This window comes from Bradyrhizobium sp. AUGA SZCCT0222 (assembly GCF_018130205.1).
GTDB lineage: Bacteria > Pseudomonadota > Alphaproteobacteria > Rhizobiales > Xanthobacteraceae > Bradyrhizobium.
Genome location: NZ_JAFCLX010000035.1, coordinates 1 through 56228 on the forward strand (window position 1 = coordinate 1; position 56228 = coordinate 56228).

The 56228-nt window shown below is 60.9% G+C and carries 57 protein-coding genes (1 of these 57 running past the window's edge); 17 read left to right on the plus strand and 40 right to left on the minus strand.

Annotated features, from left to right (window positions below; translation table 11 throughout):
* Positions 1-400 precede the first annotated feature (400 nt).
* Entirely contained in the window at positions 401-1594 is a 1194-nt protein-coding gene (locus JQ629_RS25890; protein ID WP_212415032.1) for a CaiB/BaiF CoA transferase family protein, read from the plus strand.
* A gap of 80 nt (positions 1595-1674) precedes the next feature.
* On the opposite strand, the gene JQ629_RS25895 is transcribed toward JQ629_RS25890, so the two are convergent.
* The 5 genes from JQ629_RS25895 to JQ629_RS25915 all read right to left on the minus strand — a co-directional run bounded on the left by JQ629_RS25895 (position 1675) and on the right by JQ629_RS25915 (position 6823).
* Entirely contained in the window at positions 1675-2496 is an 822-nt protein-coding gene (locus JQ629_RS25895; protein WP_212415033.1) for an outer membrane protein, read from the minus strand.
* Positions 2497-2654: 158 nt separating this feature from the next.
* The gene (locus tag JQ629_RS25900; RefSeq protein WP_212415034.1) at positions 2655-4172 is read right to left on the minus strand and encodes a tripartite tricarboxylate transporter permease; all 1518 of its coding nucleotides are present in this window, start codon (positions 4170-4172) and stop codon (positions 2655-2657) included.
* A gap of 18 nt (positions 4173-4190) precedes the next feature.
* On the minus strand, positions 4191-4733 hold the full coding sequence (locus tag JQ629_RS25905; protein ID WP_212415035.1) for a tripartite tricarboxylate transporter TctB family protein: 543 nt from the start codon (positions 4731-4733) through the stop codon (positions 4191-4193).
* Between the two features lie 123 nt (positions 4734-4856).
* A complete protein-coding gene (gene mtnA / locus JQ629_RS25910) occupies positions 4857-5951 on the minus strand; it encodes an S-methyl-5-thioribose-1-phosphate isomerase (protein WP_212415036.1) in 1095 nt (364 codons plus the stop codon).
* Positions 5948-6823 (minus strand): S-methyl-5'-thioadenosine phosphorylase, encoded by an 876-nt coding sequence (locus JQ629_RS25915; protein ID WP_212415037.1) that lies wholly within the window; start codon positions 6821-6823, stop codon positions 5948-5950. The genes mtnA and JQ629_RS25915 overlap by 4 nt, the downstream gene beginning before the upstream one ends.
* 162 nt (positions 6824-6985) lie before the next feature.
* Between JQ629_RS25915 and JQ629_RS25920 the strand changes: the two genes are divergently transcribed.
* Positions 6986-7636, plus strand: a complete 651-nt coding sequence (locus JQ629_RS25920; RefSeq protein ID WP_212415038.1) for a class II aldolase/adducin family protein — start codon at positions 6986-6988, stop codon at positions 7634-7636.
* A gap of 15 nt (positions 7637-7651) precedes the next feature.
* On the opposite strand, the gene JQ629_RS25925 is transcribed toward JQ629_RS25920, so the two are convergent.
* The 3 genes from JQ629_RS25925 to JQ629_RS25935 form a co-directional block, all read right to left on the minus strand.
* On the minus strand, positions 7652-8599 hold the full coding sequence (locus JQ629_RS25925; RefSeq protein WP_212264009.1) for a Bug family tripartite tricarboxylate transporter substrate binding protein: 948 nt from the start codon (positions 8597-8599) through the stop codon (positions 7652-7654).
* Positions 8600-8824: 225 nt separating this feature from the next.
* Positions 8825-9622, minus strand: coding sequence for an enoyl-CoA hydratase/isomerase family protein (locus JQ629_RS25930; RefSeq protein ID WP_212415039.1), 798 nt, complete (start codon positions 9620-9622; stop codon positions 8825-8827).
* 37 nt (positions 9623-9659) lie between these two features.
* Entirely contained in the window at positions 9660-10859 is a 1200-nt protein-coding gene (locus tag JQ629_RS25935; RefSeq protein WP_212415040.1) for a pyridoxal-phosphate-dependent aminotransferase family protein, read from the minus strand.
* 186 nt (positions 10860-11045) lie between these two features.
* On the opposite strand from JQ629_RS25935, the gene JQ629_RS25940 reads away from it, so the two are divergent.
* The 3 genes from JQ629_RS25940 (at position 11046) to JQ629_RS25950 (ending at position 16580) form a co-directional block, all read left to right on the plus strand.
* Positions 11046-14057, plus strand: a complete 3012-nt coding sequence (locus JQ629_RS25940; RefSeq protein ID WP_212415041.1) for an FAD-binding and (Fe-S)-binding domain-containing protein — start codon at positions 11046-11048, stop codon at positions 14055-14057.
* Positions 14050-14478, plus strand: coding sequence for a GlcG/HbpS family heme-binding protein (locus JQ629_RS25945; protein ID WP_212415042.1), 429 nt, complete (start codon positions 14050-14052; stop codon positions 14476-14478). The genes JQ629_RS25940 and JQ629_RS25945 overlap by 8 nt, the downstream gene beginning before the upstream one ends.
* Positions 14479-14915: 437 nt before the next feature.
* A complete protein-coding gene (locus JQ629_RS25950; RefSeq protein WP_249135275.1) occupies positions 14916-16580 on the plus strand; it encodes an Ig-like domain repeat protein in 1665 nt (554 codons plus the stop codon).
* A 52-nt stretch (positions 16581-16632) separates the two neighbouring features.
* Here JQ629_RS25950 and JQ629_RS25955 read toward each other — a convergent pair whose 3' ends face one another.
* From JQ629_RS25955 to JQ629_RS25980, 6 genes are all read right to left on the minus strand, one after another.
* Positions 16633-17415 carry an enoyl-CoA hydratase/isomerase family protein gene (locus tag JQ629_RS25955; RefSeq protein WP_212415044.1) on the minus strand — a complete coding sequence of 261 codons (783 nt, stop codon included), beginning with the start codon at positions 17413-17415 and terminating at the stop codon, positions 16633-16635.
* 72 nt (positions 17416-17487) lie between these two features.
* Positions 17488-19584, minus strand: coding sequence for a molybdopterin oxidoreductase family protein (locus tag JQ629_RS25960; RefSeq protein ID WP_212415045.1), 2097 nt, complete (start codon positions 19582-19584; stop codon positions 17488-17490).
* A 172-nt stretch (positions 19585-19756) separates the two neighbouring features.
* Positions 19757-20374: an Isoquinoline 1-oxidoreductase subunit gene (locus tag JQ629_RS25965; RefSeq protein WP_212415046.1), complete on the minus strand. Its 618-nt coding sequence runs from the start codon at positions 20372-20374 to the stop codon at positions 19757-19759.
* A 22-nt stretch (positions 20375-20396) separates the two neighbouring features.
* Positions 20397-20921: a (2Fe-2S)-binding protein gene (locus JQ629_RS25970; RefSeq protein WP_212415047.1), complete on the minus strand. Its 525-nt coding sequence runs from the start codon at positions 20919-20921 to the stop codon at positions 20397-20399.
* Complete coding sequence (locus JQ629_RS25975) at positions 20918-23692, minus strand: xanthine dehydrogenase family protein molybdopterin-binding subunit (RefSeq protein ID WP_212415048.1); 2775 nt, start codon at positions 23690-23692, stop codon at positions 20918-20920. The genes JQ629_RS25970 and JQ629_RS25975 overlap by 4 nt, the downstream gene beginning before the upstream one ends.
* Positions 23693-23833: 141 nt before the next feature.
* On the minus strand, positions 23834-24925 hold the full coding sequence (locus tag JQ629_RS25980; RefSeq protein WP_212415049.1) for a hypothetical protein: 1092 nt from the start codon (positions 24923-24925) through the stop codon (positions 23834-23836).
* Between the two features lie 309 nt (positions 24926-25234).
* Between JQ629_RS25980 and JQ629_RS25985 the strand changes: the two genes are divergently transcribed.
* The 5 genes from JQ629_RS25985 to JQ629_RS26005 are packed head-to-tail and all read left to right on the plus strand — an operon-like array spanning position 25235 to position 30263.
* Positions 25235-26212 carry a tripartite tricarboxylate transporter substrate binding protein gene (locus JQ629_RS25985; RefSeq protein ID WP_212415050.1) on the plus strand — a complete coding sequence of 326 codons (978 nt, stop codon included), beginning with the start codon at positions 25235-25237 and terminating at the stop codon, positions 26210-26212.
* A 27-nt stretch (positions 26213-26239) separates the two neighbouring features.
* Positions 26240-26710 carry a (2Fe-2S)-binding protein gene (locus JQ629_RS25990; protein WP_212415051.1) on the plus strand — a complete coding sequence of 157 codons (471 nt, stop codon included), beginning with the start codon at positions 26240-26242 and terminating at the stop codon, positions 26708-26710.
* Positions 26707-28848, plus strand: coding sequence for a xanthine dehydrogenase family protein molybdopterin-binding subunit (locus JQ629_RS25995; protein ID WP_212415052.1), 2142 nt, complete (start codon positions 26707-26709; stop codon positions 28846-28848). Before JQ629_RS25990 ends, JQ629_RS25995 begins: the two co-directional genes overlap by 4 nt.
* Positions 28845-29552, plus strand: a complete 708-nt coding sequence (locus JQ629_RS26000) for a molybdate ABC transporter substrate-binding protein (RefSeq protein ID WP_212415053.1) — start codon at positions 28845-28847, stop codon at positions 29550-29552. The genes JQ629_RS25995 and JQ629_RS26000 overlap by 4 nt, the downstream gene beginning before the upstream one ends.
* A 24-nt stretch (positions 29553-29576) precedes the next feature.
* Positions 29577-30263: a cyclase family protein gene (locus JQ629_RS26005; protein WP_212415054.1), complete on the plus strand. Its 687-nt coding sequence runs from the start codon at positions 29577-29579 to the stop codon at positions 30261-30263.
* A gap of 46 nt (positions 30264-30309) precedes the next feature.
* On the opposite strand, the gene JQ629_RS26010 is transcribed toward JQ629_RS26005, so the two are convergent.
* From JQ629_RS26010 to JQ629_RS26040, 7 genes are all read right to left on the minus strand, one after another.
* The gene (locus JQ629_RS26010) at positions 30310-31044 is read right to left on the minus strand and encodes a Crp/Fnr family transcriptional regulator (RefSeq protein WP_212210139.1); all 735 of its coding nucleotides are present in this window, start codon (positions 31042-31044) and stop codon (positions 30310-30312) included.
* A 278-nt stretch (positions 31045-31322) separates the two neighbouring features.
* Positions 31323-32291: a Bug family tripartite tricarboxylate transporter substrate binding protein gene (locus JQ629_RS26015; protein WP_212415055.1), complete on the minus strand. Its 969-nt coding sequence runs from the start codon at positions 32289-32291 to the stop codon at positions 31323-31325.
* 227 nt (positions 32292-32518) lie between these two features.
* Positions 32519-33358, minus strand: coding sequence for a phosphodiesterase (locus JQ629_RS26020; protein ID WP_212415056.1), 840 nt, complete (start codon positions 33356-33358; stop codon positions 32519-32521).
* Between the two features lie 8 nt (positions 33359-33366).
* Positions 33367-34428, minus strand: a complete 1062-nt coding sequence (locus tag JQ629_RS26025; RefSeq protein WP_212415057.1) for an ABC transporter ATP-binding protein — start codon at positions 34426-34428, stop codon at positions 33367-33369.
* Positions 34425-35210 (minus strand): ABC transporter permease, encoded by a 786-nt coding sequence (locus JQ629_RS26030; RefSeq protein WP_212263937.1) that lies wholly within the window; start codon positions 35208-35210, stop codon positions 34425-34427. Before JQ629_RS26030 ends, JQ629_RS26025 begins: the two co-directional genes overlap by 4 nt.
* Positions 35211-35213: 3 nt before the next feature.
* Entirely contained in the window at positions 35214-36029 is an 816-nt protein-coding gene (locus JQ629_RS26035) for an ABC transporter permease (RefSeq protein ID WP_212415058.1), read from the minus strand.
* 128 nt (positions 36030-36157) lie between these two features.
* A complete protein-coding gene (locus JQ629_RS26040) occupies positions 36158-37165 on the minus strand; it encodes an ABC transporter substrate-binding protein (RefSeq protein WP_212415059.1) in 1008 nt (335 codons plus the stop codon).
* Between the two features lie 187 nt (positions 37166-37352).
* Between JQ629_RS26040 and JQ629_RS26045 the strand changes: the two genes are divergently transcribed.
* The gene (locus JQ629_RS26045) at positions 37353-38504 is read left to right on the plus strand and encodes a zinc-dependent alcohol dehydrogenase (protein WP_212415060.1); all 1152 of its coding nucleotides are present in this window, start codon (positions 37353-37355) and stop codon (positions 38502-38504) included.
* A gap of 26 nt (positions 38505-38530) precedes the next feature.
* Here the strand turns inward: JQ629_RS26045 and JQ629_RS26050 are convergent, their stop codons facing one another.
* Genes JQ629_RS26050 through JQ629_RS26060 form a run of 3 tightly spaced genes read right to left on the minus strand, consistent with a single transcriptional unit; the run spans position 38531 to position 42284 of the window.
* A complete protein-coding gene (locus JQ629_RS26050) occupies positions 38531-40924 on the minus strand; it encodes a xanthine dehydrogenase family protein molybdopterin-binding subunit (protein WP_212415061.1) in 2394 nt (797 codons plus the stop codon).
* Positions 40921-41403: a (2Fe-2S)-binding protein gene (locus tag JQ629_RS26055; RefSeq protein ID WP_212415062.1), complete on the minus strand. Its 483-nt coding sequence runs from the start codon at positions 41401-41403 to the stop codon at positions 40921-40923. Before JQ629_RS26055 ends, JQ629_RS26050 begins: the two co-directional genes overlap by 4 nt.
* Positions 41400-42284: an FAD binding domain-containing protein gene (locus JQ629_RS26060; RefSeq protein WP_212415063.1), complete on the minus strand. Its 885-nt coding sequence runs from the start codon at positions 42282-42284 to the stop codon at positions 41400-41402. The genes JQ629_RS26055 and JQ629_RS26060 overlap by 4 nt, the downstream gene beginning before the upstream one ends.
* A gap of 184 nt (positions 42285-42468) precedes the next feature.
* Here JQ629_RS26060 and JQ629_RS26065 point away from each other — a divergent pair, with 184 nt between their 5' ends.
* On the plus strand, positions 42469-43569 hold the full coding sequence (locus JQ629_RS26065) for an LLM class flavin-dependent oxidoreductase (protein ID WP_212415064.1): 1101 nt from the start codon (positions 42469-42471) through the stop codon (positions 43567-43569).
* A 24-nt stretch (positions 43570-43593) separates the two neighbouring features.
* Positions 43594-44469 carry a polysaccharide deacetylase family protein gene (locus tag JQ629_RS26070; RefSeq protein ID WP_212415065.1) on the plus strand — a complete coding sequence of 292 codons (876 nt, stop codon included), beginning with the start codon at positions 43594-43596 and terminating at the stop codon, positions 44467-44469.
* A 7-nt stretch (positions 44470-44476) separates the two neighbouring features.
* Here JQ629_RS26070 and JQ629_RS26075 read toward each other — a convergent pair whose 3' ends face one another.
* The 4 genes from JQ629_RS26075 to JQ629_RS26090 form a co-directional block, all read right to left on the minus strand.
* Positions 44477-45163 (minus strand): TetR/AcrR family transcriptional regulator, encoded by a 687-nt coding sequence (locus tag JQ629_RS26075; RefSeq protein WP_212415066.1) that lies wholly within the window; start codon positions 45161-45163, stop codon positions 44477-44479.
* Positions 45163-45714, minus strand: coding sequence for a flavin reductase family protein (locus tag JQ629_RS26080; protein ID WP_212263927.1), 552 nt, complete (start codon positions 45712-45714; stop codon positions 45163-45165). The genes JQ629_RS26075 and JQ629_RS26080 overlap by 1 nt, the downstream gene beginning before the upstream one ends.
* A gap of 7 nt (positions 45715-45721) precedes the next feature.
* Positions 45722-46948, minus strand: a complete 1227-nt coding sequence (locus tag JQ629_RS26085) for an acyl-CoA dehydrogenase family protein (protein ID WP_212415067.1) — start codon at positions 46946-46948, stop codon at positions 45722-45724.
* 248 nt (positions 46949-47196) lie between these two features.
* A complete protein-coding gene (locus JQ629_RS26090; protein ID WP_212415068.1) occupies positions 47197-47625 on the minus strand; it encodes a GNAT family N-acetyltransferase in 429 nt (142 codons plus the stop codon).
* Here JQ629_RS26090 and JQ629_RS26095 point away from each other — a divergent pair.
* Complete coding sequence (locus tag JQ629_RS26095) at positions 47509-47781, plus strand: hypothetical protein (protein WP_212415097.1); 273 nt, start codon at positions 47509-47511, stop codon at positions 47779-47781. The genes JQ629_RS26090 and JQ629_RS26095 overlap by 117 nt on opposite strands.
* Here JQ629_RS26095 and JQ629_RS26100 read toward each other — a convergent pair.
* From JQ629_RS26100 to JQ629_RS26120, 5 genes are all read right to left on the minus strand, one after another.
* Entirely contained in the window at positions 47765-48124 is a 360-nt protein-coding gene (locus tag JQ629_RS26100; RefSeq protein ID WP_249135276.1) for a phage terminase large subunit, read from the minus strand. The two genes, JQ629_RS26095 and JQ629_RS26100, sit on opposite strands and share 17 nt — an antisense overlap.
* Before the next feature lie 4 nt (positions 48125-48128).
* A complete protein-coding gene (locus tag JQ629_RS26105) occupies positions 48129-48374 on the minus strand; it encodes a hypothetical protein (protein ID WP_249133249.1) in 246 nt (81 codons plus the stop codon).
* 8 nt (positions 48375-48382) lie between these two features.
* Entirely contained in the window at positions 48383-48547 is a 165-nt protein-coding gene (locus JQ629_RS26110) for a hypothetical protein (protein ID WP_212415070.1), read from the minus strand.
* Positions 48548-49061: 514 nt separating this feature from the next.
* Positions 49062-50393, minus strand: a complete 1332-nt coding sequence (locus tag JQ629_RS26115; RefSeq protein WP_212415071.1) for a hypothetical protein — start codon at positions 50391-50393, stop codon at positions 49062-49064.
* A gap of 40 nt (positions 50394-50433) precedes the next feature.
* On the minus strand, positions 50434-51303 hold the full coding sequence (locus JQ629_RS26120) for a hypothetical protein (RefSeq protein WP_212415072.1): 870 nt from the start codon (positions 51301-51303) through the stop codon (positions 50434-50436).
* 893 nt (positions 51304-52196) lie between these two features.
* Here JQ629_RS26120 and JQ629_RS26125 point away from each other — a divergent pair.
* On the plus strand, positions 52197-52382 hold the full coding sequence (locus tag JQ629_RS26125; protein WP_192738654.1) for a hypothetical protein: 186 nt from the start codon (positions 52197-52199) through the stop codon (positions 52380-52382).
* Positions 52383-52486: 104 nt separating this feature from the next.
* Here JQ629_RS26125 and JQ629_RS26130 read toward each other — a convergent pair whose 3' ends face one another.
* Entirely contained in the window at positions 52487-52711 is a 225-nt protein-coding gene (locus JQ629_RS26130; RefSeq protein ID WP_212415073.1) for a hypothetical protein, read from the minus strand.
* Between JQ629_RS26130 and JQ629_RS26135 the strand changes: the two genes are divergently transcribed.
* Positions 52710-52919, plus strand: a complete 210-nt coding sequence (locus JQ629_RS26135) for a hypothetical protein (RefSeq protein ID WP_249135277.1) — start codon at positions 52710-52712, stop codon at positions 52917-52919. The two genes, JQ629_RS26130 and JQ629_RS26135, sit on opposite strands and share 2 nt — an antisense overlap.
* On the opposite strand, the gene JQ629_RS26140 is transcribed toward JQ629_RS26135, so the two are convergent.
* Positions 52916-53212 (minus strand): hypothetical protein, encoded by a 297-nt coding sequence (locus tag JQ629_RS26140; protein ID WP_212415074.1) that lies wholly within the window; start codon positions 53210-53212, stop codon positions 52916-52918. The genes JQ629_RS26135 and JQ629_RS26140 overlap by 4 nt on opposite strands.
* 161 nt (positions 53213-53373) lie before the next feature.
* Between JQ629_RS26140 and JQ629_RS26145 the strand changes: the two genes are divergently transcribed.
* On the plus strand, positions 53374-53631 hold the full coding sequence (locus JQ629_RS26145) for a hypothetical protein (protein ID WP_502753329.1): 258 nt from the start codon (positions 53374-53376) through the stop codon (positions 53629-53631).
* 10 nt (positions 53632-53641) lie between these two features.
* Here JQ629_RS26145 and JQ629_RS26150 read toward each other — a convergent pair whose 3' ends face one another.
* The 5 genes from JQ629_RS26150 to JQ629_RS26165 form a co-directional block, all read right to left on the minus strand.
* Complete coding sequence (locus JQ629_RS26150) at positions 53642-53995, minus strand: phasin (protein ID WP_192738658.1); 354 nt, start codon at positions 53993-53995, stop codon at positions 53642-53644.
* A gap of 445 nt (positions 53996-54440) precedes the next feature.
* Complete coding sequence (locus JQ629_RS26155) at positions 54441-54638, minus strand: hypothetical protein (RefSeq protein WP_192738659.1); 198 nt, start codon at positions 54636-54638, stop codon at positions 54441-54443.
* 163 nt (positions 54639-54801) lie between these two features.
* Positions 54802-55935 carry an alpha-hydroxy acid oxidase gene (locus JQ629_RS26160; protein ID WP_212415076.1) on the minus strand — a complete coding sequence of 378 codons (1134 nt, stop codon included), beginning with the start codon at positions 55933-55935 and terminating at the stop codon, positions 54802-54804.
* A 96-nt stretch (positions 55936-56031) separates the two neighbouring features.
* Positions 56032-56160 (minus strand): hypothetical protein, encoded by a 129-nt coding sequence (locus tag JQ629_RS37590; RefSeq protein WP_283813406.1) that lies wholly within the window; start codon positions 56158-56160, stop codon positions 56032-56034.
* A gap of 33 nt (positions 56161-56193) precedes the next feature.
* On the minus strand, positions 56194-56228 hold the end of the coding sequence (locus JQ629_RS26165) for a hypothetical protein (RefSeq protein WP_212415098.1). Its footprint extends 142 nt past the window's final position; only the last 35 of its 177 coding nucleotides appear in the window; its start codon lies off the right edge, out of view; its stop codon occupies positions 56194-56196.

Consider the following 56228-nt stretch of genomic DNA (forward strand, 5'->3'; position numbering starts at 1 on the left):
AACGGCCCGGAATTACCGGGCCGTCGTCACTCTCGCAGCCATCGTTCTGTGGATGCGCTAGTGTCCACACCACCTAGAGTGGGATGATTGGGTTGGGCCGTGACCACGGACCATTCTGTTATCGTGCCCCGGACGCAACGCAGCACGAGTGCGGCAAGCCGGGGCCCATGCTACTTCGCATGGGGTTGTTTTCGCGATTTTGTGTCCGGGCCCTGCGATGCGCCGCCCATAGCGCGTCGGAGACGCGCGTGAACGCACTGCGTCCGGGCTCGAGGTCGCGTGTGCTGGCAACGACATGCTATGCATCCCGGCGCGGACACCATCCGCGATGATGGCATGACAAGCCCATGCATTTCGCCGATAATTTGACCTCGACCAATTGTAGGCTGGAGACTCCTTGATGCCCTCCCCGCGCGCCTCGCAGGCCCTTTCCCGTTTCACCGTCCTCGACCTGACCCGCGTCCGTTCGGGGCCGACCTGCGTGCGGCAGCTCGCCGACTGGGGCGCCAATGTCATCAAGATCGACGCGCTGCTGGAGGATGCGGCCGGCGAACAGCCGGGTGGCCCGCGCCAGGGCTCGGACTTCCAGAATTTGCACCGCAACAAGCGGGCGATGACGCTCAACCTGAAGGATCCGAAGGGCCTTGAGGTGTTCAAGCGCCTTGCCGAGAAGGCGGACGTCGTGGTCGAGAACTTCCGGCCCGACGTCAAGGCCAAGCTCGGCATCGATTACGAGAGCCTGCGCCAGATCAACCCCCGGATCGTCTATGGCAGCATCTCAGGGTTCGGGCAGGATGGCCCCTATCACAAGCGGCCGGGCTTCGATCAGATCGCCCAGGGCATGGGCGGGCTCATGTCGGTTACCGGTGCCCCCGGCGAGGGCCCGATGCGGGTCGGCATTCCCGTGGCCGACCTCACGGCCGGGCTATTCTGTGCGCTTGGCATCCTCACGGCGCTGCTCGAACGCGATGCTTCCGGCGAAGGCCAGTGGGTGCAGACCTCGCTGCTGCAGGCCCAGATATTCATGCTGGATTTCCAGGCCGCACGCTGGCTGATGGAAAAGGACGTGGCCAAACAGGCCGGCAACAACCATCCGACGAGCATTCCGACCGGCGTCTTCAAGACGTCCGACGGCTATATCAATATTGCCACCACCGGCGGGCGGATCTGGGAGCGTTGCGCGCAGGCGATCGGCGCGCCTGAACTCCTCACCAATCCCGACTACGCCACCTCGCCGGCCCGCTCGAAGAACCGCGACGCGCTCAATGCCACCATCGGGAAGCTCACCGAGAAGAAATCCACCGAGACCTGGGTCAGCGAGCTCAACGCCGCCGGCGTGCCCTGTGGCCCGATCTACTCGATTGATCAGATGTTCGATGATGACCAGGTCAAGCATCTCGGCATCGCGCAGCACGTGCCCAACGACGAAAACAGGCACATCCAGCTGGTCGGCCAGCCGATAACTTTGTCGCGGACGCCAAGCAGCATGGCGGCACGTCCGCCGGAGTTCGGTGAACAGACCGAAGAAGTGCTTGCCGAATTCGGCTTCGGCAAGGACGAGATCGCCGATCTCAGGCAACGCAAGGTGGTCTGAGCGGTATCAGAGCGCCTGGAACTCACCACACGAAAAAGCCCCGGAAAACCGGGGCTTTTTTATTCCTATCGTTCTGTCGCTCAGTACTTGGCGACGACCGGACCCGCGGTGAACTGGTAGTTGATGCCGGCGCGGGCAACATGGTCATGGAACCTGACGGTGGTCTGATCAGCCGTTCCGCCGAAGTAGGTTTTCGAGCCGAAATCCATATAGAGATATTCCAGCTTCGCCGACCAGTTCCTGGCGAATTTCTTCTCAAGGCCGGCTCCGACTGTCCAACCCACGCGCGTCTCACTGCCGGACACCCTGGTCCCAGTGACGGTGAACGGTGCGCCGATGGTGACGTTGCTGTTGCCGTCGAACAGCTGGAAGACCCCGGAAGGCGTCGTCGCCACTTTGACTTCACCAACCGCCAGACCGCCAGTCGCGTACAGCAACAAACTCGGGTCAACAAGGACACCGCCACGGGCCCTGAAGGTTGCAAACCAAGGCAAGCTCGTGGTGGTGTCGGTGAACAAGGTTGCACCTATGTTGCCGACTCTGATCGATCCGAGTTGATTACGCGATCCTCCGCGTTCCCCCGTGCCCTGGATGTCAGCTTCAAGTCCGACAACCCAGGTGCGATCCAGCTGCCAATTATAACCGATCTGCGCGCCACCGAGACCGCCATCGACATTGTGCCCAAACGTGCTGATCGCAAACGGTGCACCCGGATCGAATGTGGTGCGAGCCCTGCCCCAGCTGTAGCCGCCGTTGAGACCGACATAGAACCCAGTCCAGTTGTAGCCGGGATCGACGATCACGGGAGCCTTGGTGTACGGCCGCGGGGCCAGGTCGGCAGCGAATGCGCTCGTCGTGAGCAGCGAAACAATCGCGGCGCCTGCAATCAGAATGCGATTCATCGGGATTCCCTAATACGTGAAATTGAACTTGGAACCAGTATACAGAAACGGGTGCCGTATCCTGTTACCCGGGAGCAACAAGTGGACACAATTGAGTTCCATCGGCGGATTAGCCGGCGTCAGGGTGAAAAAACACCAAATCCGCCCTAAATATCTGGCTAGGCGTTACTTTTTGACGTCCGCAACAGCCGGGCGAAACTGCCAAATAGCTTGTCGATCACGGGCCAAAACAGGAGAACGATCGCCAGTGTTGTAATCGAGCCAACAAGGCCGTTCGACCAGAACACCTTCATGTCGCCGCCGGATCCGATCATCGAGAGGCGGAACGCGTCCTCGGCGCGGTTGCCGAGTACCAGCGCCAACGTGAACGGCGCGAGCGGTATTCCGATCTTCTTGAAGACGTAGCCGACGACGCCAAAGCCAAGCATCAGCCAGATGTCGAACATCGCATTCTGAATGGCATAGGCACCGATCGCGCAGGACACCACAATCATCGGCGCGACCGCTGCGAACGGCACCCGCAGGATCGAGGCAAAGATCGGCACCGTCGTCAGCACCAGCACAAGGCCGACCACGTTGCCGAGATACATCGAGGCAATCAGGCCCCAGACGAAGTCCTTGTGTTCGACGAACAACAACGGCCCGGGGTTGAGGCCCCACACCATCAAGCCGCCGAGCAGGATTGCCGCAGTGCCGGAGCCGGGAATACCGAGCGCCAGCATCGGCAGCAGCGCTGCGGTGCCCGAGGCATGCGCCGCCGTTTCCGGCGCGAACACACCTTCGATACGGCCCTTGCCGAAACCGTCCGGGTCCTTGGAAAAACGCTTGGCGAGATTGTAGCCCATGAACGAGGCCGCAATCGCGCCACCCGGCGTAATGCCGAGCCAGCAGCCGATGAACGACGAACGAAGCAGCGTCACCCAATATTTCGGCAGGTCTCTCCAGACCGACAACACGACGCGCAGACTGATCCCGGCGGCGTGTCCGCGCAACGCGAGGCGCTCTTCCATCGTCAGCAGGATCTCGCTGATGCCGAACAGGCCGATCACCGCGACCAGAAAATTAATGCCGCGCAAGAGGTCGGTCGAACCAAAGGTCATGCGCAACTGGCCGGACACCGTGTCCATTCCAACGCCGGCGAGCAGCAGACCGAGCGACATCGAAATGACAGTCTTGTGCTTGGCCTCGCGGCCGAGCCCCACAAAGGAGCAGAATGTGAGCAGATAGACCGCAAAGAATTCAGGCGGGCCGAACTTCAGCGCAAAGGACGAGATCATCGGCGCCAGAAACGTGATCAACAGCACCGCCACCAGCGAACCGATGAACGAGGAAGTAAACGCCGCAGTCAGCGCTTCCGCAGCCCTGCCCTGCTGCGCCATCGGATAACCATCGAAGGTGGTCGCGACCGACCAGGCCTCGCCGGGAATGTTGAACAGGATGGACGTGATGGCGCCGCCGAACAGCGCGCCCCAATAAATGCAGGACAGCATCACGATGGCCGAGGTCGGATCCATCGTGAAGGTCAACGGCAGCAGGATCGCCACACCGTTCGGCCCGCCAAGTCCCGGCAGCACGCCGACGAAAATGCCGAGCACCAGCCCGACCATCATCAGGACGAGCGTCTTCCATGTCAGCAGGACGGCAAAGCCGTGCATGAGTAGGCCGAAGGCTTCCATCAGACTACCTGCGATCTACTAACGGCCGAGGGCCGCTTCGAGCGGGCCCTTCGGCATGATGACGTCAAACGCGATGTCGAAAGTCACGAACATCACAGCGGTGAACACAAAGGCCGTCAGCAGCGATTTCCACAACGCGATCTTGCCGACCACGCGCATGAAGGTCGAAACCAGGAGGAAGCTCGCGACATAGAGTCCGAGAAATTGCATGGCCAGACAGAACAGCAGCGTCGGCACGAACACGGCCATGACGCGGCGAAGCTGGGCCCGCGTGACGAAAGTCTCGGCGGCTTCCTTGCGTGACAGGAAAGCGGTGACGAGACCATAGAGGCTGGCACCACCGAGGATCACCGACAGATAGAACGGAAAATAACCGGCCTGCGGGCCGGTGGAGTCCCAGGCGGCGCCGGTGCGCCAATTGTCCCATCCGAGCGTCAGCGCCAGCGCCAGCAGGAGCAATGACACCACGACGTCGACGATGCGGACGCTCGTCACGACAGGTGAGTTGACCTCCGGCGCGGTCGGATCGTCGACGACGATTTCGATGTCGGTATTGGACATTGGATGAGATCTATCCCGGCTAGCTGACGTGGCATACGGGATACAGTGCTGGCGTTGCCCGCGTCAATGTAACTTCAGCGAATGCACTGGCTTGACGCGTTTCCTCAACGCGAACCGGCAACGCTATCGGAACCGATCAGGAAACGTGCTCGCAAGTGCAGCACGTTCAGCTCTCAGCACACCACGCTCGGTGATCAATCCGGTTACCAGCCGCGCCGGCGTGACATCGAACGCATAATTGGCGACCGGCGATCCCGCAGGCACCACCCGCACCGTTTCGATACGCCCATCGGTGGTGCGGCCGGTCATGGTCGCGACTTCATCGGAAGTGCGCTGTTCGATCGGAATCTGCTTTATTCCGTCGTCGATACTAAAGTCGATGGTCGGCGACGGCAGCGCAACATAAAACGGCACGCCGTTGTCGTGCGCTGCGAGCGCCTTCAAGTAGGTTCCGATCTTGTTGCAGACGTCGCCGTTGGCAGCCACCCGGTCGGTTCCGACGATGGCCAGATCGACCATCCGGTGCTGCATCAGGTGGCCACCGGTGTTGTCGGCGATCACCGTATGCGGGACACCATGGTGGCCAAGTTCCCACGCCGTGAGGGAGGCGCCTTGATTGCGGGGCCGGGTTTCGTCGACCCAAACATGGACCTTCAGGCCACGATCATGCGCGAGGTAGATCGGAGCCGTCGCGGTACCGAAATCGACCGTCGCCAGCCATCCAGCGTTGCAGTGAGTCAGGATGTTGACCGTCTCTCCCGGCTTGGTCGCGGCAATCGCTTCGACCAGCGCCAAACCGTGCTGTCCTATGGCCTGATTGATCGCGACGTCCTCCTCCGCGATTTCAGTGGCGCGCTTGTAGGCCGCCGCGACACGTCCTGACGGCGGCAAGGGCCGCAGCATCCCGTGCATTTCATCGAGCGCCCATTTCAGGTTGATGGCCGTCGGCCGGGTCGCAATCAGCATCTTGTAGGCAAGGTCAAGCGCGGCATCGCAGGCATCGGCGCGCATGGCCAGCGCCATGCCATAAGCAGCGGTTGCGCCGATCAGCGGCGCGCCGCGCACCAGCATGGAACGGATGGCTTCGCCGGCGTCCGCCGCACTCGTCATCCGCGCGATGACGAATTCATGCGGCAGCCGCCGCTGGTCGATCGCCCCGACCGACCATCCATCGGGCTCGAGCCAGATGCTGCGAAAATGCCTGCCATCGACCTTCATGAACGCAACACCCTGCCGGCCACCGCGTCGAGCTTGCTGAGCAATGTGGGATCTCGCGCCTCCGGCGCCGTGATCAGCGCGGTATCAAGGGCCCGATCCGAGCCGATCGGGCACGGTTCGTGCTCGCGCGGGAAATCGATGGCAAGGCGCGCAACCAGGCCCTTGGCCTTTTCGGCATTCGAGTTCAGCACGCGAATGATGTCCTGAACCGTCACGGCGTCGTGCTGGGGATGCCAGCAATCGAAATCGGTAACCATCGCCACGCTGGCGTAACAGATCTCGGCCTCACGGGCGAGCTTGGCTTCCGGCATGTTGGTCATCCCGATCACCGAATAGCCCTGCGTCTTGTAGGTCAGGCTCTCGGCAAGGCTGGAGAACTGAGGACCCTCCATACAGACATAGGTGCCGCCTTGCACAGCCGCGATGTCCTCGGCCTTGGCGGCCTCCGCCAAATGCACCAATAGGCGCGGTGACACCGGATGAGCCATCGAGACATGGGCAACGCAGCCTTTGCCGAAGAATGAACTTTCGCGCTTGTGGGTGCGGTCCACGAACTGATCGACGAGCACGAATGTGCCGGGTGGCAGATCCTCCCGAAACGAACCGCAGGCCGAGAGCGAAATCAGGTCGGTAACCCCTGCCCGTTTCAGGACGTCGATATTGGCGCGGTAGTTGATGTCCGAAGGCGACAGAACGTGCCCTTTGCCATGCCGAGGCAGAAATACGATCGGCAGCCCGGCGATGACACCATGCCTGACGGGCGCAGAAGCCTCGCCCCAGGGGCTTTCGATTGCCTCGTCGCGGACATTTTCCAACCCCGGCAGATCGTAAATGCCGGATCCGCCGATAATGCCAAGCACGGCATTCGTCATGATTGCTCCCAGAATGTTTCCCGGAGCGACCGCTCCGGCTTGTTCCCAGCACGCTTGGATGTTCGACTATACTGCGACGCAATAATCAACCATTGTTCGCCTACTGCAAAGGCCCTCTGGCAGGGCTTGTGATTTGACGCCGCAGCGATCAGGAGAAAGTGGATGTCGGCCACCAGCGAGCGGAAAAAGCGCCAGTCCATCATCGACGCCTGCCGCAGCATGAATGTGCTTGGCATTAATCAAGGCACGTCCGGGAATATCAGCCTGCGGCATGACACCGGCCTGCTGATCACGCCGACGAGCGTGCCCTATGAAACGATGCAGCCGGAGCAGATCGTGTTCATGGGTCTGGACGGTTCGTTCGACGCGGCGCAGCGACCGTCGAGCGAGTGGCGGTTTCACCTCGACATTCTGAAGGCACGGCCCGAGGTCAACGCGGTGGTGCACGCGCATCCACCCTATTCGACGATCCTCGCGATCATGGGTCTGGAAATCCCGCCGATCCATTACATGATCGCGGTCGCCGGCGGCGACACCATCCGCTGCGCGCCCTATGCGACGTTCGGCACGCAGGAGCTGTCGGAACACGCCGTGCGGGCGCTCGAGGACCGCATGGCCTGCCTGCTGGAGCATCACGGCATGATCGCCGTCGGACCTTCGCTGTCGAAGGCAATGTGGCTTGCGGTGGAGGTCGAAGCGCTGGCGCGGCAATATCACGGCTGCCTTCAGATCGGCACACCGCGCTTGCTGCCCAAAGCAGAGATCAAGAACGTTCTCGGCAAAATCGCTGGATACGGTCCTGCCGGGAAATAACGCGCTACGGCAGGCTTACTTCGCCACGAAACCGGCTTCGTTCATCAGCGAGGTGTTGAGCTTGTCATCTTCCTCGAGGAACTTCACCATGTCCTTGCCGGTTAGGAAGATCGGCTTCAGCGCCTGCTTTTCCATGTATTCCTTGTACTCTGCGGTCTGTGTCACCTTCTGGAACAGGTCGACATAGAACGCCTGTTGGTCCGGCGTGACCTTGCCCGGCAGGAACATCGCGCGCAGCATCAGATACTGCACGTCGAGCCCTTCTTCCTTGCAGGTCGGGATATCGTTCCAGGATTGCGTCTCGGTGACCTTGGTCTTGTAGGCGATACGCTCCTTGTCGAACACGCACAGCGCGCGGACCTGGCCGGCGCGCCAGACCTCGAGATTTTCGGACGGATTGTTGACGTTGGATTCGGTGTGGTTGCCAACCAGTTGCGTCGCGGCTTCGCCGCCGGATTTGTACGGCAGATAGGAGAACTTCGCGCCTGTCCTCTGCTCCATGAACACGGTGAGCACGTGATCCTCGCGCTTGGAGCCGGTGCCGCCCATCTTGAACGGCGAACTCGCAGCCTTGGCGGCCGCAACGAATTCCTTCACGGTTTTCGGTCCGGCGGCATTGTCCCACAGCACGAACTGATCGAGCGCAACCACCGACACCGGCGTGAGATCGCGCCAATTGAAGGGAATCTTCGCCGACAACGGCAGCATGTAGATCAGCGAATAGGCGATCAGCACCTTGTTGGGGTCGCCGTCGCTGGACTTCATGTACATCAGCGCCTCGGCGCCGGAGGCTCCGCCCTTGAGCGAGACCACGATCGGCTGCTTCATCAAATTGTTCTTCTGGATTGCCGCCTGCATCATCCGAGCCATCTGGTCGGAGGCGCCGCCGGCACCTGCTGCGACCACGATTTCAACCGGTTTGGTCGGCTCCCAGGCAGCGAACGCCGGTACGCTGACGATCATGGCCGCCAAGGCGGCCGTGGCTTTCAGAATCTGTCCCACGTGTTTCTTCCCTATGTCTTTGTTTTAATTATAGAAACGCAAGCACACACGGTACCATTGTGCGGATTTAACAACGCCAGTTCAAGTCGAACCGGCCCACGCTGCCTATGACTTTCGCATGAGCCGAGCAAACCAGGCTTCGCGACGTTACGGAAACCCAATCGTGATTGAAGCTAGGCCCGAACCCTATTTGCCCTTCCAGTTCGGCGTACGCTTGTTGAGGAAGGCATCCATTCCCTCGCGAAAATCCTCGCTCATGTAGGCGCGCAGGATCAGATCCCGGCCCTCCTCGCGCGACAGCGTGCGGCGAATACGGAGCACCGCTTCCTTGGCGGTTTCCATCGTGATCGGCGCATGACCAGCAACGAGCTTGGCGGTTTCGTCGGCGCGGCGCTGCAGCGTCGGGACGTCAGGCACCACCTCGTTGAGCAGACCGAGCGACAGCGCCTCCGGGGCCTCGATCAGCCGCGCTGTAAAAATCAGGTCCTTGGTCCGCGCCGGCCCGACCAACGCAACAACCCGGCTGATGTTGGACATCGACAGGCAGTTGCCGAGCGTGCGCGCGATGGGAAAGCCGATGCGCGTCGTTGCGGTGCCGATCCGGATATCGCAGCAGGCGGCAATCCCGGCGCCGCCACCGGTGCAGGCACCAGCAATGGCCGCAATCGTCGGCACCCGGACCTTCTCCAATGTGCCCAGCACGCGGTCGATCCGCTCCTCATATTCGAGCGCGTCCTCCGCGGTCTTGAAGGCACGGAACTGCGAAATGTCGGTACCCGATGCGAACGCCTTTTCCCCCGTGCCGGTCAGGATCATGGCCTTGATCGAGCGGTCCTGGTTGACGCTCTCGCAGATCGCCGCCATCTGCTCATACATCGCAAAGGTCAGCGCGTTGCGAGCCTGCGGCCGGTTGAACGTCAGCCGGGCGATACCGTCCTCGACTGAATAGATCAGGTCTTCAGTTGCAGCTACCGGTGCGTTCATCGCAGTTCTTTCTGTTCATTTCGTTGTTGGGACCGGTTCAGGCGACGGCGACCTTTGGAATGGAAACCACATCGCGTCCCTTGAGCACTTCCATCGCCGCCAGCACTCCCCCGCCTCGATGCGGCACCTTGGCGAGATCGAGACCCATTTCGACGCCCGACAGCGTGCCCATCAGCATCAGATCGTTGAAATGGCCAATATGGCCGATCCGGAACACCTTGCCCTTGATCTTGTTGAGGCCGGTGCCGAGCGACATGTCGAAGTTTTCCAGTACCACTTTGCGGAAATTATCGGCGTCATGGCCTTCCGGCATCACCACGCCGGTCAGCGCCGGCGAATGTGCGCCCTGTTCCTGGCACTGTGTTTCCAGGCCCCAAGCCTTGATGGCTGCACGCGTCGCGGCGCTGTGGCGCTTGTGGCGCGCGAAGACGTTTTCCAGTCCCTCTTCTTCGAGCATCTTGACCGCTTCGCGAAGCCCGAAGAGCAGATTGGTTGCCGGCGTATAGGGCCACGTGCCCGCCTGGTTGATCGCTATCACTTCCTGCCAGTCCCAATAGGAACGCATAGCCGGATTGGCCTTCGCGGCCGCGAGCGCCTTTTCCGATATTGCGTTGAATCCGAGACCCGGCGGCAGCATCAGTCCCTTCTGTGACCCCGCGACCGACACGTCGATGCCCCAGGCGTCGTGCTCATATTCCAGTGAGCCGAGACCGGAAATGGTGTCGACCATCAGCAATGCCGGGTGTTTGACACGATCGAGGATCTTGCGGACTTCGAGCGGATAGGTGACGCAGGCGGTCGAGGTCTCGTTGTGCACGACCATGACCGCCTTGATCTTGTGCTGGTGGTCGGCCGTCAGTCGGGCTTCGATCTGCTCCAGATCAGCGCCGTGGCGCCAGTCGCCGGGCAGGAAATCGACGTCGAGCTTGAATTTGTCAGCGATGCCGCGCCACAGCACGGCGAACTGGCCGGTCTCGGCCATCAGGACCTTGTCGCCGGGCTGCAGCGTGTTGACGATCGCCGCTTCCCAGGCGCCGGTGCCCGACGACGGGTAGATGATCACCGGCTGCTTGGTGCGGAACACCCGCTGCATGGCCGCCAGCACCGCGTGGCCGATCTCGGCGAATTCGGGACCCCGATGATCCATGGTTGGCATGTCCATGGCGCGCAGCACCCGGTCCGGCACGTTGGTCGGTCCCGGAATCTGCAGAAAATGCCGTCCAGAGTGCACAGTCATGGGGCGTCCTTCCCGTCTCGTCTTTGGCTTCACAAGTCTTGGCTTCACGAGCCGCTCGAATATCACTATTCGGCGGGCTTGTCCCCCGCCCGGCGGGGCCCGTCAATGCACAAGAAGCAGGGCTTTGCCTTGCCAAGCCGGACCCCGGCAGGCAAGACACTGAGGAGCACTCACGAGACCAAGGCAATGGCGGCAACAGGGGCCGAAAAGTCACAAAACTCGGCCGAAAACAGCGCCCTCGCCGTGCGCCTTGCTCGCGAGATTACCGGCGACGTCTTCTTCGACGCATTCAACCGTGGCCGCTACGCGACTGACGCCTCGTTCTACCAGATGATGCCCCTTGGCGTCGTGGTCCCCCGGACCATGGACGAGGCGTTGCGGACGCTGGCCATCGCAGGGGATGCTGGCCGAATCGTCACCCCCCGCGGCGGCGGCACCTCGCAATGCGGCCAGACCGTCAATGAGGGGATCGTCGTCGATTTTTCCAAACATCTGAACCGCGTCCTCTCGCTCGATGTCGAAAATCGCACCTGCGTTGTCGAACCCGGCATCGTGCTCGACGACCTCAACCGCCAACTCAAGAAGCACGGGCTGTGGTTTCCGGTCGACGTCTCGACGGCGTCGCGCGCCACCATCGGCGGCATGGCCGGCAATAATTCCTGCGGCGGACGCTCGCTGCGCTACGGCACCATGCGCGACAATACGCTGTCGATGGATGCGGCCCTGGCCGACGGCACGCTGCTGCATTTTGGCGAGGTGCCGCGCGATCTCGCGCGCGTGAATTCACCAGATAGCGGGCCCGCGTTGTTTCGCGACATGCTCGATCTCGGCAAGCGCAAGGCAGCCGAGATCGCCGAAAGATTTCCACAAGTGCAGCGCCGCGTCGGCGGCTACAATCTCGATGCGCTGGTACCGCGCAACGCGGCGAACAACATGGCGCACCTGCTGGTCGGCTCCGAAGGCACGCTGGCCTTCACGACGCAGGTCGAGCTCAAGCTATGGCCGATCATCCGCAACAAGGTGCTGGGCGTCTGTCATTTCGGCAGCTTCTATGAGGCGATGGACGCGGCCCAGCATCTGGTGAAGCTCCGCCCTATCGCGGTGGAACTGGTCGATCGCACCATGATCACATTGGGCCGCGAGATCGCGATGTTCCAGCCAATCATCAGCACCGCCGTACGCGGCAACCCCGATGCGGTGCTGATCGTGGAATTCGCCGAGGAAGATCAAGCTGAAAACCAGCGCCGCCTGAAGCAGCTCGGCGAGCTGATGGCCGATCTCGGCTTCGGTTGGGACAAGCCGCAGCGCAAATGGGGCGGCGTGGTTGAAATCACAGAACCCGCGCTGCAGACCGGCATCGCCGACTTCCGCGCCGCGGGCCTCAACGTCATGATGTCGATGAAGCAGGAGGGCAAGCCGGTCTCCTTTGTCGAGGACTGCGCGGTGCCGCTGCCGCATCTTGCCGACTATACCGAACGCCTCAACGGCATTTTTGAAAAGCACGGCACCCGCGGCACCATGTATGCGCACGCCTCCGAAGGCTGCCTTCATGTGCGTCCCGTGCTCAATCTGAAGCTGGAGAAGGATGTCAAGGCGATGCGCGCCATCGCCGAAGAGACCTTCGAGATGGTGCGCGAATACAAGGGCTCGCACTCCGGCGAGCACGGTGACGGCCTGGTCCGCTCCGAATTCCACGAAGCGATGTTCGGTTCGCGCATCGTTGCCGATTTCAGGGAGGTCAAGCATCGCTTCGACCCGGACAATGTCCTCAATCCCGGCAAGATCGTCGATCCGCCCAAAATGGACGACCGCTCGCTGTTTCGCTATCCGCCCGATTATCGTATCGGCGAACTGAAAACAGCGCTCGATTGGTCGGCTTATCCCGGCGCCGGCGGCGGCTTCCAGGGGGCCGTCGAGATGTGCAACAACAACGGCGCCTGCCGGAAGCTCGAAGGCGGCGTGATGTGTCCGTCCTACCGTGCGACCCGCAACGAGAAGGACGTCACCCGCGGCCGCGCCAATACGCTGCGACTGGCGATCTCCGGTCAACTCGGACCGAACGCGCTGGCTTCCGACGAGATGATGGACACGCTGAAACTCTGCGTCTCCTGCAAGGCCTGCCGCCACGAATGCCCGACCGGCGTGGACATGGCCAAGATGAAGATAGAGGTGCTGGCGGCACGCGCGGCAACGCATGGGCTTTCGCTGCGCGATCGGCTGGTTGGGTACCTGCCCCGCTATGCCGGCCTTGCGGGCCGCTTCGCTCCGCTCGCCAATTGGCGCAATGGCAGCCCGTTGCTGCGCAAGCTGTTCGAAAAATTCGCCGGCATCAGCGCGCAACGCGCCCTGCCCGCATTCCGGCGCGATGCGTTCCGGACCGATGCGGAGGCCTTTGGACCGGAGAGTGGCCGCGAAGTCGTGCTGTTCGCCGATACGTTCAACCGTGCCTATGAGCGGGAAAATCTCGATGCCGCGCTGCGCGTGCTGGTTGAAGGCGGATACCGCGTCCACATTCCAAGACCGGCAGACCACGCGCGACCGCTGTGCTGCGGGCGCACCTTCCTCTCTGCAGGTCTGGTCGATCAGGCGCGAGCCGAATTGGACCGGCTGGTCGCAACCTACGCGCCGTTCGCCGCGCGCGGTGTACCGATCGTTGGACTGGAACCGAGTTGTCTCCTGACGCTGCGTGATGAGCTGCTTTCCTTGCGCTCCGATAACGACGCCAAGAGCATCGGCGCGCATGCGCTGCTGTTCGAGGAATTCCTGGTTCGCGAGGCGGAGGCCGGCCGTCTGCGGCTGCCGCTTGGTTCAATGCCTGCCAAGGCGCTGGTTCACGGCCACTGCCATCAGAAATCATTTGGTGCATTCAAGCCGGTCGAAAAAGCGCTTCGCCTCGTGCCCGACCTGAACGTCGAGATCATCGAGTCCAGTTGCTGCGGCATGGCCGGCGCCTTCGGCTATGGTGCCGACACCTACCACGCATCGATGCAAATGGCCGAGCTCTCACTGCTGCCGGCCGTCCGCGGGGCCGACCAGACCACGCTGATCGTCGCCGATGGCACCTCCTGCCGGCATCAGATCAAGGATGGCAGCGGGCGATCCGCCCTTCACGTCGCGCGCGTTCTGGCGATGAGCCTCGATCGTGCAATGCCCAATTCACCTCTCTCCTCCCATGCAAAGGAACCGACCCATGGCTGAACTCACGCTCGACGTCGCCCGCAAGATTCTTGATGCCGCCCTTGCCAAAGGCGTCGAGAAAAAACTGAAGCCGCTGGTCATCACCATTCTCGATGCACGCGGCTGCGTCAAAGTCACGGCGGCGCAGGACGGCACCAGCCTGATGCGGGCCGAAATCGCACACGGCAAGGCCTATGGCGCACTGGCGCTGGGCATGGGCTCACGCGCGCTATTCCAGCGCGCACAGGAGCAGGCTTATTTCGTCAGCGCGATTAACACGATGGCGCAAGGCCGTCTCGTTCCGGTGCCCGGCGGGGTGTTGATCCAGGATGCCGGTGTTCTGCTTGGTGCCGTCGGTGTCAGCGGCGACACCTCGGACAATGACGAGATCTGCGCCGTCGCGGGCATCGAGGCCGCGGGGCTTAAAGCCAACGCCGGATAAGTGCAGGCCGTCACAAGCCGAACACCATCAGAACGAATGAGGCGTTCAGGAAGCGGCTTCTCAAAGCGCGCTCGATATTTGTTGCCGAAGCGCAACATGCCTGAAGCGATTGTCAAAACCCGCCCTGGCCGCATTGATCGGGGTTCCGACTCCGATACCATCAACTCATAATTAAGCAATTTCCTACGATGGGTTTGGGGGCTGACGTGCTGGGAATGGGGAATGCACGCCGCTCCAAGCGGCGGCTTGGGAGTTCGAATGCCGCTTGGGCGCTGGCGCTCGGGTTATGCGCGAGCCTTTTGGCGCCGGCAGCGGCTTTCGCTTCAGCAGGATGTGATGCCGTAAACGGTGGCACGCTCAATTTTGCGAAAACTCCGGGCGGCACCGTTAATAGTCCGCCCGTCAATGCTGCTTTTTCAGCCGGCGAAAAGTTGACGTTGACCGTTACCAATCCAGGCAATGCTGCTTCTCTCAATACGCCAAATTCGCTGGTCCTGAGGCTGGGCGCCGCGGCAGTGAACGGCAATTCGATTGCCAATGGAACGACACTGACCTTGACCGCGAACGGCGCCGAAGTGTTCGCACAATCGGGCGTCGGCGAGACCGCAGCCGCCAACATAACCATTGCCGTCGTCTGTCAGGCCGTAGCGGCTGCAACGACGACGACCGTGACCTCATCGCTCAATCCTTCCGCCGTCGGCCAATCCGTCACCTTCACCGCGACTGTCAGCGGCACCGGCGGTACACCGACGGGAACGGTGAACTTTCTCGACGGCGGCGCCGTGATCGGTAACGGCGCACTCGCAGGAGGCGTCGCAACTTTCACGACCGCAAACCTTACGCAGGGAAACCACAGCATCACCGCCGCCTACGCTGGTGCAGGAAGCTTTACCGCGAGTACGTCGGCGGCTTTGACTCAAGCGGTCGGCGGCACGGCCGACAGCGCCAAGTTACAGGCGCTGCAAGCGATGGCCACCAAGGTTGTCGCGCAGAATTCCGGTTCGGCAATATCGGGCGCGGTCGACAGCGCCATATCGGAGGGTTTTGGCGGCGGCGGTCCGCCCGTCACCGTCAATGGCGGCGGAGCTCGCATCAATTTCGCGGCTGACCCGGATGGAAAGCCGGAAACCATCGCGCATGCTGCGGATCCGTTCAGCAGCACCGGCGGCTCGTTCGGGACCGCGCGCAGCTTTGCGCCGGAACAACGGGATCGCGTGAACGATGCCTTCGGCGCGCTGGCCTATGCCGGCGGTTATGCCAAGGCACCACCGCGTCGGGTCGAACAGCGGGATTGGTATGGTTGGGCCGAAGTCCGTGGCGCCCACCTGGATCGCTGGGGGACCGGTGGATTGGGCGTGGTGACCGGCGCCTCGTTGCTCTCAGGTGATCAAGTCAACCTGCTGGCGGGCGTTACCCGCAAGCTGACGCCGAACTTCCTGATCGGCGTGCTCGGCGGCTACGAGACCTTTGACTACCGATCCGACGCGCTGCAGGGACGGTTGAAAGGCGACGGTTGGACGGTTGGTTCGTATCTCGGATGGATGCTTGCGCCGAACATTCGCTTCGATGCAGCGTTCGCCTATTCGGGCATCGGCTTTGACGGCAGCGCGGGCACTGCATCCGGTCAATTTGGCGGACAACGCTGGCTGTTCTCCAGTGGACTGACCGGCACTTACCAAAGTTGGGGCCTGCAGATCGAGCCCTCCGCGCGGATCTATGCGTTGTGGGAGCACGAGAATGCCTACAGAGATTCGCTCGGTACCCTGCTGAGTGATCGCAACTTCGCAGTCGGCCGCGCCAGTGGAGGCGTGAAGCTGTCCTATCCCGTGGTCTGGATATCGACAGCCACGCTGGTCCCCTATGTAGGAGTCTACAGCGATTACTATTTCAATTCGGACAATCTGACGCTGGTTGCGGCTGTCCCCGCAATTCCTGTCATCAATGTATTCGATGGCTGGTCGGCGCGCGCAATCGGCGGGTTAGCTGCAAAGTTCAACAACGGAGCACAGATTGCGATCGGGGGTGAGCGTAGCGGCATCGGAGGCAGTTTCGGCCTCTGGACCTATCGCGCACGCGCCTCCGTACCGTTTGGAGCGCGATAGCGCTGACCGACACTCACTCCACGATCAGCGGTCGTGCAGATAGTCGAGAAGCTTAGCGCCCCGGCCATAACGGTTTGCGCTTCTCGCCGAACGCCTTGAGGCCTTCCTTGGCGTCTTCCGTCATGGCCAGCAAGGCAATCTGGCTTTCGGTGTAGGCGATGCTTTCGTCAAACGACATCGAGGCGATCGCGCGCATGGCATATTTGCCGCGCCGGATCGCGGTCGGCGATTTGTCGACGATACGGCTGATCAGCCATTCGACCTTGGCGTCGAGCTCCGCTGACGGCACCACGTAATTCAGCAGCCCGGCGGCCTGAGCCGCCTTCGCATCGAACGGCTCGCCCGTCAGCGCCCATTCATTGACGAGACGCGGCGGTGCCATCGATTGCAACAGGCTCATCACCTGCATCGGAAATACGCCGACCTTTACTTCGGGCAGCCCGAAGATCACGTGATCGGCGGCCACCGCCATATCCGTCATGCACAGCAAGCCCATGCCACCGGCCATGCAGACGCCCCCTACCCGAGCGATCGCAGGCTTGGTGGCATTCTGCGACAATCGCAACAAATCGGCGTAGTCGACATTCGGCCTGGAAAAATCCATCGCGAAGGCAGCGCCGCTGTTCTGCAGGTCGGCGCCGGCGCAAAACGCCTTGTCGCCGGCACCCGTCAGCACGATGACGCGGACTTCCTTGTCGTCATGGGCGTCGCGATACCCCCTGGCGATGCCGGCGACGACGTCGGCATTGATGGCATTGCGCTTGTCCGGCCGGTTGATGGTAATCCAGAACGCCTGTCCGCGCTTCTCGCGTATCACGCTGCTGTTGTCGGTCATTGTTCCGCTCGCCCTGTTTGCCATGGATTGGCGAACATTTGCGGCAGGATGACGCCGGACTGCAAGCGGGATTTAAGCCGAGGGCGTGGCCTTCTTCACCCAGACCTTGTTGTCATGGAACGCCGCACCGCCCACGGGGGCGACCGCCTCGGCTCCGGTCAGCATGTTGATACCGCGGCCGCCGATATGTGCCTTGTTCGGCTGGATGGATTCCGCGATCAGGACGCCGCGCCGAAGCCCGTCGAACAGCTTTACCGTCAAATTGGTCTCGCCCCTCACGTTGCCGAGTGTGACGACATCCCCATCGGCGAGCCCGAGCGTAGCGGCATCATCGGGGTGCATCATCACCGAGGGCTCGCCCTCGCGCGCAATCGAAGATGGCGTTTCGTTAAAGCTGGTATTGAGGAAGCTGCGCGCGGGACTGGTGGCGAGACGGAACGGATGGGCCTCATCCGCCTCCTCGATAATCGCCCAGTGGTCCGGTAGCGACGGCATCTGTGCCCAAGGCCCCAAACCGGCGTTGCCGAAGGGCGGGTTCGCCCAGTCGGCCTTGAAGTGGAACTTCTTGTCGGCATGTGCAAAACCGTCGAGGTAATGCGAGGTGCGGAAATCCGGCTGGATGTCGCGCCAAAGATCCGCCTCCAGGGCCGCGATATCGCCATGACCGCTCTTCTTCAGCGTCGCGTCGATCAATTCGCGCGGCGACATCGTAAAGCCGAGATGCACGGCGTTAAGCCGGCGGCCGAGGCCCTGCAGCACCTCGTGGTTCGAACGGCACTCGCCGGGCGGATCGATCAGCTTGGCGCCGACCGAAATATGCTGATGTCCGCCACCGTAATAGAGGTCGTCGTGCTCCATGAACATGGTTGCCGGCAGCACGATGTCGGCCATGACAGCCGTTTCGGTCATGAACTGCTCATGCACCACCATGAACAGGTCTTCGCGCGCAAAACCCTTGCGCACCAGCGCCTGCTCCGGCGCCACCGTCATCGGGTTGGTGTTCTGGATCAGCATCGCCTTGACCGGCGGCCCGCCCTTCAAGGCTTCCCCGTCGCCGGTCAGGATGCGGCCGATCTGCGACTGGTCGAGCCAGCGGGTGGTGCGATCGAGCGCATCGTGGCCCTCGATGATGGACTCGTCGAACTTCCAGATCGCAAAATTGTTGAAGAACGCGCCGCCGCCTTCGTGTTGCCAGGCGCCGGTCACCGCCGGGATACACAGCGCCGCATGCATCTGCGCCGCACCATTGCGGCTGCGCGTGAAGCCATAGCCCAGACGAAAGAACGAACGCTTGGTCTGACCGACCAGGCGGGCGAACGCCTCGATCTCCTCGACCGGCACGCCCGAGATCGACGATGCCCATTCCGGGGTACGAGTCGCGAGGTGCGCTTCCAGTTCATTCGGACAATCGGTGTAACGATCCATGTATTCGCGATCGGCGTAACCTTCCCGGAACAACACGTGCATGACGCCGCAGGCGAACGCACCGTCGGTGCCGGGCTTAAGCAGGATCTTGATATCGGCCTGCTTCATGGTGTCGTTGTTGTAAACATCGATCGCCGCGATCTTGGCACCGCGCTCTTTTCGCGCGCGCATCGCATGCGTCATTACGTTGACCTGGGTGTTTACGGGATTGGTGCCCCAGATCACGACAAGGTCGGAGACGCCCATCTCGCGCGGATCGACCCCGGCGATCTTGCCGGTGCCGATGGCAAATCCGATGCGCGCGACGTTCGCGCAGATCGTGGAGTAGAACCGGGAATATTTTTTGACGTTCGCAAGACGATTGATGCCGTCCCGCATCACCAGCCCCATGGTCCCGGCATAGTAATATGGCCAGACCGATTGGGCCCCGAATTCATGCTCAGCTTGATCGAAACACGCAGCGATTTCGTCCAGGGCTTCATCCCACGAAATTCGCGCGAACTGGCCGGAACCCTTGGGTCCGGTGCGGCGCATCGGATGCAGCAGCCGGTCCGGATGATGAATGCGCTCGGCATAACGTGCGACCTTGGCGCAGACAACGCCGGCGGTGTAGGTCTGCTGCTTGGAGCCGCGCACCCGGCCGATGCTGCGGCCGTCGATCACCTCGATGTCGAGCGCGCAGGCCGACGGGCAATCATGCGGACAGGTGGAGTGGCGGATGTCGACCTTGGCATGCTGGTTCATGCCCCGATAGGTAACATCAAAATCCGCCGTCGCCGAGTAGCTTTATCATCGGGCACACCGGCGAAAACGGCAAACAAGCCATGCATTAAGCGTACGATCGGCTGCCCATTGGCGTAGATCGCCTGCCCATCAATCTAGCGCGCGCCACAGTGCACGGTCTTTCGCGCCGATATTACTGCGCGGGACAGGCCGCGCCGGTCTTCACCCAGGCCTCGACCAGCGCGCCCGCCTGCTTTTGCGTACCGGGCGCGGGGCTACGGCCACCACCCGGGGCCCAGGCCCAGCCGACCAGCGTATCTTCGCTGATGTGATGGATCAGATCCTCGGGCTTGCGACCGCCGTTGCGCGCGGGATCCTTAAGCTGCGTGCAAATTTCGGCAACCGTTTTCCCTTCCCATGCCATTTCGCGCGGCGCGAGATGCCATTCCGGATGACCCGGCATGTGACCGGGCTCAAAGTTCGCATTCTGATGACAAATCGAGCAGCGCATCGCCGGAAGGCCGTGGCCATCGACGCCGCGCGCGACGGGTGGCTGATGCAGCCGCCTCTCATCGCCTTGCCGCGGACGGTCAGTCGCCGGATGGCAGTTGGTGCAACGCGGATGGGTGAGCACCTTGCCGAGTTCAGTGAATATCGCCGCCGATCGTGCGTTCGTATCGGCGATTGATGCAAAGCTCTCAGGGCTGGCAAGGTTTTGGGGCGCAGTTTCGGAAACCGCGTAACCCCCAAGCATGCTCGTCGCCACGGTAACGATAGAGATGAGAAGCTGAAACCGCAGTTCCGATTTCATGTCGCTTGGTCCTCGCGTCCAGTCATTGGTTCGCCACGAGATAGCGTTTGGAATCCGCGAGGATTACGTCACGTACAGCCTCATGATATTTGACATAGCCGGTACAGCGGCAGATGTGTCCGTCGAGCGCTTCCGCGATGGTTTTTTCGAGTTCCGCGCGCGCCACCGGCGCCTTCGCCAGACGCTCCAGCAGCACCTGTCCCTCGTTCAGAAAACCAGCGGTGCAATAGCCGCACTGGAATGCGAAGTGCTCGATGAAGGCCTTCTGCAGCGTCGTAAGCTCACCATTCTTGGCATGCCCTTCGACGGTACGAATAGCCTTGCCGTCGAAACTCACCGCCGAAACGACGCAGGTCGGGCTTGTAAAACTCGTTCCATCAGGATTGTCGATGATGACGGCGCAGCTCAGGCACTGTGCAGCACCGCAGCCGAACTTGGTGCCGGTCATGCCGAGATACTCGCGCAGGAAATCGTTCATCGAGAGATCGTCGCGAACATCCGTCGGTTCGTGCGCGCGGCCATTGATCGTGATGCTCAATTTGGTCACGCGAGCACTCCCTTGAGCAGGCTGGTGGTCACCGGCAAGGATTGGAAGCGGCGACCGGTGGCGTCGAAGATGGCGTTCAGGATCGCCGGCACCACCGGAACCATCACGACTTCCGCCATGCCCTTCGGCGGCTCGTCCGGCGTCAGCGGCGGCAATATCTCGGTTTCGAGGTCATGCAGCGGCAAATCCGATCCGCGGGCGACAAGATACTGCCCGAGATTCCACTGGCCGTTGCCGGGACCACCCTCGTAAGGCGGCAGGTTCTCCAGCAGGGCATAGCCGACGCCCATCGCAAAGCCGCCTTGCGCCTGGCCCAGCACCACTTCGGGCACCAACGCGCGGCCGCATTCAAATACGTTGTAGGCCTTGGCGATACGCAGCACACCGGTCGCTCGCTCAATCTCGACGCGGACCAGCGTTCCGCACATCGAGGTGTAGGTGTTGCCGCTCTGGTTGTTGACGGCCGGCGGGAATCTGACGCTGACCCGGTCAATCCGGGCGAACTTGCCGTTACCCTTCCGCATCGCGAGCGCATCGATCTCGGCGCGATATTGTTCGCCGTTAAACGGAAAGCGCGCACGTGACCACTCCCAGCGAGAGAAGCTGTGCGCCATGGCGCCGGTTACCAGATTGCGTGTATGTGCCTTCGAGGCCAGTGCCGGCAAGGGCAGCGCGGCAAGACCGGGAAGCACCAGTTGGCCGTCTTCCCATTGCGCCTTTGCCCAGTCCTTTGCGCGCGGGTCGTTCGGGGCGATGTTCCACAATTCTAGCGCCGCCGGCCACAGGCCGAATCGAAAGATTACACGCGCCGCCTCGGCCGCCGAATGGGTACCAACATGCGCACCAACCGAGGCGCTGGTCGCCGTACTGATCGCGGGCACCCAGCGCGGGTCTTTCTCTGCCCGGTCCTGAGTCTTCTGATCCATCGTGTAGGGATCGCCCGACGTGACCAGGCCCAGAACATCATAGCTATCGACGCGCGCCACCGAAACTTCGTCGGCGACGACGCCGAGATGGGTCGCCACCCGGTTGGCGAGCGCGGTGCCGATGCCGTTACCCATCTCGACATGGTCGCAATAGATCGTGACCTTGCCCTCGGCCGAGAGTTCGACACGCCCCAGCGAACAATCGGCACCGGCGCCGTAGTCCTTGGTCACACAGGCGAGCCCGGTGCCAACGAGAGTGCCAGGCCGCGCGGCCGCTTTTTGCTGCGCGCGCTGCTGCCAGATCGGATGCTTCTCGAGCTTGTCGAGCATTTCCGTGGTGCGGACCGAGACGCTGTAGCGATTGCCGCACATGGTCCGGCCGTCGGGCTTGAGCGCGTTGCGGCGCCGGAATTCAATCGGATCGAGCGGCAAGGCAGTTGCCACCTCGTCGATCAGCACTTCCAGCGCGGTCATACTCTGCAGCGTGCCGTAACCGCGCATCGACCCGGCCGTGACGCCGCGGGAATGTACCACAACCGTGGTCACATCGACTTTGGGAATGTCGTAGATGCCGATCGCTGCGGTTGCGGCAACAGTTGCCACGTTGACAGAAAAGTTCGCAAGGCCACCGCCATCGAGCACATGGTCGGCGGCGAAGGCCGTGATCTTGCCGGTGGTCCGGTCGACCCCGATCCGGGACCGCATCTTGAAGGGATGCCGCTTGATGCCGGCCTGAAACTGCTGATAGCGATCATGCGCCAGCCGGACCGGACGGCCGGGAAAGAACATCGCCGCCAGCGCCACGTATAGGACGAACGGGGTGTGGTCCCGGCCGCCGAACCCGCCGCCGACATAGGTGAACTGGGCGTTGATGCGTGCCGGCTTGAATGGAGCGCTCGCCTTGCCGAGCATATGCTCAATCGATTCAGCTGCCTCGTAGGGAGACTGCACACCAAGGACGAGTTCTAGGCTTTCGCTCTTGCTGTTGTACCAGGCAAGCCCGGCTTCCGGCTCGAGGAACATCGGATCGACGGACTGGGTTTCGAACTCGCGATCCAGCATCAGCAGATTGGAATTTTTCGCTGCGAGCTCGCTTCGAATTTGTTCGCCATGGACCGCAGCCTTGGAGTAAGGCGCCGGCGTGTCCTTTGCGAGGGGCGACCACACCGGCAGTGGCGAGATCTGGGAGCGTCCTGGGCTAACCCAGCCCGCCTGGACCGGCGAATAGACATCGGGCGCATCGGGCGTTGCGCCGGCCACCCGCGTGAAGCGATAGGCACCGTAGCTTGGTATCGCGACCGGGCCGGTCTCTTCGCCGAACTTCACGAAGGTCCCGTCTCGCAACGCCAGCCGCGCCCGGTCGAAGGCGTCAAACGTCTCGAAGATCAACAGCGCGACCGGCTGCCCCATATAGATCGGCGTCTTGCCGACCGGACAGAACAGGTCGCCGGTGTAGAATGCTGGAACGCGCGTGCCGATTTTGTCGAGGTCATCAGCGGTCACAACCACCGACGGCTTGAGCGCGCCGCTCAGCCGCGCGAGATCCATTCCGGCATAGACATGCGTGGCGTCTGGCGCGCGAACCAGGATCGCGTGCGAGGTGCTTTGCGGCCAGCCCGGCAGGTCGGACGCGCGGAAATCAGACGCGTAGAGTTTCGCGCCGGTGACCTTGGCGACGCCATCGATGCGGCCAGCACCATTGGCCGCTGGGTTCCAGCCCTCGCGTCCCGGGAGAGAGGCACGTGGGGGCAACCCGGCCGCTTCCGCCGATCCCAGCCGCGACAGGCTGAGGGCGATGCCGCTCGCCGATATCCACTTCACAAACTCGCGTCGCGAAGGCCGCATGTCCCACCTGTTGGTCAACGCTATCGAAGGAGCAATAGTCGACTCACACGAAGGGTCCGACGACGGATGCAAGATTGATTCGTCGCAAAACAATAGAGGATGGCAGCCGGTTCTCAAACCGGCTGCGCGCATCCTCCGAAGCTACTTGAGATCGGCGATAGATGCCGGGCCCGGCCCGGGTGTCACCAATGTCGGCCATTGCTTGGAGCCGAACGGCACGACGGGCGGCAGGAACGGCGTCATGCCGCGTTTGCCGGTTTCCGCAACGATCGCGACACGCGCGTCGCCCCCCATCAGCTCGTAGTCCATCAGATGATAGTTGCCGAAGAACAGCGAGCCGACCGAGCGATCCGCAATGATGCGGGTCAAGGATTCCAGCATATCTGCCGATGTCGTCGTGAACGAAACCGTCTCGATCAGCAGCAGCCGGCTGTTGATCGCATCAGGGCCGAAGAATTGCGCCAGAACGCTGAACAGCACGTTGTTCTGGCGAGCCACATAGATCGTGTTGCTCGCGGCATAGGTCTTGTCCCAGTCAGCGCCGAGTTGCTTTTTCCAGTCCGCCAACACCGTCATCCAATGCCCGACTTGTGTTTGCGCCGCCCAAGCCACGTTCTTCGCCAGATACGGCGCCTGCTTCTTGCCAAAGGCCTCGAGCGCGGCGAACGGCACGACGCCCTTGGCGACGCACTCGTCCATGAACGCGAGGTTGTTCTGCAGGATGGTCCGATTGTTGTCGCGCCAACCGGGCTCCATCGGCGTGGCGTCGAGGCCATCGAGCGCCGATTGCATGCGGCTGCGATAGGCCAGCATCGCCCCGCGCCAGGATTTGTCATCGGGATTGTCGACATAAGGGCCGACGACCTGGGCCAGCGCCATCGTGCTGTGACCGACCGACTTGAGCAGTTGATAGACGATCGGCACCTGCGGCGCATCCATTGGCGCCATCCCCGGCCGGTACAGGATCATCCGACCACCGGCACCCGAGAACAGGGCGAGAATCACCGGATGCTTGTCCAGGATGTTCTTTTGGAAGATCTTTGCTGCGTTGCCATAAAGCTCGAACATGCCGGTGTTGAGCGCCAGCATATCCCTGGTCGCGATATCCGAGGCGTTTGCAGCTGATTTACCCGAGATCGGCGCCATATAGGCCGGAAGGGTCTGGGCATGGGTGACGGCGCTACTGCCGGCGAGCAGGAGGGCAGCAACAGCCATGCAGGGTAAGAATTTCATGTCACACTCCTCGCGACGGGGTGTCCCGGCTCGGTAATCAGCTCCCACTCTCAATGATTCTATTTGCGTTGGCCACGGCCAGCGTTGCGTCGATGATGCAGATGGTTGCGGCTTGATTGATGCAATACGTCAAATAGGACGAGGCACTTCCGGAAGGGGCTGAGGATCAATGGGTCAAACAAGCCAGCAGCGCGACGAATGTCGCATCTGAAGGTACTGGCGATCACCGCGCGGATCGCTAGACTTCCCTGAAGCCAGATTGGGCCGGCAACAGGCCAAGCAGCACAAGACTGGGTTCGGGAGGTTGAAATGATCCGCTTGAGATTGGCGCTTGCCCTGGCGGCAACGCTTTTCGCGGCACAGACCGTTCTTGGGACAACAGGCCTAGCGCAGGACTATCCCTCGAGGCCGGTCCGGGTGATCGTCCCGTTCGGTGCCGGTGGCCCTGCCGACGTCACCGCCCGCCAGATCGGCAGCATCCTGCAGGAAAGCTTCGGCCAGCCCTTCGTGATCGAGAACCGCACCGGCGCCGGCGGCGTCATCGGCACGCTCGAGGCTGCCAAGTCACCGCCTGATGGTTACACGTTGCTGATGATGTCGAACACCCAGACCGCCAATGAGTCCCTGGTGCCGCAGCGCAAATATGAGCTGATGCGAGATCTCGCGCCGATCGCTCCGGTCAACTATTCCGACCTCGTGATCGTGATCCACCCAAGCGTTCAGGCAAGGACGCTGCAGGAATTCATCGCGCTGGCCAAATCGCAGCCCGGCAAACTGAATTATGCGTCGTCCGGCCAGGGCACGCCGTATCACATGGCCGGCGAGCTGTTCAAGACCATGGCCGGCGTTGATCTTGTGCATGTGCCCTACCGCAACAGCGGCGAGGCGCGTAGCGGCGTGATTGGCGGCCAGGTGCAGATGATGATCGACGCGGTTCCGACGATGGCGCCCAATGTCGCGGAGAACCAAGTGCGCGCACTGGCGACCACCGGCAAGACGCGCTCCACCGTGCTGCCCAACGCGCCGACGACGATCGAGGCTGGCGTTGCCGGCTATGAGGCGACCATCTGGCTGGGATTGATGGCGCCGGCGGGAACGCCAAAGGTGGTCATCGACAAAATCAATGCCGCCGTGAACGCCGCGGTGAAACGGCCAGATGTCGTCAAGCTCTGGACCCAGCAGGGCGCGGTTCCCATGGCGATGACCCCGGAAGAGTTCGACAAATTCCTGCGCGGCGATATTGTGAAATGGGCCGAGGTCGTCAAGAAGTTCGACAAGCCCCAGTAAAGAAGCGCCAGCCAAGGCCCACCCGCGATGCCGAGCGTTCGATTTCGACTTAATGGCGTGGAGACTGACGTCGACGCCGATCCCGATCGGTCGCTGCTGGATATTTTGCGCGGGCAGCTCGGCATGACCGGACCGCATTTCGGCTGCGGCGCCGGTGAATGCGGCGCCTGCAACGTCATGATCGACGATCGCGCCGTGGCGGCCTGCGATACGCCGCTGTGGTCGGTGGCGGACAAGGACATTACGACCATCGAGGGCTTGGGAACTCCTGAGCGACCGCATCCATTGCAACGCGCCTTCATCGCCGAGCAGGCGCTGCAATGCGGTTATTGCGTCTCCGGAATTCTCATGAGCGCGGCCGCGCTGCTGAAACGAAATCCCAAGCCCGGCAACCGAGAAGTGAAAGAAGCGCTCGACGGTAACCTTTGCCGTTGCGGCTCACATAACCGCATGGTGCGGGCAGTGCTGCGCGCAGCGGGCGAGATGGCGTCGGAATGAACCAGCCAGCGCCGAGCCCGTCCTCGCCCAAATTGCCGGTGAATCTTGCGGCAAACCCGAAACTGTCATCCTGGTTGAAATTTTCGCCGCAGGGACAGGTGATGGTCTCGCCGGGCAAGGTGGAGATTGGGCAAGGTATCGTAACGGCCCTGGCCCAGATCGCCGCCGACGAACTCGACATCGATATTGCGCGCGTGCAGATGATCCGCGCGTCGACGGCTGTCAGCCCCAACGAGGGCGTCACTTCAGGCAGCCTCTCCGTGCAACAATCGGGACGCGCGATGCGGCATGCCTGCGCCGAGGCACGCCAGATCTTTCTTCAGCTGGCGTCGGAACGGCTGGGTGTCGATATTGGTGCACTCGGCGTCGACGACGGCACCATTTCAGGTCCGGGTAATGTCACGACGAGCTATTGGGAGCTTGCGGAAGAAGTCTCGCTCGATCGCGACGCGACGCCTGATGTGAAGCCGAAACCGGCCACCCACCGCGCGCTCGCCGGAAACTCGGTGCAGCGGATCGACATCCCCGACAAGGTCTTCGCGCGGGCGCGCTTCATTCACGATTGGACATTGCCGGAAATGCTGCACGGCCGCGTGTTGCGGCCGCAGAACGCGCGCGCGAACCTCGCCGGGCTGAAAGACGGCCATGTCCGGACGATAGCAGGCTTCGTCGCGGTGGTGCGCGATGGCAGTTTCGCGGGCGTCGTCTGCGAAACCGAGCATGGCGCGGAAGCAGCTCTGCAAGCCCTGCGCAAGGGGGCGGTCTGGGCCGACGGCGCCCCCCTTCCCGACGAAAGCGATTTAGCTGCATTCCTGAAGGCCGCCCCCTCGGAAACAACGGTCGTCGACAAGCGCATAGCATCGTCGCCCGGTGCCAAGAAGCGGACCCTTCGACGGCAATATACCCGCCCCTATATCGCCCACGCCTCGATCGCGCCTTCCTGCGCCATGGCACAGTGGAATGGCGACCGCGTCCACGTCTGGACCCACAGCCAGGGCGTCTATCTCCTGCGCACCGATCTGGCGCTGGTTCTCAAACTGCCGGCCGAAAACATCATAGTGGAACATATGGAGGGCGCCGGCTGCTATGGACATAACGCGGCCGACGACGTTGCGCTCGACGCGGTATTGCTCGCCAAAGCCACCGGCGGCCGGCCGGTGCGGGTGCAATGGTCGCGCGAAGGCGAGATGTCGGATGCGCCGTTTGGAGCGGCCATGGCGATCGAGATTGAGGCCGATCTCGACGCAGAGGGTGAAATCATCGACTGGCGCCATTCCATCTGGAGCAACGGCCATGTGGCGCGGCCCGGGCGCGCGGTGCAACCTGCATTGCTGGCGGGATTCGAGCTGGAAGACCCGTTTCCGCGGATGATCTCGACCAATCCACCGCAGGCCAATGGCGGTGGCGGCGATCGCAATGCCGTACCCCTCTATGACTTCCCATCCTGGCAGATCGAAAGCCATCGCCTGACGACGATGCCGATCCGCACCTCCGCGCTGCGGACGCTTGGCGCGCAGGGCAATGTATTCGCAATCGAATCCTTCCTTGATGAGATCGCCACCGAGCGCGACGAAGACCCGGTCGCATTCCGGCTGCGTCACTTGACGGACGAGCGAGCAAAGGACGTGATTCGCGCTGCTGCAAAGCGCACCCGGTGGAAGCCGGAGAAGCAGCCCGGCATTGGCTACGGCATCGCCTTTGCCCGCTACAAGAACACCGGCGCCTATTGTGCTGCGGTCGCCGAGATCGAAAGCGCCGAGGATATCCGCGTCCGGAAGCTTACACTGGCGGTCGATGTCGGCGAAGCCATCAATCCTGATGGCGTCATCAACCAGATCGAAGGCGGCGCGATCCAGGCCACGAGTTGGGTGTTGAAGGAACGCGTCAGATTCGACCGGCAACGCATCACCAGCACCAATTGGACGGAATATCCGATCCTTCGCTTCAGCGAGGTGCCGGAGGTCGAAGTCGAACTGATCCAGCGCCCGGAGATCGACCCGGTCGGTGCCGGCGAAGCTGCCCATGGCCCGGTCTCGGCGGCCATTGCCAACGCCGTGTTCGACGCGCTCGGCGTGCGCGTGCGCCATCTTCCAATCACGCGCGAAAGTATCATCGCTGCCATGGGATCGACTTTATGAGCAGCCTGAACATCCTGAGCGGCGGCGCAGCACAGGGGCTGGTGGCGAGCCTGGCTCCGAAATTCAAGACGCAGACCGGTTTCGATATCGCAGGAGAGTTTGGCGCGGTTGGCGCCATGGCCGACAAATTGCGCAGCGGCATGCCGGCCGACATCGTCATTTTGACCGCAGCGATCGTGGCCAAGCTTGCTGGGGAGAATCTGGTCGTCGCCTCGTCGATCGCGAATGTCGGCTTGGTAGAGACCGCCCTCGCCGTTCGCGCCGGCGATCCCCGGGTTACAGTCAAGGATACCGTCGGCTTGCGCGAATGCTTGCTTGCATCGGACGCTATCTACGTGCCGGACACGGTCGCCTCGACCGCCGGCATTCACGTCGCGAAGGTTCTGGCGCAACTCGGCATCACCGATGAAGTCGCCAAGCGGCTCAAGATTTTCCCGAACGGCGCGACCGCTATGCGCGAAATGGCGGCTTCCGATGCGCGACGTCCGATCGGCTGCACGCAATCGACCGAGATCATCAGCACCAAGGGCGTCAGCCTGTCCGGGACGCTGCCACCCGGTTGCGAACTCGCGACTATGTACACAGCTGGCGTCGCTACCAGGGCTGCCCACGCTCCCCAGGCGCAGGAATTGATCGGCTTATTGATCGGCGCGGGGCAACAAGAACAACGCGAACGCTCAGGGTTTATCAGCATTCCGAAATAGCCGCATCTTCCAAAGGGTTCTATCGTGAAAATCATCGACCTGAGCCGAGAGCTCTATCATCGCACCCCGAGCTATCCGGGTCACCCACCTGTCATCCATGGCGTCTGGAAGACCCACGAAGAATCCCTTGCCGAGTCCGGCAACGTGCACGGACTTGCATCGATGTTCATCTCGATGGTCGATCATGCCGGCACCCACATCGATGCGCCCCGGCATTTCGGCAAGAGCGGCATATCGATCGACCAGTATCCGCTGGAGAAATGCATTGTGCCGGGTATCTGCCTCGACCTGCGCCACATTCTGCCGCGCGCCGAGATTACGCCCTCCGATCTCGAAGTGGCGGTGAAGAAGGCCGACCTGCCGATCCCGAGAGGCGGCACCGTACTGCTCTGCACCGGCCACCACGAACGCACGTTCCCACGCAAGGAATATTCGAACGACAATCCCGGCGTGAATGTCGCCGCGACTGAATGGCTCGCGCAACAGGGCGTCGTGCATTTTGGCATCGACTCGATGCGGCCTGGTCCCGAAGGCGACGTGAACGCGCTCGTTCACAAGGCCTGTCTCGACCTCGACATCACCCACATCGAGAGCCTGTGCAATCTGGAAGCGCTGCTCGGCAAAGGCCGGTTCACCTTCATCGGCCTGCCGATGAAGTGGCGCGGGGGCACCGCCTCCCCGATCCGCGCTGTGGCCGTGTTCGACCTGTGAGAATAATATCGCGAAATGCGCCGGAGAATTAGCCGGCCGCACGCCGCTATTCGCCTTCGTCGCCAGATCCGGCTTCGGCCAAAGCCTGCAGCGGCTCGGCCTTCAGTACAACGATCGCGCCGTGCTCGAGCCGCACCCAGTCGCGCGCCGCCCACGCCCGCAACTGCTTATTGATGCTTTCTCGCGTCATACCGACCATCTCGCTGATTTCCTGCTGGGTAATCGCAATGGTTCGGCCCTGCGGTTCAAGCTTGTGTTTCTCGGTTAAGCGAAGCAACGCGCTGGCCAACCGTCCCGGCAAATTCTGAAGGATAACCTGTTCGACCTGATCGCTGGTCCAGCGAATCCGCGTGCACAACAGTTCGATGAACTTCATCGCAAGGCCCGGCTGGCTGCGCACGAAAGGAATGAACTCGCGCCGGTCGATCGTGAAGAGCTCGCAAGCGGTGTTCGCAGTCGCGTCTGCCGAGCGGACAGAACCGTCAAGCAGCGCGATTTCGCCAAAAATCTCCCCCGCCCCGATCAGGTTCAGGATTGCGTTGCGGCCATCGGGCGACGAAATACTGATCTTCACCGTGCCGGAGATCACGGCAAACAGGCTGTTGCCGGGATCTCCCTTGGCGAAGATCGTCGCTCCCCGCTTCAGCGTGACGTGTTTGGCGTAACGGCAGAGTTGATCGAAGGCTTCGGGCTCAAGGTCGACAAAATAGGGATGCTTGCGCAAAACCGACAGTTTGCTGCTCGAAAATCCCTGAGCTTCACCCGTCCTTTGTTGAGGCACGCCAGTCAAACTCCAGAAACTGTTCGGGATGTAGCTCTTCCGTAATCAACGCCGGTTGGCTTTTCAACCGGAAAGCATCCTACTGCGTCGATTTAGCGACCAAAACTCAAAGGCAGCCCAGGCATTAACGCTCCGATAACCCTGGAACCCGCGATCGGATCGTACGGGCATCGAGCTATCCCGTCACGCGGAAATAGCCAGACGCCATTGAGGCACCAATTTCGGCCTGTAACGGACTTCGCCTGCCCAACGCAGCGCCGACCGCTTCGCTCGGCGGCTTATTCGTTCGCGATACCCATTTCCTTGATCACGCGCGCGTATTTGGCAAGCTGATCACGCGTCATGACACGCAATTCTTCCGACGAACTGCCGCGCACCGCAAATCCCAGCTCCTCCAGCTTGCGCCGTACTTCGGGATCACCGACCGCCTTCAGCGCCTCGGCGCTCAACCGAGCGATGATCGCCTTCGGCGTGCCGGCAGGAGCAAGAATCGCAAACCATGAGTTGAAGAAGAATCCTGGCAAGCCGGATTCGGAGACAGTCGGCACGTCGGGGAATTGCGCCAATCTTTGCTCGGTAGTCACTCCGATCAGTTTGAGTTGGCCGCCGCGCACCAGGGCAGCAACCGTACCGAGGCCCTGGAAGCCGACCGGAATCTGGCCTGCGGCGACATCGGTTGCAGCCTGCGTTGCGCCCTTATAGGGCACATGAGTCAGCGATATGCCGGACGCGGAAGCAAACATCGCCATGGCCAAATGCTGCGGGCTGCCCGGGCCACCCGAGCCGTAATCGATCTTGCCAGGCGCTGCTTTCGCGGCTGCGATCAAATCCGCCGCGCTTTTGAAGCTGGCCCGGTTACTGGCGACCAGCCCCCACTCAACGGTTGCGACCAGCGATACCGGCTCGAAATCCTTCAATATGTCCCAGCGCATCTTGGACTGCAGGTTGGGCACCATGGTCATGATGCTGTCGTTGAAGCCCCCGATCGTGTAGCCGTCCGGTTCAGCCCGCGCGACCTGCTCCGCCCCGATCATGCCTGAGGCGCCAGGCTGGTTCAGGATCACGAATTGCTGGCCCATATTGTCGGCCATTTTCTGCGTCACGATCCGCGCCGCAACATCGACGGCACTCGCTGCAGCCAGCGGCACAATCATCTTGATAGGCCGGTCCGGATAGGACGTCTGTGCGATCGCATTAGAGCTCAGGAGCAGCGCGAGCGCCGGAATCAACGAATGGAGAAGGCGCATTTCATGATTCTCCTCAAGCGGTCAGCATTTGGGATATGGGCCACATCTTCCGGAGAATGATTGCTCCTCCACATCCGCCTTGGCAATCTGGTCGGCAACGAAATGAAGAATGAGCCAGTGCGTCAATCGACATGCGGGCAAGAAGGATGGCCGGGCAACGAGGGAAGCTATCGATGGCGGAGCGACAATTTTGGGAAACGCCGCCCAAGGGTAGACTTAAGAGCCTCCTAAAGCAATTTCCCATCTGGCCCGAAAAACGGGTGCGGACCGTCAAACGTTCCAATCGGCACCTGATGGGTGACGATGCTGCCGAAGTCCTCGCCCGGAAACCAGGTGTGGAGGTGGAAGGCCGGCGGCTCCACCTTGAACGAGGGCTCGCGGAGTTCAGCAAGGTCAAGATCGACCGCGTGGTTCGGCGCCGGGCAGATCGTAGTCGGCACGCCCGCGAACATCGTCAGAGCCGCACGGTGAACATGACCGGCCGAGATGAGTTGCACGCGCGGATGACGCCGAACGATGGGGGCGAGTTCGCTGGCGTTGAGGAGATTCTGGCGATCCATGTGCCAGATTCCGGCCTTGAACGGCGGATGATGCAGGAACAGCAGCGCTGGCCGATCCGGCGAAGCAGCCAGTGTCGCGTCAAGCCAGCGCAGCGTGGGCTCTTCGAGTTCGCCATGGGGCTTTTGGTGGACGCTTGAGTCCAGCAGCAGCAGATCCAGCCCGCCGATCTCAATCCTCTGATTGAGCGGCCCAGACGCCAAGGCATATGAAGCAGAGGGAAACGCATCGCGCATCAGCTGACGCGAATCGTGATTGCCGGGAATCCCGGCGAACGGGAGTTTCAATGGCGTCAGTAGCCGCTTGAGGTACTGATATTCCTCAGCCGTCGGCGTATCTGCCAGATCACCTGATATCACCACAAAATCAGGCGCCGGCTGAAATTCGTTCAACACCGCGACGCAACGTTCAAGGGCCCGGGCAGTATCGACCCGGCCATAGGCGAGCGTGTCCGGCGGCTTGATATGCAGGTCGGAAATTTGGGCGATACGAACCGGTTTTGGCGACATTGGCGTTCTCAACTTTCGGACGGCAGCAAACGAACGGCTTCCGGCGAAATCAACAGCCCGACCCGTTCGCCGGCCTTGGCTTGTACCGTATTCGGCGCATCAACAGTAAATAGCCTATTGGATACACCACTTATGACCAGGCGTTGCCGATCGCCAATAAAGCTGACGCTGTCGATGACGCCGGAAAGCGGGGCACTCCCCGTCTCCACTACGCGGATCGTTTCGGGACGAATCATGGCGACCACGGTCGGAAAATTTGCGTCGATCCCGATCGCCTGCCGCCCGCCCGGTAAAACGAGATAACCGTTCTCGATCGGGGACTCGATAATATTAGCGGCACCTATGAATTCCGCCACGAAGCGACTTTGCGGCGTGAAGTAGATCTCCCGCGGCGTACCGATCTGGGCAATCGTTCCCTTCTGCATGACAACAACACGATCGCCGAGTTCCATCGCTTCGGCTTGGTCGTGCGTTACATAAATTGTGGTGATGCCAAGCGCGCGCAGCAGGCGGTTGAGTTCACCGCGTAGCCGATCGCGCAGCGCCGCGTCGAGCGCCGTCAAGGGTTCATCAAGCAGCAGGATCCCCGGCCGGATCGCGACTGCCCGCGCCAGCGCCACGCGTTGGCGCTGCCCTCCGGAAAGCTGGTCGATGCGGCGATTCTCCAGCCCGGCAATATTGGTCAGCGCGACCAGTTCGGCGACGCGCGCCGCACGCTCCTTGGCCGGCACACCGCGGATCTTCAGGCCGTAGCCGATGTTGTCAGATACGCTCATGTTGGGAAACAACGCATAGGACTGGAACACCATACCGACGTTGCGCCGTTCGATTGGCACCGACGTCATATCGTTGCCGTCGAACAATACCTTGCCACCGGCATCAGGCAATTCGAGGCCCGCGATGATGCGGAGCATCGTGGTCTTGCCGCAGCCGGACGGCCCTAGCAACACCAGCGTCTCACCGCGCGCAATATCGAGCGTCGCGGGCTCCAGCGCGCGCGTTCCATCGATAAACGTCTTGCCGCAGGCCTCAATACGCACCGAGGCGCCATGTCCTGCTGACGCGTTCATCTCTTCTGTTCCTTCTCGGCAAAGAATTGCATGGCCACCAGCAGCGGGATGATCATTACGAAGAATATCAACGTATAGGCCGAAGCGACCTCGAGCCGCATCGAGGCGTAGCTGTCCGCAAGCCCGATGGGCAGCGTCTTGGTCAGGGGCGTATGAAGCATCCAGGTCAGGTTGAATTCGCCAAGCGAAAGCGTCACCACCATCAGGCTGCCGGCAAGTATCCCGGGCACGGCATTCGGCACGATCACGTCGCGGAAGCGCCGCCATGGTGATGCGCCGAGCGACGCCGCACCTTCGTCGAGCGTCTTGATATCGACCGTTGCAAACACCGCCATCACCGATCGCACCATAAAGGGCATGGTGAAAATAACATGCCCCACCAGGATGAAGAGCCAAGAACGGCGGAAGTCGCTGAAGCCTTGGTAAGTGAGCAGCAATGCCAGGGCAATTGCCAGACCTGGTATCGCCAGCGGCAGCGTGATGATCTCCTCGACGATGCGCGACAGCCTCCCTCCCCGCACGTGCAGGGCGTAGGCTGCGGGAACACCTATAGCCAGCGTCACCGCGAGGGTTGCAAAGGCGATCACGAATGACAGCAGGATAGTGCCGGCATAGAGCTGCCAGACCTGGACGACCCATTGCAGGGTTACGCCGGACTGGATACCGCGAAAATAGTTCACGGTAACGCCGGCGGAAATCGACAGGATTGCGGGCACCACCAGGAATGCGGCGACGATCAATGTAAAAATTAGCTGGCCGGTGAAGATCAGACGATCACGCATGGCTCATCCAGCCGCCGCAACTGCGCTGCCGCTGAAGGAGCGGGCGAGCGCCAGGATGAACCAGGTAATGATGCCGAGCCCGACCGACAGCGCGGCCGAAGTCGAAAAATTCGCAGCCAGCGTGAACTCGGTATAGATCAGCATCGGCAACACATCGATGTTGGTCGCCAGCGTAAAAGCCGTACCAAACGCTCCCATTGCGGTCGCAAAGGCAATCGCACCGGAGGCGACGAAGGCCGGTGCCAGCGCCGGCAACACCACATCGCGCTGCACCGCCCATGGACTCGCACCCAGCGAACGGGCTGCCTCTTCCAAACCGACATCGAGCTTCTGCACCGCGGCCATGATGGTGAGAATGACGCGCGGGATCGAAAAATAGAGATAACCGAGGAACAGCCCGTAGATCGAGTAGGCAAAGACCAGCTTCTCGCCCAACACGCGGTTGGAAAGATCACCGATCAGCCCCTGGCGGCCGGCGAGCAGGATGATCAGGAAGCCGATAACCACGCCGGGAAACGCCAGCGGAAAGGTCAGCATCGCAATCAGTACGGCGCGGCCGGGGAAGCGATGCCGCTGCAGGAACATTCCAGCAATCGTCGCCACGATCAGCGTCACAATGGTGGTCGCGGCTGCCAGCGCCACCGTATTGATCAAGGTTGCGCGGTAACGCGGCTCGGTCAGGATCGCCAGATAGCCCGCGGCGCCCTGTGGGCCTTCCGCCCCGGTCACGACCAGCCGCGCCATCGGGAGCAGAAAAAACGCCACCGTCACCACCGCAAGCGGCAGCAGGCATAACCAGACAAAGGATCTATGCGACATCAGCAGAAGGCGCCCTGGAGCTTCAGTGCTGACGAATCAGAACCGAAGCTCTACTTCGTCGACGCGTTTTCTTCACGCGAACCGGTACCACTTCGCTCGAAAACGCTCTAACCGGACGCCATATTGCCTCAGCGAACCTCGGCGAGATAGCGGTCGACGAAGCCTTTTTGCATGTTTTCCATCTGACCCCAGTCGACATTTTTCGCGCGCGTGTAGTCGCTGTCGGGCAGGAACTTCTTCTTCACGGCCTCAGGCAGCTCGATCGGGCGCGCGGGACGCAGATAGGCGTTGGTCCAGATCGCCTGCCCCTTGTCGGACAGAAGATAGTCGAGAACCTTCTTGGCCTTGTCCTTGTGCGCCGCATTCTTGACGAGGCCAACGACGTAAGGAAACACCACAGAACCTTCGCAAGGGATCACAAACTCGAAATTGCCTTTCTCCGAGTATTTCGCGCGATAGGCGTTGAAATCGTAATCCAGCAGGATCGGCATCTCGCCCGAAACCACACGGGCATAGGAAGTCTGCTTGGGGACGATCGGGTCATTCTTCTTCAGGTCCTTGAAGAAGCTGATCGCGGGATCAAAATTGGCCGCCGAGCCGCCAAGCGCCAGGTTGATCGCGACTGCACCGACATACCCGACCGCGGCTGAAGACGGATCGAGATAGCCGACCATACCCTTATAGTCGGGCTTCAGGAGGTCCTTCCAGCAGGCCGGCACCGGCTTGCCACCAAGCGCATCCTTGTTCACGAACAGGCCAAGCGTGCCGGAATGAATCGTGGTCCAGAAGCCATCGGCATCCTTCAGGCCGGCTGGGACCTGATCCCAGTTGGCGGGCTTATAAGGTTCGAGGGCATCCTGCGCCTTGGCCTTCATGCCGAAGGTGACGCCGAAATAGCCGATATCGCCGACGGGATTGCTCTTCTCGGCCAGTATCTGGGCCAACGCCTGACCGGAATTCTTGTTGTCGTGCGGAATATCGTAATTGAGATCCGCCTTGATCGCCTTGAGCATCGAAGCCCAGTCTGCCCATTCCGGCGGACAATTGTAGCAGATGACGTCAGCCGCTTTGGCGGATTGCCCGGGCGCGAACAGTGATAGCGCCAGCAAGACAAGAACAAAACGGACGGTCTTCATGGATAACTCCGGTTTCGAGCGGCCGAAAAGGATATCAGCACCAACCCGCGACCAAGTATAGGCTGCGCATGAAGGTTTTGCGACGGTCTATTGCTATGCAGCAAACGGCTGCAGCCGCGCTGTAGCCGTCCGGGAATTTCGTCAGCCGACGATTTCAGCTAGGCTTCGACATGAGAGGAGACGCTTCATGTACCAGCCCGCCGGCGTCAAGACTTCCCCCGACCTACCCATCCCTAACCAAATGAAGGCCTGGGTACTGGACGACCCGGACCACCTTTCCTTGTGCGAGAAACCGGTCCCTGTTCCCACTCGCGCGGAAGTGCTGGTCCGGATCGATGCGGTTGCGATCTGCGCAACCGACCTTGAGATCATTCATACAGGCTCGCCGGCGAGCATTCAGGGTGGCCTGCCCTTCAACAAGAATTTCACGCCGGGCCACGAATACATGGGCACTGTCGCAGCGCTCGGACCTGACGTCGACGAATTCACGATTGGAGAAAGGATCAGCGTGGAGATCCACGCTGGTTGCGGCCAGTGCAAGCGCTGCCGCCAGGGCATGTACACCTCGTGCCTGAATTACGGAAAGCCCGAGAAGGGACATCGCGCCAACGGTTTCACCACCGATGGCGGTTTTGCCGAATACGCCGTCAACCACATCAACACGCTGGCACGCGTACCAGATACGATGAGTGACGCGGAGGCGACGCTGGTCGTCACCGCCGGCACCTCAATGTATGGCTTGACCGAATTGGGAGGGTTGGTTGCGGGCGAGAGCGTCGTGGTGATCGGCCCGGGGCCGATCGGACTGCTCGCGGTCGCCGTTGCCAAAGCGCTCGGCGCGAGCCCGGTGATCTTGACTGGAACGCGCAACAAACGGCTCGCAATCGGTCAGGAACTAGGCGCCGATCGCGTCATCAATATCAACGACGAGGACCCAGTCGAAGTCGTTAAGCAACTTACCGGTATCGGCGCCGACTACGTCGTTGAATGCGCCGGAAGCGAAACTACAATCAATCAGGCCATTCACATGACCAATCGCGGTGGAAAAATTTGCCTTGCCGCGTTCCCACATGATCCCGTCACGATGGATCTCGCACATCTCGTCAAGAACAACATCTATGCCTACGGCATTCGCGGCGAGGGCCGCAGCGCGACCCGCCGTGCCATGGCACTCATGGCGGAAAAGCGCTTCGATGCGACGAAAATCCATACACATACGTTTCCACTCGGCGATCTGCCAACCGCGCTAAGATACGCCCGTGAGCGTGTTGACGATGCCATCAAGGTGGTCGTCACCAATCGGCAGGCGAGTTTAATCGCGAACGTTGCAGCCGAGTGAACACTGGCTTTCGCTGGCACCGTCGTTCAGATTCTCCCCAGCGCAGTCAGGATCATCTGAGGCGTCAGCGGAATCTCCGTGATTATTGCCCCAAACGGCCTGAGCGCGTCATTGACCGCATTGGTCACGGCGGCGGCCGCCCCGGCCGTACCGGCCTCGCCCGTGCCCTTGGCGCCCAATTCCGATTCCATCGTGGGCGACACCACATGGCCGATATCAATATCCGGCATTTCGCCGGACATCGGGACCAGATAGTCGGCCATGTTAGCGTTGGCGAGCTGGCCACGTTCGTCATAAACGCATTTTTCGAACAGCGCGGCGCCAAGGCCCTGCACCACCCCGCCCCTGATCTGCTCGTCAACCAGCTGCGGATTGATGATCGTGCCACAGTCCTCGACCACCCAGTGCTTCAACAATTTAACGAAGCCGGTGTCGGTATCGACCTCCAGCCATGAGGCCTGGACACCGTTAGTAAAGGCGAAGGGATATTCTCGCGGGACAAAATGCCGTGTCGCCATCAGCTCCGCCTGAATACCCGGTGGCAGCGTATCGGGACGGAAATAAACGATCCTCGCCAATTCACTCAATTCAATGCGCGGCGCGCCATCGCTAACGTTCACAACGCTATTGCTGACGATGTCGAGATCGCCGGGTGACGATTGCAGGATGGCGGCGGCGACATCGAGGATGTTCTTGCGCAGGACCTTGGTGGTCTGAAGTGCGGCCTCACCGCCGATGCCGGCCCCGCGCGAAGCCCACGTGCCGCCGCCATAGGGCGTGTTGTCGGTGTCCCCCAGAATGACGCGAACGCGATCCATCGAGACGCCGAGGACGCTGCCGACGATCTGGGCGGTGAGCGATTCCGATCCCTGCCCCTGCTCGGTGATGCTGGTTTGGCAGACCACCGCTCCCTGGGCGTCGAGCCGCACCGCAACGCCATCCTGCGACGATATCTTGGCGCCACCGACGCCATAGAATGCCGCGCTGGGATTGGTGATCTCGATAAAGCTGGCGATGCCGATACCGCGATGAATGTTTCTGGCTCGCAACATTGCCTGTTCCGCGCGCAGCGCGTCATAGTCCATCATCTTGATAAGTTTCGCCAACGCGGCATGATGCGACAATTGCTCGAAACGCAAACCCGAAGGCGAAGCACAGGGGTAAGCGTCGTCGGCAATCAGATTGCGACGGCGAATTTCGACGGGATCCATGCCGATCTTCATCGCTGCCAGATCGACCAGACCCTCAGTTACTGAACAGGCGATCGGATGCCCGACCGCACGATACTGACACATGACGTTCTTGTTCTGGAACACGACGCGGGCCCGGGCGCGGTAGTTCTTGGTCACATAGGGCCCACCGACCAGGTTGACGACCTGATTGGCCTCGATGGCGCTGGTTCGCGGATACATTGAATACGGCCCGATACCCGTGAGATCGTCGATCTCAAACGCGGTAATGATACCATCGCGTTTGACTCCGATCTTTCCCTTGCAGCGATGGTCGCGCGCATGGATATCGGTGTTAAAACTCTCGACCCGGTCGGCGACGAATTTGACCGGCCGCCGCAGCAGTTTCGACAGTGCGTAAGTCGCCATTTCGTCGGCGTAGATGTGGACCTTGATACCGAAGGAGCCGCCGACGTCCTTGCAGACCACGCGGACCTGGGACTCCTGCAGACCGAGATGCAGCGCCGCAATATTCTGCACCATATGCGGCGCCTGCGTGCCCTGATAGATCGTGAGTCGCCCTTCGGCAGAGTTCCAGTCGGCAACTACCGAACGAGGCTCCAGCGTCACGCCGGTGTGCCGCCCAAAAATGAATTCTGCTTCCACCACCTCGTCGGAGGCAGCAAAGGCCGCGTCGACGGCGCCTGCGTCATGATTACGCTCGAAGGCCAGATTGTCGCCGAGCGCGGGATGGATCACGGACGTTGTGGGATCGAGCGCAGTTTGCATGTCCGTCACGGCGTCGAGTTCCTCATACGCGACGGAGATATGTTCTGCCGCGTCCTCGGCGGCGGCGCGGCTAGTTGCGATGATTGCCGCGACGGCTTCGCCCTGCCAGCACACCCGATCAACCGCGATCGCGCTTTGCGGCGCAGATTTGAGACCCTTCAAGTGCGAGAGTACCCCAACCCACGGCGTGATAACCACAGCAATTTCCTGGCCGGTGACGACGGCAATTACACCCGGCATGCGTTTTGCCGCTGCTGCGTCGATACCTGTGATTTTTGCATGCGCGTGCGGCGAGCGCAGGAACACAACATGCGCCATGCGCGGCAGTTCGATGTCGCTGACATATAACCCGCGTCCCTGCATCAGCCGGTCGAGGTTCGGCCGCGGCACGGTCTTGCCGATATAGGAGTTCGGCCGGTCGAGCACCGAAAACGCGTCACGATTCGCAGGTTTGCGTGTCATGGCGCGCGTCCTGCGCGCAACCGCGCTGTCGTCTCAATCGCATCAATAATCGCTTGATAGCCGGTACAACGGCAATAGTTGCCGGAAAGGTGCTCACGAATCGTTTTCCGATCCGGCTCCGGAGTCTGCTGCAGCAGATCCTGCGCCGCCATCAGCATTCCCGGTGTGCAGAAGCCGCATTGCAAGGCGTTACGATCGCGGAACGCGGCCTGCAGATCCGCGATTTCACCGCTGTCGGACAAACCCTCGATCGTTTCGACCGAGCCTTCTTGGGCCTGTACCGCCAGTATCAGGCAGGAGCGCACGATCTCGCCATTGAAGCGCACCGTGCAGGCACCGCAAACCCCGTGCTCACACCCGACATGCGTACCGGTCAACTTCATATGCTCACGCAGGAAGTCGGCCAGGTTGAGCCGCGGCAGCACATGGGTGTCGATACGCTCGCCATTGACTTCGAGGGAAATGGGCACAGGGGTCATCGCCCGGGTACCCCCGACTGCAAGTCGGCACGGGAAAGCAGCGTGGACACGCAACGCTGAAGTAATACTTTCGCGAGGTGCCGCCGCATGGCCGGAGTAGCCTGCTGATCCTCCTGCGGATCCAGCTCTTCGCCCAGTACCGCGGAGGCTTTGGCCAGGACTTCCGGCGTGACGGCGACGTTAACAAGTTTTCCGGCAGCCCCGGCGAGCAAAGGCCGGTCGCCCACGGCAAAGAAACCGAGGCGGAGATCAGTGAACTGCCCGTCTACGATGGTCGACTGCGCCGCCAAGCCGACAATGGCATAGTCGCCATGACGGCGGGCAAATTCATGGAAGAAGTGCGCGGAATCTTTCCGCGCGACAGGCAGTTCGACGGCAACCAGCAGTTCCTGTGGCGAAAGTGACGTCTCGTAAATGCCGGTGAAGAATCCTTGAGCAGGGATTCGCCGCTCGCCGCGTGGCCCGCAAACGATCACGGTTGCGCCCAGCGCCACCATGCAAGCCGGCAATTCGGAAGCCGGATCCGCGTGCGCAAGACTGCCGCCGAGCGTGCCGCGGTTGCGGATCGCCGGATGCGCGACATGGGAGGTAGCGTCCCTCAACAGAGGAGCATGGGTCGCGATTTCGGGAGATCTCAGGACGTCCACGTGACGCGTCAGCGCACGAACGGTTAAGACGTCGCCATTCACAACTATCCCGCGAAGTTCAGCCAATTCACCGATATCGACAATGAATTCGGGGGAGATCAGGCGCAGATTCATTGCCGGCATCAGGCTTTGGCCGCCGGATAACACCTTGGCCTTGTCCCCGTACGCGACCAACAGTTCCAGCGCACTTGGGACGCTGGTCGGGCGGGCATAAGCGAAAGCCGAGGCTTTCATTTCGGCGTAACCTCCCCCTGCGGGATATTGGCATTTTCTTTGGATTAGACGGCGACAATTTTTAAAGGTCAAGTTTGTTTATCGAGTGATTATTTCGGTGCCTGCGACTTTGGGGCTTGTTATCATGTTGCGACCGACGCACGTTTCCTACCAAACAAAAAGCCTGCCCTTGGGGGATCAGACCATGAAGCTCGGGTTCTTCACGATGCCCATCCATCCTGTCGGCAAGGATTGGCGGCTGTCCCTCAAAGAAGATCGCGAAGCCTTCCTGCTGGCCGACGAGCTCGGGTACAGCGAAGCTTATGTCGGCGAGCACGTCACCGACAAAGCCGAGAACATCACATCCTGCATCGCATTCATCGCCTGGCTTGCCGCGGCGACCAAGCAAATCAAGCTTGGAACCGGCACCATCAACATGCCGAACACTCATCCGGCGGCGCTTGCAGCCTCGATCGCGATGCTCGATCACATGCTTGACGGCCGGCTGATCTTCGGTATCAGCCCCGGTGGGTTGCTGTCCGACGCTGAAGTTTTCGGTAATCTCGACGCAGATCGCAACGCGATGTTCCTGGAGGCGATCAATCAGGTCCTTGATATCTGGGCCAGCGAGCCTCCGTATAACCTCCAAGGCAAGTACTGGAATGTATCGGTACAGAAGACCCTGATTGAGGACATTGGTCAGGGGTTCATCGCGCGCCCGCTACAACGGCCGCATCCACCGATCGTAGTGACGGCAGTGGCGCCGTTCTCGAAAGGCGTGACCGAAGCCGCTGCGCGCGGCTGGGATCCGATTTCGGCGAACTTCCTGATGCCGGCTTGGGTCAAAAGCCATTGGCCTAAATACGTTGAAGGCTGCGAACGTGTCGGCCGCCCCGCAGAGTCGGCGAACTGGCGGGTCGCCAAAAGCGTGTTTGTGGCCAAGGATGCTGCAACGGCAAAAGCCTATGCCACCGATCCGAACGGTCCATATGTCTATTATTATCGCTCGCTATTCACCAAGTTGAAGCGTGGCGGCCGCATCGAGTTGTTCAAAACGCGCCGCGATCAGCCCGACGAGGAAGTGACGCTCGAGTCGATCTGCGACAAACTCATCATTCACGGCACGCCAGATAGCGTGGCCGACCAACTGCTGGCTTTTCAGGAGGAGACTGGGCCCTTTGGCACGCTCCTTTATGCCGGCAAGGACTGGAAGGATCGTGAGCTTGGACGCCAGTCGATGATCCTGATGGCGGAAAAAGTCATGCCGCGCGTTAGCGCAGACATGTCCGGCAAGGCGTCCGGATAGATCAATTCATCCAAGGAATCTGCCGTGGCTCTTAGTGATCGTATCCCCTATCAGGCCCAAATCGATCGACCAAAGTTGATGCTTCCCGGCGGCAAGAAGCTCGCAGTGTGGGTGATCCTCAACGTAGAGGAATGGCGGATCGAGAACGCGATGCCGCGGACGGTGCTCAGCCCGCCGATGGGCCAGCCGCTGCTGCCAGACGTGCCGAACTGGTCCTGGCATGAATACGGCATGCGGGCCGGCTTCTGGCGGCAGTTCAAGGCGCTGACCGACCGCAAGATGCCGGTAACGCTGGCCCTGAATGCCAATGTCTGCAATTCCTATCCGCGCGTTGCGTCCGCCGCGCTCGAGGCCGGCTTCGAGTTTATGGGCCACGGATTCCTGCAGGGGCCGATGCACAAGCTCGACAATCAAGCCGATGCGATCAAGCGCTCCGTCGAAACAATCGCAAATTTCACTGGAAAATCACCGCGATCATGGGAGAGCCCGGGCCTCACCGAGACCGGGGAAACTCTCGATCTGCTGCGCCTCAACGGCATCGAATATCTGGCGGATTGGGTAATCGACGACCTGCCGCAGGATATCGCCACGCCCCACGGCACCATCACGACGATCCCCTATTCGGTCGAAACCAACGACATCGTCGTCCATGCGCTGCAACATCAGCCCTCCGAGCAATTCCTGAAGCGTGGCATGGATCAGTTCGACCGGCTCTATCTCGAAGGCGAATCGAACGCGCGGATCATGGCGATCTCGATCCATCCCTATATTACAGGGGTCCCGCATCGCATCAAATATCTGGAGGCGCTGCTGGACTACGTCATCAGCCATGACGGCGTGGCACTGATGACCGCAAGCGAAATCGGCGACTGGTATCGCGCGGAAACAGCCGGAAAATAACGGCTACCTATCCCACCACCTTGATTGGCGCACGACGAATATCCGCCGAGGTTTCGTTAACCCGCGCGAAGCCGGCCAGGAAGACATCCAGCGCATCGCTAATCATCCGGTCCTTGTCTTCGAGCACCGGCGAATCGTAAATGTACTTGCGAACTCCGTAGTAAAAAATTCCGCCGTGAAGGAACCAGGCGAGCTCAAGTTCTGTCGCACTCGGCTTGTTTTGCACCGCAAGTCCCGCTTCATGACGGCACTCCCGGATGATCCGGGTCAGTATCTTTTCCTTGACCATGCCGACATACCAGCGATTGATGTCGAGGCCCTTCAAGCCCGAATAGAGATAGATGCGAAGCCACTTCCGGGTGAAGATCGCGTCGGTATAGGTACGGTAGAATTCCAGCAGCCGGTCACGAAGCGGCCGCGAGCGATCGGTCAGCAGTTTCTCCCAGCCGGTCTCGAGCGGATCGAGATAGACCGTGCGATAAACTTCCTCGATCAAGTCGTCCTTGCTTGGAAAGTAGCGATAGAGCAGCGGCTGCGTTACGCCAAGCCGCCGCGCCAATGCTCGCGTTCCACCGCCAAATCCTTCTTCCGAGAAAAATTCTGTCGCCTTCGCAACAAATTCCCGGCGACGATCGTCGGGCGAGAGGCGCCTTTGCTTGGCGCCAGCACGTTTGGCCTCTTCTTTCCTGCTCATCAGGATTTGCCGTCATCGCCGGCAAGGAACCGGCCGAACCCGCCGCGTGCAAACAACAGTGGCTGCTGCCCATTATAAGTATAGGCCTCGACAGCTCCCAGGAAAATGATGTGGTCACCGCCGTAGTATCGATTGGCGGCACGGCACTGAAAATTTGCGACGCTGTCAGCAAGCACCGGGGCGTTGCCGAGCCCCGGCGTCCAGCTCACGCCAGCGAATTTGTCGCCGGAGGATTTTGCGAATTGCGAGGCCAGCGTCTGCTGAGAAGCACCGAGAACATTGACTGCGAAATGGCTGGCGTTCTGGAAGATGGTCAAGCCCTGCGAGAACATGCCGAGGCTCCACAGGACCAGCGGCGGATTCAGCGAGACTGAGGCAAAGGAGTTGCAGGTCACGCCATACGGCTTTCCGTCAGCCGCCATCGCTGTAACAATAGTGACGCCGGTAGCGAACGTACCGAGCGCATTACGAAAATCCCGGGGATCGATCGCCGAGTTGTCGCTGGCGAACTCGTTAGCGGGATCGGCCGGATGTTTGGGTGCGTCGGACATCCTCGCCTCAGAGCGTCAGGTTTTCGGACGGCAGGCCAAGCGCTACACGTCCATAATTGGTTCCCGCCGCATCGAAATTGAACGCGAGGTGCGAATTCACCGCGTGGGCATCGCGAAACTGCCGCTGCAACGCACCCGACGTAAACAGACTGCGCGCGCCGCTTGCAGCAAACAGCAGCGACACGGCCTCAGTGCAGAGGTTGACAGAGAACGCGCCGTCACGCCGCAATCGCGTCTTGTCTGCTATATCCGGAACGTGACCACGTCGAGCGTCCACCATCGCTTCGATGCAGTTCGTGCGCATGACCAGCCGCGCCGCGTCGATCTTGGCGGAGGCCTCCGCGATCTTGATCTGGGTCGTCTGCATATCGCTGAGCTTGGCACGATTGTAGGTCGAGGCGCGATGACGTGCGAATTCGACATAATCATTCAAACAGGCCTGTGCATTACCCAGACCGACGCCTGATAATACATAGGGGAACAACGAGAATACCGGCAGCGCATAGAGGGCGTTTGGATTGACGGCACTCCCCGGGGTTGGCCCGCCGGTAAGATCGCTGACGGCGATCGTCATCTGCTCGGCGATGAAGGCGTCCGTGACCCTGACATCGTTCGATCCGGTACCGCACAGGCCGGTCGCGTTCCAGGTATCGTTGATCTTGTAGTTGCTCTTGTTGAGCAGGAAGAGCCGGTATTCGATACCGTCGGCGTCATCGTCGGACGAAACCACGCTGGCGAGCATGTTCCAATCGCAGGATTCGACGCCTGAGGAAAACGGCCAGTGGCCATTGAGCACATATCCGCCATCGACTTTTCTGGCTCGGCCAGCTGGAAAGATGAATGACGAGGCGATCAACGCATCGGCGTCCTTGTCCCAGACGGCGTCCTGCGCATGCCGGTCAAACATGCCCAGCATCCAGTGATGGCTGGCAAGATTGGCAAAATTCCACGCTACGGATGCATCCGCCTGCCCCAGCGCATCGGCGCAATCGACCAGCGCAACATAGTCGAGTTCGGCGCCGCCGACGCGTTTGGGCTGTATGATCCGGAACAGGCCGGCATCGTGTAAATCTCGCTCGGTCTCCGGTGGCAGGCGCCGCAGTTCTTCGGTCCTGGCGGCACGCTCCCGCAGCTTCGGGATCAACGCTCTGGCGCGCGCGACGATGGCGGCATAGCTGCCCGTTCCCGGTCCCGCGAGCGAACTTGCATCTGGCCTGCGGCCGTCCCCTGGCATTGGCGTTTCCTTGCCCAATCCGTCGTTGCGAACTTGAAGCGGTTGGGCCTGGCCAGTCTACCGCCTCACCGCCAATGATCAAGGCGCGCGGAACATGGCTCTTCCACCAAATTGGGCTGGTGCCATGAGATCTTTTGCGTCGCGCCATGACGGATCCGTTGGCTATGCACCCGTGCTAAAACGAAAAAGAGCCCGGCGGCCGTCAGGCCACCGGGCGAGGAGTACTTCGAAAGAATGCTGGACGCTGGCTATCCAATGAGCTTCCGCCAGTAAAGCGTATTTGGCCAAGCCCATGGGACTGGCGGCTGAAACAGCCGGTAGCCGGCGCGAATGAAATTATTGGCTGACGACAGATTGTCAGTCGTGTCGGAAATGACCGAGCACCATCCATTGAGCCGCGCACGCCCCTCCACGGCGCCCATCAAACGAAGTTGCAACCGGCGTCCCCAGTGCTTTCTCAGCACGCCAACCCGGCAGAAATAGCCAGCATTGGACACGTGGGTTGAAGGAACAACTCCCGCAAAGCCAACTGGCTCCGTCTCGTCACGAGCGAGCCACCAATGCCCATGATCGAACTTTGGTATGGGGGCACAATCCAGGAATGTCAGCCGATGAAGTTCCAGGAGCGTATCAGCTATTTCATCGTCGTGCCCGTCAACCTCACGAATCCGGTACATTGGCTCCACCTGATGCTGAAATTTGAGTTGTCGACGGATCGCATTCAGCAAACCGTCGGCAATGAATCTGGACGCCACATCGATGACCGTGGCTACACAACATACGCCGAGATATTCCGGTCATGGCGCATCTCCGCGATCACCTGCCAAGCGTAGCCTTGATGCCGAGCCAGACCGCACCAACAAATCCGGTGACGATCACGGTGATGACCGCCTTGAACGTATAGCTCTGCATCCCTCGAAAGATGATGATGCCGTCACCGGGCGTCTCGATCTTGTCGCTGTACAGCTTGAAGCCGCTGCCGACGCCGAGCGCGGCGATCTTGCTCTCGATCAACCGCTCGCTCGACTGCGCCAATGTCCGTTGCGCTTCGCGGATGCAGACCGCGAGCGTGCCGCGTTCGGCCTGGCAGGTCTCGACCAGCAGCTCGCCAAAAAAATGCGACTTTCCGGATCCCCGGCCGCCGAAAGCTCCGCGGTACCTGCTGGGCCGAAGCAACGGTTCAAATACTTTCGCTGTCGGGATTTTCAGGATTGACGATGTGCCGTTCGATGCGTTGGGGAGGCCCGCCCGGGACTTCATTGCCGCTCTCCTGTGGTTGCGCGGCCTTGCCCCAGCCGCGATCGAGGACGGCGTTGGCCGCCGAGACGCGCGCCGCAGGCGTCGCATCCTTGCTTTGCATGATTTTGACGAGGACGTTGATGGCCGTCTTGGTCTGGCTCCGTGCCAGTGAGCGGATGTCTGCCAAGGGTTTCCTCACTGCGTCTCGTCATGATTCGCCGTGACGTATTCGCACGGCGTAAGGTCGGTCGGGTCCGCCGCAGGCTCGTGCACCGCGGAGCGGAACGCGATCGTCGGGAAATCGGTCTGTTCATGATCATGCCCGGGGCGCGGGATGAACTGGATGATTTCGGCACTCATGAGGGATCCTCCCATACCGCGATTGCAATCAGGCCGATCAGCGCGAGCGATATCAGATACGCCGTCATCGGCTTCTCTCCGGGAAAAAATGCGCGGCATGATCGCTGGTGTGCAATCATTTCGGGCGCGAACCGTATCCCTGCTGCAGGGGCCGCTTGCGGACGTGACCTGGGCCACGCCGCACGCCGGCACGTTCGCGCGTGCCGGCTAAGGATGATCTCAAAGGTTCGGACGACGGCGCGCCTGCGACGCCTCAGGCGACGGGCGTTGGGAGTTGGGGCGTCATGACAAGCGGCCGCCGTCCGATTGGAAAATTTCAACAAAAAAGCCCGCGGCGGATTTCTCCGCCCGGGCTCTGCATGATTTTCGCGATGATGATGATGTGCCGGTGATTTGCCCGACGTGTCAAATTCTTTTTCAGGCCGTCAATCAATCGCAGAAAATCAGGGAACGCCGATGCGACAGGACTCGCCTGACAATAAGGCGCGAGCCGATGGAATTTTGGTCTTCGAGACTATCGCTGCTGCGCGGCAAGCAAAAGCGCGAGCAACCCGTCGGGCGGCGGCTGATCCGGATTGTCAGGATCGATGCCCGAAAGCGCTGTGATCCGACCTGCAAGGCCGCCCATCGGGCTTGGACTGACTGAGGGAGCGAGGGATGCTCCTGGAGCCTGCGGTTCGTTGGCGCTCGGCTGGTTCAGATGTTGAATGTACTCTAGCAACGTGGAGGCCGTTGGACCCTGGGATTGCCCCGGCCTGGACGGAGAGCTGCCGCCACCGGCTGCGCGGGACAAGGCATCGTTTCCGTTGACGAAGTCGTTTCGGCGTTGCGGCGGCGCCGCCCGCATCGGATACAGCGGATCGAGGCCCGCCAGAGCCGCGGCCCAGTCGATGCGGTCGCTAGAGGCGTTCAGTTGATCGGGAAGAACGAACTGCGCGGCCGGAGCGCCGGAGTCGGATACGGACGCTGGCGGCGGATTGCCATCCCGCCGGCTGACATACCGCATCGGCTTGGTGCCGACGCCAGGCGCTTCGGAAAAGTCCGTCGATCCCCGGATCGGCGGCGGAGTCGTCCACAACGGCATCGGCTTGTCGTTGAATATTCCGGGTGGCTTGCCGGGTTCAGCCGGCGGCAGGGGCAGGTTCGGATTACGCGGCGTGATGCCGGCAGGCGAGGAGGTCCAGTTTCCGAAGCGGTCGCTCGGCGACTCATCAGCAATCACCCGTTCGAGGTAGCGAATAGGACGGCCCCCTGAGATATTGCCCTTGCCCTCCGAAACATCAACGGGCGCTGAGCGAGGACCAATCGGAGCTTCGAACGGCTCGTTCAACCCTGGAGCAAAGAACTCCAGAAGTTCACCCGCAGGACCCAACGGATCACGCGCCACACCTGTTGCGGGTGGGAGTTCACCAGCTCGCAAGGCCGAGGCAGCAAACGAATTGCTGTTCTGACGCTGACCACGGTAGGCGAAACCTGCGCGGTTGACGTCATGCGCAAAGCGTTGCATTCGCGCGAGATGACCGCTGAGATCATCGCCCTCAGCAATTATTTCATAAGGAGCGTTTGGATCGTCGCTTTCTTCTTTTTTCCTGTCGAACGCGTCCCGGTCACGAACCATCGCGTTCATTCTACCGAAGCTTGAAGGGGCGCTTCCCGTCCGAAATATCTCTCCAATAACGTTGCCCGCCTTTTCCAGTCCACTCAGCTCTCTAAATTCCGGCGTTGCTTCGACAACAACGTGCTTGATCAATTCGCCGGATAGACCCGTGCGCTCATAGTGGATCGCAGTGTGAAAGCTTCCCGGAGCTCCGGTCGGGGTATACGTGACATAGATTCTATCTGCCATAATCGCAATTTCTCCAGCTGTACCGTTGATGAATCTCTAGTCAGGAAAATGGAAGGTGACGCGAGCCAATGTAGGGGGCAGTAATATTTCCGGTGTTCTTGTCCAACACGAAGTGGACCGCCCAGTCGGCGCCCTCAAAAGTGATGCCGAATTTCGTTGGATTTTCGGAAAGCGGCACAAAGAATTTTGATGCCCTTACGATCGGGATTACTTCGTCAACGCGACACCCCGTTTCGGGCAAATACCTCCTGATCGCAGCCCAAATGAACCGTTCCTGAACGGTTTGGGCAAGCAACTCATCGATCGACTCGACAAATCGCTCCAGTTTTTGTGCACACAATGTGGCGCGGGGTTGCCCCGGTCCTCGCGGCGACTTCGGCGTTGCACCCGGGAGAAACAGCCTTACGCTAGAATTGGTCTCGTAGCCCCTCAGTTCGATATTGGCCCCACCGACGCTTGCACATCCGAAATTTTCGACGGACAAACCCGCTCGCCAACTCAATTGGAGGATGAGCGCAGAATCATGCGTGAGCAGGACGATGGATGAATGATCATCGTCGTTGAAAACATCCGCCGGCCCGCCGGCACCCCGAAGCGCGGACTTGAATTCGGTGTCCTTGGCGGCAAACCACTGTTGCGCATCCTTCAGGGCATAAACGTAATCCCCGGCGAAACACACCTTGAGGAATTTCGGATTCTTTACCCGAACACCCCAAACGCTGATCTCGAATTCCTCGTCGAGATCCGACAACTTCGAGACCGAGATCCTGCTGACGTTGCTGTCGCGGCACGACGCATACAGAAGAAACCCCAACACGAGAACCGTTCCATAAACGGCCAGCAAGACAATTGTTCTTACTATGATTTGATCGACAGTTAGCGGGATAAGCGTTCGAGATTCGAATGCCATGTCAGGCCCCCAACGCACCAGACAGTGATCGAGTAAAAGTCACTCGACAGAGTGGCTATCATCCTGGTTCTTTCGCGCGCTTTCTGATTAGCTTCCGCTGAAAATTTCAGGATATTTTGTGCAGGCTGCTTGTTCGACACGACCAGCCCGGTCTCTTGGCTGTCGGAATCCGCTTGCTCAAGTCGCTCCTGAGCTGCGGGACGAACTGGATAACGTTGGCGCTCATGAAATGACCCACACGGCGATTCCAATCAGGCCGATCAGCGCGAGCGATACGCGGTCATCGACTTCCCTCCGGAAATAAAAATGCGCGGCAGGATCGCTGGCGTGCGATCATTTCGGGCGCGAACCGTATCCCTGATACAGGGGCCGCTTGCGGCCGTGACCTTGGCCACGCCGCACGCCGGCACGTTCGCGCGTGCCGGCTAATCATCTCAAAGGTTCGGACGACGGCGCGCTCGCGACGCCTCAGGCGACGGGCGTTGGGAGTTGTGGCGTCGTGACAAGCGGCCGCCGTCCGATTGGAAAATTCAATAGAAAAAGCCCGCTGCGGATTTCTCCGCCCGGGCTCTGCACGATTTTCGCGATGATGTAGATCTGCCCGTGATTTGCCCGACGTGTCAAATGTTTTTCGGACCGTCAACAAATTACCGAAAATGCGATGCAACAGGTTGGATAATTTGAAACTTCCCCGCGGATAGCATCGCTGTAAATGAAAAAGCCCGCGGCCGATTTAGCGGCGCGAGCTTTACGATATCGGCGACGATGAAGATGTGCCGCTGATTTGCCCGACGCGTCAAGCGCAAAAAATTGGTTCGGTGCATCGACATTCAAATGGAAACATTGGGCGCAAGGCACAGCCAACGCTCAATCAGATCGCAAGGAGGCCGTTGATGTATTTCGTCGCTACCGTGCTCGCGATCCTGTCGGGCCTGTTCTATGCGGCAAGCCATAACGAGATCGGCTCGCTCGGCGTCACGATGTGCCAATACGGCAGTTCGTTTTGTGCCAACCCGCTTCTCGTCCTGGTGGGAGCGGGGCTTGCGGCTGTATGGGGCGCGTTCGTCAGCGTACGCTGACGCGCCGGTCACGCGCCTGATTTCGCGATGATGATTTTATCGCGATGGTGACTTTCTGCCCCTGATTTGCCCGACGTGTCAAACGCGAAATCGGGATCGCCGCGTCAGCCCTCGCGGCTTCCTGCAAGCTGCCCGAACGACTGTTCGTCAACGGGATCGGCTATCGACACCTCTTGAGCGAACCGGCCGCGGCCCTGCAAGGCAGCATCGAGCCATTCGTGTTTCACGCCATTTTGCATAGGAAGCATGCAGATCACAGGCCATTTTCCGTAATCTCCCGGATTGATTGCAGCGGCAAAGAATTGTCCCTCACGATATTGACCCAGCATGGGGCAGATCGTGATTTACAAGGGCGTGGAATACAGCGTCACGGCCACCAGCGAACCGGATGTCTGGCAATGGCGATTTCAGATCGGCGGGCAGACCGTGGCCGGCAAGACCAGGACGCGGCTGATTCATATGGCCGAGCGTCGTGTTCACATGAGAATTGACGCTGCCCTCAGGGTTTCGCACGGCGAGAACCAACCTGCCGACTAGTTATCCCCGGACCGCACGGGGTTTGCCGGCTGCACGGGCTTCGGCCCCGGCGCATCGGGTTCTAGTTGCGGTTTCGGTTCGGTCGGCATCACCTTCGCGCCGGCCGCGCGGGCGGCGTCGCCCGTGGTGCTGTAATGAGCCTCCGCGGCCGTTTGCACCTTGGGCTTATTCCTTGGGCCGTAATCAGCGATTAACATGCTGAACCCGCCAACACACGCGACTGCAATCGCGATCGCCAAAGGTGCTCCGCCGCGGCGTGTCGCATGGCTTTCCTTCGAATGATTGTTCGTCATTTTAGAAACCCGGATTGATTGCTGTGTTGGAATCAAATCCCGGGGCTGACGATTGTTCCGCCTTCAGACCGCCCTGTCGCGGAACCGTGGCGGAACAAATCGCCTACTCGCGCATTTCCAGGATGGTGAACAGATTTCAAAGTTTAAAGTGAGTGTCGACAGTGAGCATCGAGACACCTCCACCGCTACAGCCCAACATGGCCGAACGCGCGATCGACACCGCGACCGATGTATCGCGCACGATCACGGATGTATCTGCAGCACTTCAGTCCGCGGTCGATCGTCTAGCCGAGGCGATCGCAACGGCACGGCAACCCGGCAAGCCGCTATCCACCGTCAGCGCAATTGCCCGGGAAGCGCCCCTCGCGAGTCTGTTCGTTGCGTTCCTGTTCGGAGTCGCAATAGCGCGCCGGCGGTAGCGGCTGCCGTTCAGAACTTGCCTTTGGTCGCGTCCTTGGCAGCCGACATGACACCACCGCTGATCTGTCTCATATGCTCGCCGGCATTGGTGAACTGGCTTCGCAGGAATTCGGACTGAATCCGCATCGCTTCCTGGAGGTCGGTCGCATGAACCAGCTTTCGGGCGTGCTCGAATGCTGCCTTCATGTTCTGCTCGGTGAACGATAGCGCCTGCTTCGAAATCTCCGTCCCTGGCCCCGGCATCGACGTCATCGACTTGCCGGCGGCATCGAAGAACATGCCGAACGCCTTTTCTGCCTGATCGATGGTTTTTTCGGCCAGATCGCGCAGCTCGGCCGGAACTTCGAGTTTCGGTTCAATCATGATCGCCTCTCCAATGTCGTCTCTGGGAGGTTAGCATAGTTCAGGGCCGCGTCTGCGCCGTATTGGCCCGGCGCCGCACTTCCGGGGATGTCATCCAGCCGCCTCCGCAAAGGAATTATTTCCTGCTGCAGCCCCGTAGCGATACGGGCTAGCGTACCCGATTCCAATCATGTCAACAGTGTGGCATAGTGATTCGGGGGCTTGAGTTCGACGGTTTGTGGCGTTGCGTCGCTCTCGGGAACATGGGGATCAAATGCTGCAAACATTCCGGCCAACGCCAACCTGCACGCGCTTTCAAACCAGCATAGAAATGCCCTGCATCAAATGCGGCGCGCAAATGAGGCTGGCCATGATCGAGCCACGCGATCAAAGTTACGATGTGCTGACCTATCGATGCGCCCCATGCGACTCGGGTGAGAGCTTTTTGAAGGCCCGCTAGATCGGGTCACAGCACGGCAGCCCCTGCCTCCGTCAGCACTGGCCCCTCGTCTCGTATCTCAATCAGACCGAGTTCGGTCAGAACGTGCAGATCCTCGTCGCTGACAGGCGACATTTTCAGCCGGCGGGCCTGAATGTCCCGCAATGTCCAACGAAGGCCAATAGCCTTTTCGAGGCTGAGTTCAGCGAAAGGATTGTCCACCATCCTTCCTCGACTATTGGTAGATTTCGATCAGATTTTGTCTGCATCGCGGCAGCTTCTTGCGCGCACCGGCTAATGCAAAATCGGCGCCGGCCTCCCCGAGAATTGCGTTCAAGACCTGACTCGTCAGGACGCCATCCACCCAAATCGGCCCGCAGCACCGTGCTCAGTACCGGTAAGGTTCAATATCCAGCAGCGGGAATGCACTGAACACGCTCGGCAGGTTGGTCGGCATCGCCGCTTGTAGATATGATTTGTTGAGCTCCGCAAGACTGGTGACGCCGAGCAACCCGAGGCACCGGATCACTTCATCCTCCAGCAATTCCAGCATCCGGGTGATGCCGGCCTCGCCCGCGGCGGCGAGCGCCCAGCATTGCAGGCGGCCGATGCCGACGAGATCGGCACCCGAGGCGATCGCCTTCACAATGTCTGTGCCGCGGCAGAACGAGCCGTCGACCATGATCTTGGCGCGGCCGGCAACGGCGTCTACGATTTCGGGCAGCACATGCATCGAGCCGCGCCCATGGTCGAGTTGGCGTCCGCCGTGGTTCGACACATAGATCCAGTCCACCCCATGATCGAGCGCAATGGCCGCATCTTCCGCGGTCGCGATGCCCTTGAGCACCAGTGGGATTTTATACTTGTCCTTGATCAGCTTCACGGTCCGCCATTCCAGTCCCTTCTGGAAGTCGCCGCCGGTAGCGCGGATGCGGCTTTCGCGGACATAGCGCTTGGCGATATCGCGCTCGCGCCTGCTGTAATGGGCGGTGTCGACCGTCAGGCAAAACGCGGCATAGCCGTTTTCGATCGTGCGGCTGACGGTATCTTCGACGAAGGCATCGTCGCCCCGAACGTAAAGCTGAAAGATGCGCAGCGCATCGGGCGCTGCTTTTGCCGTAGCCTCAAGCCCTGGCTCGGAGACCGAACTGAGCATATGGGCCGCGCCGAACGTCCCGGCTCCCCGTGCCACCGCAGCACCTGAATCGGGATCGAAAATCTCCAGCGCACCGACGGGCGCGATCATCACCGGCAGGCGCAGTTTACGGCCGAAGACCTCGGTCGACGCGTCGACCCGGGCGACATTACGCAGGACCCGCGGCCGGAATGCGATCTCGTCGAGCGCCATGCGATTGCGGCGCATGGTCGTCTCGGTCTCGGAGGCCCCGACGATATAGTCCCAGGCGTTCTGGTTCAGCCGGGCCCGCGCCTTGCGCACGAATTCATGGAGATTCTGGAATTCTTCGCCGCTGGCGCCGAGTTCGACATTCCTCGCCGGCCGGATGGGGGTCCCATCATTCATGCTGTTTCTCTCCCGTTTTGGCGGCACATTAGCCGCAGACAAATGGGAAAAGCTACCGCTTTGAACGGGTTAATCCGGTGCTGGAACGAAGGGCTGCTATTCGCTGGCGAGGTACATCGGCTTGGAATGGAAAATTCCCGCGCCCGAGACCTGGGAGGCAATCAGGAATGCCGCCATCACGGCCGGTACACTGATGAATCGCAAGAATTGATCAATTGAAAGCATGCTCGTCGTCCCCAAGGTGCTTGTGAGGCGCGTTCAATCCGCCCCTCGCGTCGTCTGCTGATCGCCCG

Bases quoted from the DNA above. Each gene is read 5' to 3' on its own strand.
- JQ629_RS25890 (WP_212415032.1), top strand. From the start codon at position 401: ATGCCCTCCCCGCGCGCCTCGCAGGCCCTTTCCCGTTTCACCGTCCTC.
- JQ629_RS25895 (WP_212415033.1), bottom strand. From the start codon at position 2,496: ATGAATCGCATTCTGATTGCAGGCGCCGCGATTGTTTCGCTGCTCACG.
- JQ629_RS25900 (WP_212415034.1), bottom strand. From the start codon at position 4,172: ATGGAAGCCTTCGGCCTACTCATGCACGGCTTTGCCGTCCTGCTGACA.
- JQ629_RS25905 (WP_212415035.1), bottom strand. From the start codon at position 4,733: ATGTCCAATACCGACATCGAAATCGTCGTCGACGATCCGACCGCGCCG.
- mtnA (WP_212415036.1), bottom strand. From the start codon at position 5,951: ATGAAGGTCGATGGCAGGCATTTTCGCAGCATCTGGCTCGAGCCCGAT.
- JQ629_RS25915 (WP_212415037.1), bottom strand. From the start codon at position 6,823: ATGACGAATGCCGTGCTTGGCATTATCGGCGGATCCGGCATTTACGAT.
- JQ629_RS25920 (WP_212415038.1), top strand. From the start codon at position 6,986: ATGTCGGCCACCAGCGAGCGGAAAAAGCGCCAGTCCATCATCGACGCC.
- JQ629_RS25925 (WP_212264009.1), bottom strand. From the start codon at position 8,599: ATGATCGTCAGCGTACCGGCGTTCGCTGCCTGGGAGCCGACCAAACCG.
- JQ629_RS25930 (WP_212415039.1), bottom strand. From the start codon at position 9,622: ATGAACGCACCGGTAGCTGCAACTGAAGACCTGATCTATTCAGTCGAG.
- JQ629_RS25935 (WP_212415040.1), bottom strand. From the start codon at position 10,859: ATGACTGTGCACTCTGGACGGCATTTTCTGCAGATTCCGGGACCGACC.
- JQ629_RS25940 (WP_212415041.1), top strand. From the start codon at position 11,046: ATGGCGGCAACAGGGGCCGAAAAGTCACAAAACTCGGCCGAAAACAGC.
- JQ629_RS25945 (WP_212415042.1), top strand. From the start codon at position 14,050: ATGGCTGAACTCACGCTCGACGTCGCCCGCAAGATTCTTGATGCCGCC.
- JQ629_RS25955 (WP_212415044.1), bottom strand. From the start codon at position 17,415: ATGACCGACAACAGCAGCGTGATACGCGAGAAGCGCGGACAGGCGTTC.
- JQ629_RS25960 (WP_212415045.1), bottom strand. From the start codon at position 19,584: ATGAACCAGCATGCCAAGGTCGACATCCGCCACTCCACCTGTCCGCAT.
- JQ629_RS25965 (WP_212415046.1), bottom strand. From the start codon at position 20,374: ATGAAATCGGAACTGCGGTTTCAGCTTCTCATCTCTATCGTTACCGTG.
- JQ629_RS25975 (WP_212415048.1), bottom strand. From the start codon at position 23,692: ATGCGGCCTTCGCGACGCGAGTTTGTGAAGTGGATATCGGCGAGCGGC.
- JQ629_RS25980 (WP_212415049.1), bottom strand. From the start codon at position 24,925: ATGAAATTCTTACCCTGCATGGCTGTTGCTGCCCTCCTGCTCGCCGGC.
- JQ629_RS25985 (WP_212415050.1), top strand. From the start codon at position 25,235: ATGATCCGCTTGAGATTGGCGCTTGCCCTGGCGGCAACGCTTTTCGCG.
- JQ629_RS25990 (WP_212415051.1), top strand. From the start codon at position 26,240: ATGCCGAGCGTTCGATTTCGACTTAATGGCGTGGAGACTGACGTCGAC.
- JQ629_RS25995 (WP_212415052.1), top strand. From the start codon at position 26,707: ATGAACCAGCCAGCGCCGAGCCCGTCCTCGCCCAAATTGCCGGTGAAT.
- JQ629_RS26000 (WP_212415053.1), top strand. From the start codon at position 28,845: ATGAGCAGCCTGAACATCCTGAGCGGCGGCGCAGCACAGGGGCTGGTG.
- JQ629_RS26015 (WP_212415055.1), bottom strand. From the start codon at position 32,291: ATGCGCCTTCTCCATTCGTTGATTCCGGCGCTCGCGCTGCTCCTGAGC.
- JQ629_RS26020 (WP_212415056.1), bottom strand. From the start codon at position 33,358: ATGTCGCCAAAACCGGTTCGTATCGCCCAAATTTCCGACCTGCATATC.
- JQ629_RS26025 (WP_212415057.1), bottom strand. From the start codon at position 34,428: ATGAACGCGTCAGCAGGACATGGCGCCTCGGTGCGTATTGAGGCCTGC.
- JQ629_RS26030 (WP_212263937.1), bottom strand. From the start codon at position 35,210: ATGCGTGATCGTCTGATCTTCACCGGCCAGCTAATTTTTACATTGATC.
- JQ629_RS26035 (WP_212415058.1), bottom strand. From the start codon at position 36,029: ATGTCGCATAGATCCTTTGTCTGGTTATGCCTGCTGCCGCTTGCGGTG.
- JQ629_RS26040 (WP_212415059.1), bottom strand. From the start codon at position 37,165: ATGAAGACCGTCCGTTTTGTTCTTGTCTTGCTGGCGCTATCACTGTTC.
- JQ629_RS26045 (WP_212415060.1), top strand. From the start codon at position 37,353: ATGTACCAGCCCGCCGGCGTCAAGACTTCCCCCGACCTACCCATCCCT.
- JQ629_RS26050 (WP_212415061.1), bottom strand. From the start codon at position 40,924: ATGACACGCAAACCTGCGAATCGTGACGCGTTTTCGGTGCTCGACCGG.
- JQ629_RS26055 (WP_212415062.1), bottom strand. From the start codon at position 41,403: ATGACCCCTGTGCCCATTTCCCTCGAAGTCAATGGCGAGCGTATCGAC.
- JQ629_RS26060 (WP_212415063.1), bottom strand. From the start codon at position 42,284: ATGAAAGCCTCGGCTTTCGCTTATGCCCGCCCGACCAGCGTCCCAAGT.
- JQ629_RS26065 (WP_212415064.1), top strand. From the start codon at position 42,469: ATGAAGCTCGGGTTCTTCACGATGCCCATCCATCCTGTCGGCAAGGAT.
- JQ629_RS26075 (WP_212415066.1), bottom strand. From the start codon at position 45,163: ATGAGCAGGAAAGAAGAGGCCAAACGTGCTGGCGCCAAGCAAAGGCGC.
- JQ629_RS26080 (WP_212263927.1), bottom strand. From the start codon at position 45,714: ATGTCCGACGCACCCAAACATCCGGCCGATCCCGCTAACGAGTTCGCC.
- JQ629_RS26085 (WP_212415067.1), bottom strand. From the start codon at position 46,948: ATGCCAGGGGACGGCCGCAGGCCAGATGCAAGTTCGCTCGCGGGACCG.
- JQ629_RS26095 (WP_212415097.1), top strand. From the start codon at position 47,509: ATGCCCATGATCGAACTTTGGTATGGGGGCACAATCCAGGAATGTCAG.
- JQ629_RS26090 (WP_212415068.1), bottom strand. From the start codon at position 47,625: ATGTACCGGATTCGTGAGGTTGACGGGCACGACGATGAAATAGCTGAT.
- JQ629_RS26110 (WP_212415070.1), bottom strand. From the start codon at position 48,547: ATGAGTGCCGAAATCATCCAGTTCATCCCGCGCCCCGGGCATGATCAT.
- JQ629_RS26115 (WP_212415071.1), bottom strand. From the start codon at position 50,393: ATGGCAGATAGAATCTATGTCACGTATACCCCGACCGGAGCTCCGGGA.
- JQ629_RS26120 (WP_212415072.1), bottom strand. From the start codon at position 51,303: ATGGCATTCGAATCTCGAACGCTTATCCCGCTAACTGTCGATCAAATC.
- JQ629_RS26125 (WP_192738654.1), top strand. From the start codon at position 52,197: ATGTATTTCGTCGCTACCGTGCTCGCGATCCTGTCGGGCCTGTTCTAT.
- JQ629_RS26135 (WP_249135277.1), top strand. From the start codon at position 52,710: ATGGGGCAGATCGTGATTTACAAGGGCGTGGAATACAGCGTCACGGCC.
- JQ629_RS26130 (WP_212415073.1), bottom strand. From the start codon at position 52,711: ATGCTGGGTCAATATCGTGAGGGACAATTCTTTGCCGCTGCAATCAAT.
- JQ629_RS26140 (WP_212415074.1), bottom strand. From the start codon at position 53,212: ATGACGAACAATCATTCGAAGGAAAGCCATGCGACACGCCGCGGCGGA.
- JQ629_RS26150 (WP_192738658.1), bottom strand. From the start codon at position 53,995: ATGATTGAACCGAAACTCGAAGTTCCGGCCGAGCTGCGCGATCTGGCC.
- JQ629_RS26155 (WP_192738659.1), bottom strand. From the start codon at position 54,638: ATGGTGGACAATCCTTTCGCTGAACTCAGCCTCGAAAAGGCTATTGGC.
- JQ629_RS26160 (WP_212415076.1), bottom strand. From the start codon at position 55,935: ATGAATGATGGGACCCCCATCCGGCCGGCGAGGAATGTCGAACTCGGC.
- JQ629_RS37590 (WP_283813406.1), bottom strand. From the start codon at position 56,160: ATGCTTTCAATTGATCAATTCTTGCGATTCATCAGTGTACCGGCCGTG.